This is a genomic window from Micromonospora sp. NPDC005254, from assembly GCF_042872525.1.
GTDB lineage: Bacteria > Actinomycetota > Actinomycetes > Mycobacteriales > Micromonosporaceae > Micromonospora.
In genome coordinates, this window is the sequence record NZ_JBIAKM010000002.1 from 166,838 (window position 1) to 223,825 (window position 56,988).

At 71.5% G+C, this 56,988-nt stretch carries 52 protein-coding genes and 1 tRNA gene (2 of these 53 only partly in view); 41 read left to right on the forward strand and 12 right to left on the reverse strand.

The window, feature by feature from the left end; genetic code table 11:
* Positions 1–946, reverse strand: the 5' portion of a protein-coding gene (locus tag ACFYPR_RS06410) for a dolichyl-phosphate-mannose--protein mannosyltransferase (protein ID WP_387259347.1). It extends 707 nt beyond the left edge of the window; the window shows 946 of its 1,653 coding nt (coding positions 1–946); it begins with the start codon at positions 944–946; its stop codon lies beyond the left edge, outside the window.
* 150 nt (positions 947–1,096) lie between these two features.
* On the opposite strand from ACFYPR_RS06410, the gene rsmI reads away from it, so the two are divergent.
* A complete protein-coding gene (rsmI, locus tag ACFYPR_RS06415) occupies positions 1,097–1,936 on the forward strand; it encodes a 16S rRNA (cytidine(1402)-2'-O)-methyltransferase (RefSeq protein WP_387179316.1) in 840 nt (279 codons plus the stop codon).
* Between the two features lie 13 nt (positions 1,937–1,949).
* Here the strand turns inward: rsmI and ACFYPR_RS06420 are convergent, their stop codons facing one another.
* Entirely contained in the window at positions 1,950–3,068 is a 1,119-nt protein-coding gene (locus ACFYPR_RS06420) for a hypothetical protein (RefSeq protein ID WP_387258861.1), read from the reverse strand.
* 158 nt (positions 3,069–3,226) lie between these two features.
* On the opposite strand from ACFYPR_RS06420, the gene metG reads away from it, so the two are divergent.
* On the forward strand, positions 3,227–5,029 hold the full coding sequence (gene metG / locus ACFYPR_RS06425) for a methionine--tRNA ligase (RefSeq protein ID WP_354861856.1): 1,803 nt from the start codon (positions 3,227–3,229) through the stop codon (positions 5,027–5,029).
* 46 nt (positions 5,030–5,075) lie between these two features.
* On the opposite strand, the gene ACFYPR_RS06430 is transcribed toward metG, so the two are convergent.
* Positions 5,076–6,323, reverse strand: a complete 1,248-nt coding sequence (locus ACFYPR_RS06430) for a hypothetical protein (RefSeq protein ID WP_387258864.1) — start codon at positions 6,321–6,323, stop codon at positions 5,076–5,078.
* Positions 6,324–6,549: 226 nt separating this feature from the next.
* On the opposite strand from ACFYPR_RS06430, the gene ACFYPR_RS06435 reads away from it, so the two are divergent.
* From ACFYPR_RS06435 to ACFYPR_RS06460, 6 genes are all read left to right on the forward strand, one after another.
* Positions 6,550–7,449: a TatD family hydrolase gene (locus ACFYPR_RS06435; protein ID WP_355066751.1), complete on the forward strand. Its 900-nt coding sequence runs from the start codon at positions 6,550–6,552 to the stop codon at positions 7,447–7,449.
* A gap of 46 nt (positions 7,450–7,495) precedes the next feature.
* The gene (gene rsmA, locus ACFYPR_RS06440) at positions 7,496–8,365 is read left to right on the forward strand and encodes a 16S rRNA (adenine(1518)-N(6)/adenine(1519)-N(6))-dimethyltransferase RsmA (protein WP_354861861.1); all 870 of its coding nucleotides are present in this window, start codon (positions 7,496–7,498) and stop codon (positions 8,363–8,365) included.
* 86 nt (positions 8,366–8,451) lie between these two features.
* On the forward strand, positions 8,452–9,402 hold the full coding sequence (locus tag ACFYPR_RS06445) for a 4-(cytidine 5'-diphospho)-2-C-methyl-D-erythritol kinase (protein WP_354861863.1): 951 nt from the start codon (positions 8,452–8,454) through the stop codon (positions 9,400–9,402).
* 117 nt (positions 9,403–9,519) lie between these two features.
* Positions 9,520–11,325, forward strand: a complete 1,806-nt coding sequence (locus ACFYPR_RS06450; protein WP_355066752.1) for an ABC-F family ATP-binding cassette domain-containing protein — start codon at positions 9,520–9,522, stop codon at positions 11,323–11,325.
* A gap of 95 nt (positions 11,326–11,420) precedes the next feature.
* Entirely contained in the window at positions 11,421–11,876 is a 456-nt protein-coding gene (locus ACFYPR_RS06455; protein ID WP_363939884.1) for a DUF4383 domain-containing protein, read from the forward strand.
* A 211-nt stretch (positions 11,877–12,087) separates the two neighbouring features.
* Positions 12,088–12,564, forward strand: coding sequence for a DUF4383 domain-containing protein (locus tag ACFYPR_RS06460; protein ID WP_354860522.1), 477 nt, complete (start codon positions 12,088–12,090; stop codon positions 12,562–12,564).
* A 4-nt stretch (positions 12,565–12,568) separates the two neighbouring features.
* Here the strand turns inward: ACFYPR_RS06460 and ACFYPR_RS06465 are convergent, their stop codons facing one another.
* Both ACFYPR_RS06465 and ACFYPR_RS06470 read right to left on the reverse strand, forming a co-directional pair.
* Positions 12,569–13,255 carry a TetR/AcrR family transcriptional regulator gene (locus ACFYPR_RS06465; protein WP_354860520.1) on the reverse strand — a complete coding sequence of 229 codons (687 nt, stop codon included), beginning with the start codon at positions 13,253–13,255 and terminating at the stop codon, positions 12,569–12,571.
* A gap of 222 nt (positions 13,256–13,477) precedes the next feature.
* On the reverse strand, positions 13,478–14,443 hold the full coding sequence (locus tag ACFYPR_RS06470; RefSeq protein ID WP_355068444.1) for an acyl-CoA desaturase: 966 nt from the start codon (positions 14,441–14,443) through the stop codon (positions 13,478–13,480).
* Positions 14,444–14,772: 329 nt separating this feature from the next.
* Between ACFYPR_RS06470 and ACFYPR_RS06475 the strand changes: the two genes are divergently transcribed.
* From ACFYPR_RS06475 to ACFYPR_RS06510, 8 genes are all read left to right on the forward strand, one after another.
* Positions 14,773–14,844: transfer RNA gene (locus tag ACFYPR_RS06475), tRNA-Gln, on the forward strand.
* A gap of 110 nt (positions 14,845–14,954) precedes the next feature.
* Positions 14,955–16,487 (forward strand): bifunctional UDP-N-acetylglucosamine diphosphorylase/glucosamine-1-phosphate N-acetyltransferase GlmU, encoded by a 1,533-nt coding sequence (gene glmU / locus ACFYPR_RS06480; RefSeq protein ID WP_363939141.1) that lies wholly within the window; start codon positions 14,955–14,957, stop codon positions 16,485–16,487.
* 57 nt (positions 16,488–16,544) lie between these two features.
* Positions 16,545–17,525 carry a ribose-phosphate diphosphokinase gene (locus ACFYPR_RS06485; protein ID WP_030329105.1) on the forward strand — a complete coding sequence of 327 codons (981 nt, stop codon included), beginning with the start codon at positions 16,545–16,547 and terminating at the stop codon, positions 17,523–17,525.
* A gap of 313 nt (positions 17,526–17,838) precedes the next feature.
* Positions 17,839–18,537 (forward strand): 50S ribosomal protein L25/general stress protein Ctc, encoded by a 699-nt coding sequence (locus ACFYPR_RS06490; RefSeq protein ID WP_355068440.1) that lies wholly within the window; start codon positions 17,839–17,841, stop codon positions 18,535–18,537.
* A gap of 90 nt (positions 18,538–18,627) precedes the next feature.
* Positions 18,628–19,218, forward strand: coding sequence for an aminoacyl-tRNA hydrolase (gene pth, locus ACFYPR_RS06495; protein WP_387258867.1), 591 nt, complete (start codon positions 18,628–18,630; stop codon positions 19,216–19,218).
* Between the two features lie 135 nt (positions 19,219–19,353).
* Entirely contained in the window at positions 19,354–20,184 is an 831-nt protein-coding gene (locus tag ACFYPR_RS06500) for an inositol monophosphatase family protein (RefSeq protein WP_354860513.1), read from the forward strand.
* A gap of 65 nt (positions 20,185–20,249) precedes the next feature.
* Positions 20,250–21,161 carry a sulfate adenylyltransferase subunit CysD gene (gene cysD, locus ACFYPR_RS06505; RefSeq protein ID WP_355068438.1) on the forward strand — a complete coding sequence of 304 codons (912 nt, stop codon included), beginning with the start codon at positions 20,250–20,252 and terminating at the stop codon, positions 21,159–21,161.
* Complete coding sequence (locus ACFYPR_RS06510; RefSeq protein ID WP_355068436.1) at positions 21,161–22,477, forward strand: GTP-binding protein; 1,317 nt, start codon at positions 21,161–21,163, stop codon at positions 22,475–22,477. Before cysD ends, ACFYPR_RS06510 begins: the two co-directional genes overlap by 1 nt.
* A 261-nt stretch (positions 22,478–22,738) precedes the next feature.
* Here the strand turns inward: ACFYPR_RS06510 and galK are convergent, their stop codons facing one another.
* Entirely contained in the window at positions 22,739–23,908 is a 1,170-nt protein-coding gene (gene galK, locus ACFYPR_RS06515) for a galactokinase (RefSeq protein WP_354860510.1), read from the reverse strand.
* On the reverse strand, positions 23,905–24,888 hold the full coding sequence (galE, locus tag ACFYPR_RS06520; protein ID WP_387258870.1) for a UDP-glucose 4-epimerase GalE: 984 nt from the start codon (positions 24,886–24,888) through the stop codon (positions 23,905–23,907). Before galE ends, galK begins: the two co-directional genes overlap by 4 nt.
* 191 nt (positions 24,889–25,079) lie before the next feature.
* On the opposite strand from galE, the gene ACFYPR_RS06525 reads away from it, so the two are divergent.
* From ACFYPR_RS06525 to ACFYPR_RS06555, 7 genes are all read left to right on the forward strand, one after another.
* Positions 25,080–26,120, forward strand: coding sequence for a hemolysin family protein (locus tag ACFYPR_RS06525; RefSeq protein WP_354860507.1), 1,041 nt, complete (start codon positions 25,080–25,082; stop codon positions 26,118–26,120).
* Between the two features lie 33 nt (positions 26,121–26,153).
* Complete coding sequence (gene trpS, locus ACFYPR_RS06530; protein WP_354860505.1) at positions 26,154–27,179, forward strand: tryptophan--tRNA ligase; 1,026 nt, start codon at positions 26,154–26,156, stop codon at positions 27,177–27,179.
* A gap of 25 nt (positions 27,180–27,204) precedes the next feature.
* On the forward strand, positions 27,205–27,774 hold the full coding sequence (locus tag ACFYPR_RS06535; protein ID WP_354860503.1) for a 2'-5' RNA ligase family protein: 570 nt from the start codon (positions 27,205–27,207) through the stop codon (positions 27,772–27,774).
* Positions 27,775–27,853: 79 nt separating this feature from the next.
* A complete protein-coding gene (locus tag ACFYPR_RS06540; RefSeq protein WP_355132718.1) occupies positions 27,854–28,777 on the forward strand; it encodes a YhjD/YihY/BrkB family envelope integrity protein in 924 nt (307 codons plus the stop codon).
* A complete protein-coding gene (locus ACFYPR_RS06545; RefSeq protein ID WP_354860500.1) occupies positions 28,777–29,163 on the forward strand; it encodes a GntR family transcriptional regulator in 387 nt (128 codons plus the stop codon). Before ACFYPR_RS06540 ends, ACFYPR_RS06545 begins: the two co-directional genes overlap by 1 nt.
* A 107-nt stretch (positions 29,164–29,270) precedes the next feature.
* Positions 29,271–29,783, forward strand: a complete 513-nt coding sequence (locus ACFYPR_RS06550; RefSeq protein ID WP_387258873.1) for a hypothetical protein — start codon at positions 29,271–29,273, stop codon at positions 29,781–29,783.
* 107 nt (positions 29,784–29,890) lie between these two features.
* Positions 29,891–30,328: a hypothetical protein gene (locus tag ACFYPR_RS06555; RefSeq protein WP_354860498.1), complete on the forward strand. Its 438-nt coding sequence runs from the start codon at positions 29,891–29,893 to the stop codon at positions 30,326–30,328.
* A 9-nt stretch (positions 30,329–30,337) separates the two neighbouring features.
* Here ACFYPR_RS06555 and ACFYPR_RS06560 read toward each other — a convergent pair whose 3' ends face one another.
* The 3 genes from ACFYPR_RS06560 to ACFYPR_RS06570 all read right to left on the reverse strand — a co-directional run bounded on the left by ACFYPR_RS06560 (position 30,338) and on the right by ACFYPR_RS06570 (position 33,343).
* Entirely contained in the window at positions 30,338–30,463 is a 126-nt protein-coding gene (locus ACFYPR_RS06560; RefSeq protein ID WP_354860496.1) for a VOC family protein, read from the reverse strand.
* 137 nt (positions 30,464–30,600) lie between these two features.
* Positions 30,601–32,223, reverse strand: a complete 1,623-nt coding sequence (locus ACFYPR_RS06565; protein ID WP_363939403.1) for a glycoside hydrolase family 13 protein — start codon at positions 32,221–32,223, stop codon at positions 30,601–30,603.
* Positions 32,224–32,296: 73 nt separating this feature from the next.
* Positions 32,297–33,343, reverse strand: a complete 1,047-nt coding sequence (locus tag ACFYPR_RS06570) for a LacI family DNA-binding transcriptional regulator (protein ID WP_354860493.1) — start codon at positions 33,341–33,343, stop codon at positions 32,297–32,299.
* Positions 33,344–33,541: 198 nt separating this feature from the next.
* Here ACFYPR_RS06570 and ACFYPR_RS06575 point away from each other — a divergent pair, with 198 nt between their 5' ends.
* The 12 genes from ACFYPR_RS06575 (at position 33,542) to ACFYPR_RS06630 (ending at position 48,369) form a co-directional block, all read left to right on the forward strand.
* Positions 33,542–34,789: a maltose ABC transporter substrate-binding protein gene (locus tag ACFYPR_RS06575; RefSeq protein ID WP_354860491.1), complete on the forward strand. Its 1,248-nt coding sequence runs from the start codon at positions 33,542–33,544 to the stop codon at positions 34,787–34,789.
* Complete coding sequence (locus tag ACFYPR_RS06580; RefSeq protein WP_354860489.1) at positions 34,789–36,417, forward strand: ABC transporter permease subunit; 1,629 nt, start codon at positions 34,789–34,791, stop codon at positions 36,415–36,417. The genes ACFYPR_RS06575 and ACFYPR_RS06580 overlap by 1 nt, the downstream gene beginning before the upstream one ends.
* Before the next feature lie 116 nt (positions 36,418–36,533).
* Positions 36,534–37,340 (forward strand): ABC transporter permease subunit, encoded by an 807-nt coding sequence (locus ACFYPR_RS06585; protein WP_354860526.1) that lies wholly within the window; start codon positions 36,534–36,536, stop codon positions 37,338–37,340.
* Positions 37,337–39,151, forward strand: a complete 1,815-nt coding sequence (locus ACFYPR_RS06590; RefSeq protein WP_387258875.1) for a glycoside hydrolase family 13 protein — start codon at positions 37,337–37,339, stop codon at positions 39,149–39,151. Before ACFYPR_RS06585 ends, ACFYPR_RS06590 begins: the two co-directional genes overlap by 4 nt.
* Before the next feature lie 68 nt (positions 39,152–39,219).
* Complete coding sequence (locus ACFYPR_RS06595; protein ID WP_387258876.1) at positions 39,220–39,567, forward strand: hypothetical protein; 348 nt, start codon at positions 39,220–39,222, stop codon at positions 39,565–39,567.
* 278 nt (positions 39,568–39,845) lie between these two features.
* On the forward strand, positions 39,846–40,913 hold the full coding sequence (locus ACFYPR_RS06600; protein WP_354860524.1) for a BMP family ABC transporter substrate-binding protein: 1,068 nt from the start codon (positions 39,846–39,848) through the stop codon (positions 40,911–40,913).
* Positions 40,914–41,167: 254 nt separating this feature from the next.
* Positions 41,168–42,679 carry an ABC transporter ATP-binding protein gene (locus ACFYPR_RS06605; RefSeq protein WP_355133650.1) on the forward strand — a complete coding sequence of 504 codons (1,512 nt, stop codon included), beginning with the start codon at positions 41,168–41,170 and terminating at the stop codon, positions 42,677–42,679.
* A complete protein-coding gene (locus ACFYPR_RS06610) occupies positions 42,676–44,034 on the forward strand; it encodes an ABC transporter permease (RefSeq protein ID WP_387258878.1) in 1,359 nt (452 codons plus the stop codon). Before ACFYPR_RS06605 ends, ACFYPR_RS06610 begins: the two co-directional genes overlap by 4 nt.
* A 3-nt stretch (positions 44,035–44,037) precedes the next feature.
* Positions 44,038–45,315, forward strand: a complete 1,278-nt coding sequence (locus ACFYPR_RS06615) for an ABC transporter permease (RefSeq protein ID WP_355068414.1) — start codon at positions 44,038–44,040, stop codon at positions 45,313–45,315.
* Between the two features lie 151 nt (positions 45,316–45,466).
* The gene (locus ACFYPR_RS06620) at positions 45,467–46,177 is read left to right on the forward strand and encodes a cytidine deaminase (RefSeq protein WP_387258880.1); all 711 of its coding nucleotides are present in this window, start codon (positions 45,467–45,469) and stop codon (positions 46,175–46,177) included.
* Between the two features lie 135 nt (positions 46,178–46,312).
* Complete coding sequence (locus ACFYPR_RS06625; RefSeq protein WP_354863210.1) at positions 46,313–47,596, forward strand: thymidine phosphorylase; 1,284 nt, start codon at positions 46,313–46,315, stop codon at positions 47,594–47,596.
* Between the two features lie 92 nt (positions 47,597–47,688).
* The gene (locus tag ACFYPR_RS06630; RefSeq protein WP_354863209.1) at positions 47,689–48,369 is read left to right on the forward strand and encodes a DUF4272 domain-containing protein; all 681 of its coding nucleotides are present in this window, start codon (positions 47,689–47,691) and stop codon (positions 48,367–48,369) included.
* A 3-nt stretch (positions 48,370–48,372) separates the two neighbouring features.
* Here ACFYPR_RS06630 and ACFYPR_RS06635 read toward each other — a convergent pair whose 3' ends face one another.
* Positions 48,373–49,242 carry a putative RNA methyltransferase gene (locus ACFYPR_RS06635; protein ID WP_387259349.1) on the reverse strand — a complete coding sequence of 290 codons (870 nt, stop codon included), beginning with the start codon at positions 49,240–49,242 and terminating at the stop codon, positions 48,373–48,375.
* Between the two features lie 263 nt (positions 49,243–49,505).
* Between ACFYPR_RS06635 and ACFYPR_RS06640 the strand changes: the two genes are divergently transcribed.
* The 3 genes from ACFYPR_RS06640 to ACFYPR_RS06650 all read left to right on the forward strand — a co-directional run bounded on the left by ACFYPR_RS06640 (position 49,506) and on the right by ACFYPR_RS06650 (position 51,739).
* Positions 49,506–50,231 (forward strand): hypothetical protein, encoded by a 726-nt coding sequence (locus ACFYPR_RS06640; RefSeq protein ID WP_387258882.1) that lies wholly within the window; start codon positions 49,506–49,508, stop codon positions 50,229–50,231.
* Positions 50,232–50,298: 67 nt separating this feature from the next.
* On the forward strand, positions 50,299–50,565 hold the full coding sequence (locus tag ACFYPR_RS06645) for a hypothetical protein (protein ID WP_354863207.1): 267 nt from the start codon (positions 50,299–50,301) through the stop codon (positions 50,563–50,565).
* 106 nt (positions 50,566–50,671) lie between these two features.
* Positions 50,672–51,739: an adenosine deaminase gene (locus ACFYPR_RS06650; RefSeq protein ID WP_354863206.1), complete on the forward strand. Its 1,068-nt coding sequence runs from the start codon at positions 50,672–50,674 to the stop codon at positions 51,737–51,739.
* Between the two features lie 46 nt (positions 51,740–51,785).
* On the opposite strand, the gene ACFYPR_RS06655 is transcribed toward ACFYPR_RS06650, so the two are convergent.
* A complete protein-coding gene (locus ACFYPR_RS06655; protein ID WP_387258883.1) occupies positions 51,786–52,103 on the reverse strand; it encodes a hypothetical protein in 318 nt (105 codons plus the stop codon).
* Positions 52,104–52,605: 502 nt separating this feature from the next.
* Here ACFYPR_RS06655 and ACFYPR_RS06660 point away from each other — a divergent pair.
* The 3 genes from ACFYPR_RS06660 to ACFYPR_RS06670 all read left to right on the forward strand — a co-directional run.
* Complete coding sequence (locus ACFYPR_RS06660; protein WP_387258885.1) at positions 52,606–56,283, forward strand: nitrate- and nitrite sensing domain-containing protein; 3,678 nt, start codon at positions 52,606–52,608, stop codon at positions 56,281–56,283.
* The gene (locus ACFYPR_RS06665) at positions 56,280–56,684 is read left to right on the forward strand and encodes a roadblock/LC7 domain-containing protein (RefSeq protein WP_007455462.1); all 405 of its coding nucleotides are present in this window, start codon (positions 56,280–56,282) and stop codon (positions 56,682–56,684) included. Before ACFYPR_RS06660 ends, ACFYPR_RS06665 begins: the two co-directional genes overlap by 4 nt.
* 98 nt (positions 56,685–56,782) lie before the next feature.
* Positions 56,783–56,988: the 5' portion of a DUF742 domain-containing protein gene (locus ACFYPR_RS06670; RefSeq protein ID WP_030329021.1), read on the forward strand. 172 nt of this gene lie beyond the right edge of the window; 206 of the gene's 378 nt are visible here — the first part of the coding sequence; its start codon is at positions 56,783–56,785; its stop codon lies off the right edge, out of view.

Below are 56,988 nucleotides of genomic sequence, written 5' to 3' on the forward strand. Positions count from 1 at the left end.
ACCAGGTGGCGAGGTAGGTGCCGACCATCAGCACGCCGGCCAGCACCAGCCAGGGCACCTCGTCGAGCAGGGTGTCCCGCCAGGGCCTGCGGACGCCCGCCGAGCGGCGGACCCCGACCTCCCAGAGGACCACGAACAGGGCGAACACCGGCACGAAGTAGAGCGCGCTCCACTTGACCGCGCAGGCGCAGCCGATCAGCACCCCGGCGGCGAGCCGCCACCACGGCCACGTGCGCCAGCCGGTCGGCGGCCGACCCGCGCGCCCCGGCAGACTCGGGTCGAGCCCGTCGTCCAGGGCGCGCGCCCAGCGCCGGCGGCGGGCGTCCCGGTCGAGCACCAGAGCGCCGAAGGCGGCCAGCACGAAGAACAGCAGGAAGATGTCGAGCAGCGCCGCGCGCGACAGCACCAGGTGGAAGCCGTCCAGCGCGAGCAGCAGGCCGGCCGCGCAGCCGAGCACCGTCGAGTGGAACAGCCGCCGGCCGATGCGGACCAGCAGCAGCACCGACAGCGTGCCGATCACGGCCGCCGAGAACCGCCAGCCGAACTCCGGCGCGGTGGTGAACAGGTGCCCACCGACGGAGACCTTCGACTCCGCGTCCTGATAGCCGAAGGCCCACTCGCCGACGCCGATCAGCCACTTGCCCAGCGGCGGGTGCACCACGTACGACGGGCCGTTGTCCTTGTAGTTCCACTCGACGCCCCGGCTGATCAGCCCGTACGCGTCCTTGGCGTAGTACGTCTCGTCGAAGATCTTGCCCTTGGGGCTGGACAGGCCCACGAAGCGCAGGATCCCCGCGATCACCACCACCACTGCGGTGGCGAGCCACGAATACGGGTCCACCCGGCTGTCGACGGTGGCGAACCGGCGGCGGACCACGGCGGATATGCCCCCGCCGTCGGCACGTGGTGCCGTCGGTTCCTGGTGGGGGCTGGGCTCGCCGGACACCTCGACCGTGTCTGCCGGGTCGGCGCTCGGGCTCTGCGCTGTCGACGCACTCGTCACCCGGCGATCGTAGGCTGCCAGGGTGTCCTGTGGCGCCCGTCGTCCCTGATACCGGTATTCGCTGTCGATGAAGGAGACGATGTCGTGGGTGAAATGTCCGAAGCTGGGCGCCTGATCCTGCTCGGTGCCCCGCTCGGCAACCCCGCCGATGCCTCGGTGCGGTTTCGGGAAGTCCTGGCCAGCGCCGACGTGGTGGCCGCCGAGGACACCCGCCGCCTGACCCGGCTGGCCCGCGACCTCGACATCACCGTCGGCGGCCGGATCGTCTCCTATTTCGAGGGCAACGAGGAACGGCGTACGCCCGAACTGGTCGAGGTCATCCTCGGCGGGTACGTGGTGGCGCTGGTGACCGACGGCGGCATGCCGAGCGTCTCCGACCCGGGTTACCGGCTGGTCCGGGCCGCGTTGGACGTCGGGGCGCCGGTCACCGTGGCACCCGGGCCCAGCGCGGTGACCACCGCCCTCGCCGTTTCCGGGCTGCCCTGCGACCGGTTCTGCTTCGAGGGGTTCCTGCCCCGCAGTGGGGGTGCCCGCCGGTCCCGGCTGCGCGCGCTCGCCGCCGAGGAGCGCACCCTCGTCTTCTTCGAGGCGCCGCACCGGATCGGCGCGGCGCTCGCCGACCTGGCCGAGACGTTCGGCGCGGACCGGCCGGCCGCGCTCTGCCGGGAACTCACCAAGACCTACGAGGAGGTGCTCCGCCGCCCCCTCGGCGAGTTGGCCCGGTGGGCCGCCGAGGGTGATCCGCGCGGGGAGATCACCCTGGTGGTGGCCGGCTCGCCGGTGACCGCGCCGGAACGCCCCGACGACGACACCCTGCGCGCGGCAGTCGCCGAGCGGGAGGCCGCCGGCCGGTCCCGCCGGGACGCCATCACCGACGTCGCCACCGAATACTCGCTGCGCCGCCGTGAGGTCTACACGATCGTGCACAGCTGACCCAGCGGCGTATTCACCACGCGGCGGCGAGGAAGCCGAGGGTGATCAGCGCCGGGCCGGCGAGAGCCGTGGCCACCGCCCAGCGGCGGTGTCGCCGGCCGGGCAGCCGGGCCGACCCCGTCCACCGGACGATGCCGGCGGCGCAGCCGAGCACCGCCAGCAGCCCGGGCAGCCAGCGCAGGTGTCGGCCCGCGCCGGTGTCGGCGTACGCGGTGTCGCCGTCCGGGCCGGTCATCCGTGCCCGCAGCGCCGCCCCGGGCGCGCCACCTGAGGCGGGTACGCCGCTGACCCGTACCCCGTGGGCCAGGAACCGCCCGTCGTCGGCCGTGAAGATGCCCCGGCACCGCTGGGTGAGACCGCCTCCGGTGCAGTGGTCGATCACCACCGTGCCGTCGCGCGCGTGCCCGACCGCGAGCCAGAACGGGCCGGCGCTGACCCAGGCGAAGAAGGCCGCGACCAGGCTCAGCAGCACCAGCGCGGTCAGTCCGGGCAGCGGGTCCGGCAACGCGGTCGTCCGCGACGAGGGACGGCGAGCCCGGCGCTGGGGGGCGGCGACCTCGCGGACGGGGGTGCCGTCCCAGTGCACCTGCTCGATCGGCGCCCAGAACGTGCCCTCGTCGTCCGGTGGCCGGTCCCCGTCGACCCGGTGAGCAATTCGGCGACGGCTCTGCTGGCGTACCGGCACCCGACGCGGAACCGCGTCCACCGGCGCCCCGGTGGTCGGCTCCACCTCGACCGGGGCCCGGGTTGCCGGCTGCGCCTCGACCGCCGTTCGGGCCGGTTCGCGCGCCGCCGGCGCGACGTCGGCCGACGCGCCCGGCGGGCTCGGCGGCTTCGGGCGGGCTGGGCTGGGCACGGGCGCCGTCGGGCTGGGCCGCGCCGGGGTGGGGGCCGGCGCGGCCGGCGTGGGCCGGGCCGGGGTGGCGGCGAGCTCCGTCGAGGTGTCCCGCCGTGGCGCGGCCGCCCGCCCGGACGGCGTGGGCCGCTGGTGGCCGGGCCGATCGGGTTCGGGGGCGGTGACCAGCCGGGGCTGCGGCGCGACCCCGGCGGCCCGGGGTGAGTCGGGCTCGTTGCCGCCGGTCGGCCCGGTGGGACGCTCGTCGTGGTCCCGGGCCGCTCCTCTGCCAGTCACGACGTTCATTGCACACCGGCAGCGGAGGCAGATCGGGCAGCTGGACCGCGTGTCGACGACAAATCGGACCAATGGGCGGGGTGGTCGATCCGGTCCGGCGGCCCGGCACCCCCCATTGGTTCGCGGACGCCCCGGGCGGGTCACTAGGCTTGCTGCTCATGAGTCACGTTCTCGCGGCAGTGGCCTGGCCGTACGCCAACGGCCCCCGCCACATCGGCCACGTCTCCGGTTTCGGCGTTCCCTCCGACGTCTTCGCCCGGTACATGCGGATGGCCGGCCACGACGTGCTCATGGTCTCCGGCACCGACGAGCACGGCACCCCCATCCAGGTGCAGGCCGACGCCGACGGGGTGACCCCGCGCGAGCTGGCCGACCGGTACAACAGGGTGATCGTCGAGGACCTGCACGGCCTCGGGCTCTCCTACGACCTGTTCACCCGCACCACCACCCGCAACCACTACGCGGTGGTGCAGGAGCTGTTCGAGGGGATGTACCGCAACGGCTACATCGTGCCGAAGACCACCATGGGCGCGATCTCGCCGTCCACCGGGCGCACCCTGCCCGACCGGTACATCGAGGGCACCTGCCCGATCTGCGGGTACGACAGCGCGCGCGGCGACCAGTGCGACAACTGCGGCAACCAGCTCGACCCGATCGACCTGATCGACCCGAAGTCGCGGATCAACGGGGAGACCCCGAAGTTCGTCGAGACCGAGCACTTCTTCCTGGACCTGCCCGCCCTGGCCGACGTGCTGCGCCAGTGGCTGGACACCCGGGAGGGGTGGCGGCCCAACGTGCTGCGGTTCTCCCGCAACCTGCTCGACGACCTCCAGCCGCGGGCGATCACCCGGGACCTGGAGTGGGGCGTGCCGATCCCGCTGGACGGTTGGCGGGACCGCTCCGACAAGCGGATCTACGTCTGGTTCGACGCGGTGATCGGCTACCTGTCCGCCTCGATCGAGTGGGCCCGCCGCTCCGGCGACCCGGAGGCGTGGCGCAGGTGGTGGTCCGCCGACGGGGAGGGCAAGGACGCCCGGTCCTACTACTTCATGGGCAAGGACAACATCGTCTTCCACTCGGTGATCTGGCCGGCGCTGCTCTCCGGGTATTCCGGCGAGGGCTCCCGCGACGGCGAGCCGGGGGCGCTGGGCGAGCTCAACCTGCCCACCGAGGTGGTTTCCAGCGAATACCTGACCATGGAGGGGCGCAAGTTCTCCTCGTCGCGCAAGGTGGTCATCTACGTCCGCGACTTCCTGGAGCGCTACGACGCCGACGCGCTGCGCTACTTCATCGCCGCCGCCGGCCCGGAGAGCAACGACACCGACTTCACCTGGGCCGAGTTCCTGCGCCGCAACAACGACGAGCTGGTCGCCGGCTGGGGCAACCTGGTCAACCGGTGCGTCTCGATGGCCGCCAAGAACTTCGGGGCGATCCCGTCGATCGACCCGGCCGGCCTCACCGAGGCCGACGAGGCGCTGCTCGCCGTCGCCCGCGCCGGGTTCGACACGGTCGGCGACCTGATCGGCCGGCACCGGCAGAAGCAGGCCATCGGCGAGGCGATGAAGGTCGTCGCCGAGGCCAACAAGTACCTCTCCGAGCAGGCGCCGTGGAAGCTCAAGGCCGAGGCCGACAAGCCCCGCCAGGGCACCATCCTGCACGTCGCCCTCCAGGTGGTCAGCGACGCCAACACGCTGCTCACCCCGTTCCTGCCGCACTCCGCGCAGCAGGTGCACGAGCTGCTGGGCGGCACCGGCGTGCACGCGCCGATGCCGGTCATCGAGCAGGTCGACGACCTGGACGGCGGGCCGGCGTACCCGGTGCTGACCGGGGACTACACGGTGGGCGCGCGCTGGGAGTCGGTGCCACTGGAGGCCGGTCGGCCGCTGGCCGCGCCGAAGCCGGTGTTCCGCAAGCTCGACCCGTCGATCGTCGACGAGGAGCTGGCCCGACTGGCCGGCTGATCAGCGAACGGCGCGCGGCGGTGGGCTCTCGGACCGCCGCGCGCCGTCACAGCACGTACCGGGTGTCCATGATCTGGTCGTCGCTCACCTCGGCGCCCGGCGCCCAGGTCTCGTAGACGCCCCGGTCGTGGCACTGCGCGCCGGTGGCGATCACCGCGTCCGGGTCCGGGAAACGCAGCCGTAGCCGCAGCCAGCCGGCCTCCTCGCGCAGCACCAGGCACGACACGCCCCGCCACTGCGCGAACCGGACCCGGCGGGCCACCGCGTCCACCGGATAGCGGGCCGCCCGGGTCATCGCCAGCACCCGGAACCCGCCGGGCAGGTCGGCCACCGCCTCGTACTCCGTGTCGCCGTAGAGGCCGACCAGCTGGGTGGAGCGCGGGGCGTCGCCGGTCGGCACGTACTCCTGGTCGGGAGAGAGGCCCGGCACCGCGGCCAGCAGGTGCCGCCACTGCGGGCCCACCATCCGCAGCCACGCGCGCTGCTCGGCCTGGTAGCTGTAGAGCACCACCTCGACGCCCTCGGCGGGATAGGCGACGAGCGTCGCGTTCGCCGGCATCGGCAGGTCGGCGAAGTCCCGGGTGATGAACTCGGGGATGAGCTGGCCGTTGCTCGGCACGAAACCGGTGCCCAGCACCGGCGGGCCCAGCCGGTCCCGGGACGCCAGCGCCGTCAGCCCCCGGTGCGCCTCGCCCACCGGCACGTCGTAGTCGCCCGGGTCGGCGGCCCGCCAGCGCAGCGCGTACGCCACGTCCGAGCCGTCCCGCCCGACGTCGCCGTCGGTGCGCAGCACCGTGGTCGTCGACGGCGTACGCAGGTGCGCCACGTCGTGCTCGCGATAGCAGAAGCCGTGCGGCAGCCAGCCCCGCACGTACCCGGCGAGCTGCCGGCCGGAGAGCACCTTCACCATCCGGGTGCCGCGCCGGATGATCGCCGAGGCACGCATCGCGGCCAACACCGGGTCACCCGCCGCGGACGGCTGCTGGCTGAGCTGGTGTACGTGCGACCAGCCGTGTTCCCGGTGCGCCGGCATCATCAGCGGTGTCTCCGGCTCCTCGGCCGGCACGACGGCACCGTGCACCGCGCTCACCTCCGTGACGTGCACGAACCGACGCCACGGCAGGGCGCTGCCCGGACGCGGCGCCCGCTCGAAGCCGGCCACCTCCTCGGCGCTGAACAGCTCGTACGCGGCGCCCCGGGCGATCTCCTCAGCCGGGTAGACGCCGCCGCCGAAGGCCACGCGCAGGCCGGTCCGTTCGCCGGCGGCGTCGCTCGCGTGGGGTGTGACGCTCACCCCGCCGCCTCGCTCCGCTCGGCAGCGGCGTGAGACGCCACGCTGCTGTGCCTCATGGTTCGCTCGCTGCGCTCGCTCACACCACCGCCTCGCTCCGCTCGGCAGCGGCGTGAGACGCCACGCTGCTGTACCTCATGGTTCGCTCGCTCACCCGGCGACGGTAGAGTCGCGCGGCGTAGTCGAGGTGAACGCCGGGTGGCGGGCGGATGGACGGCCCCGGTGTGTGATGCTGTCGCTGATGAGCGAGCCGACTGAAACCCGCCGCGAGCGTGCCGCCCGGCGGGCCGGAGAGTTCCCGCCCGCCCCCGAGCCGCTGCCCCGGCCGGTGCTGGACAGCCACACCCACCTGGACATCACCGTCGGCGAGGCTGGCGTGCCCGGTGGCGGGCCGTCCGACGACCCGGTCGCCACGGCGATCACGGTGGCCACCAAGGTCGGCGTGGACCGGCTGGTCCAGGTGGGCGTGGACGTGGCCTCCTCGCGGTGGGGCGCGGACACCGCCGAGGCGTATCCCGCCGTGCTGGCCACCGTGGCGCTGCACCCCAACGAGGCGCCCCGGCTGGCCGACCTCGACGAGGCGCTGCGGGAGATCGAGTCGCTGGCCGCCCGCGACCGGGTCCGGGGGATCGGCGAGACCGGCATGGACTTCTTCCGTACCGGCGACGAGGGGCGCGCCGCGCAGGAGACGAGCTTCCGGGCGCACATCGCCATCGCCAAGCGGTACGGCCGGACGCTTGTCATCCACGACCGGGACGCCCACGCCGACGTGCTGCGGATCCTCGACGACGAGGGCGCACCGGACACGGTGGTGCTGCACTGCTTCTCCGGTGACGCCGAGTTCGCCCGCGAGTGCGTGCGCCGGGGCTACCTGCTCAGCTTCGCCGGCACCGTCACCTTCGGCAGCGCGACCGCCCTGCGCGAGGCCGCCGCGCTCACCCCGCTGGACCAGATCCTGGTGGAGACCGACGCCCCCTACCTCACCCCGACCCCGCACCGTGGCCGGCCGAACGCCTCGTACCTCATCCCGCTCACCGTCCGGTCCCTCGCCGCGACCACCGGCAGCGACCTGGACGAGCTGTGCGCGGCCATCTCCGCCACCGGCGACCGGGCCTTCGGCCCGTGGTGAGCCCGGCCCGGCGGCCGGTCCCGACGACGCCGCTACGCTGCCAGCCATGACCGGTCTCCTCGGCCCGGCGGAGATCCGGGAGCTGGCCGCCCGGCTGGGCGTCGCGCCCACCAAGAAACTCGGCCAGAACTTCGTGCACGACCCGAACACGGTGCGGCGGATCGTCACGGCCGCCGGCCTGACCCCCGACGACGTGGCCCTGGAGGTGGGCCCGGGGCTCGGCTCACTCACCCTGGGGCTGCTGCCGGTTGCCGGGCACCTGCACGCCGTGGAGATCGACCCGACACTCGCCGGTGCGCTGCCGGAGACCGTCGCCAGGCACGCCGGGGCGGACGCCGCCCGGCTCACCGTGCACCGCGCCGACGCGCTCCGGGTCAGCGCCGCCGAGCTGGCTGACCCGCCGCCGACCGCGCTGGTCGCGAACCTGCCCTACAACGTCGCCGTACCGGTGGTGCTGTACCTCCTCGCCGAGCTGCCCACCCTCCGGCACGGCCTGGTGATGGTGCAGAAAGAGGTCGCCGACCGGCTCGTCGCCGGTCCCGGCTCGAAGGTGTACGGCATCCCGTCGGTCAAGCTCGCCTGGTACGCCCACGCCCGAAGCGCCGGTAAGGTGCCGCCGAACGTGTTCTGGCCGGTGCCCAACGTCGACTCCGGTCTGGTCGCCTTCACCTGCCACGAACCGCCCCGCGCCGACGTGCCGCGGGAGCGGGTCTTCGCCGTCGTGGACGCGGCGTTCGCGCAGCGCCGAAAGACCCTGCGCGCCGCGCTGGCCGGCTGGGCCGGTGGCCCGGACCGGGCCGCCGCCGCGCTGACCGCCGCCGGCGTCGACCCCGGGGCCCGGGGGGAGTCACTGACCGTCGAGCAGTTCGCCGCCATCGCCGCGTCGGCCCCGGCCGGTACGGTGGCCGCGAAGTAGGCTGACGCCGTGTCCGCCGACTCCGCCGAGGAGCTGATTTTGAGCAAGCCGTTCGACATTCGCCTGCGCACGCGGGACCTCACCCCGTGACCGAGGCCTGGCGACCGGACGACGAGGACGATCGACGCGGGGCCATCGGTCCGGTGCGGGTCCGGGTGCCCGCCAAGGTCAACCTGCACCTCGGGGTGGGCCCGCTGCGCCGCGACGGCTACCACGAGCTGAACACCGTCTATCACGCCATCTCCATCTACGACGAGCTGACCGCCCGCCGGGGCGACACGCTGGCGTTGACCATGGAGGGCGAGGGCACTGGCGAGCTGGCGCTGGACGACTCCAACCTGGTGATCCGCGCCGCGCACGCGCTGGCCGGGTACGCGGGGGTGCTGCCGCACGCCCGCCTGCACCTGCGCAAGCAGATCCCGCTCGCCGGCGGGCTGGCCGGCGGCAGCGCCGACGCGGCCGCCGCGCTGGTGGCCTGTGACGCGCTGTGGGGCACCGGGCTGTCCCGCGACGAACTGGCCGGGATCGCCGCCGACCTGGGCTCCGACGTGCCGTTCCTGATCTACGGCGGCACCGCGCTGGGCACCGGCCGGGGTGAGGCGGTCAGCCCGGTGCTGGCCCGAGCCACCTCCTGGCACTGGGTCGTGGCGATCGCCGACAGCGGCCTGTCCACCCCGGCCGCGTACCGCGAGCTGGACCGGCTGCGCGACTCCGGCGCCGCCGGCGCCCCGCTGGGCAGCACCGACGCTCTGCTGGGTGCGCTGCGTCAACGCGACCCCCGGGTCCTCGCCCGTACGCTCGGCAACGACCTGCAGGACGCCGCGCTGGCCATGCGGCCCGCGCTGGCCGACACCCTCAAGGCCGGCGAGGCGGCCGGCGCGCTCACCGGCATCGTCTCCGGCTCCGGCCCGACCTGCGTCTTCCTCGCCGCCGACGCCGCCGACGCCGAGCGGATCGCCGCCGAGCTGACCAGCGCCGGGGTGTGTCGGGAGGCACGGGTCGCGCACGGGCCCGTGGTGGGCGCGCGCGTCGGCTGACGTCGCGTCCCGGACGGCCCGCGCGGCGAGGGTGGCCGGAACGTCCGCGTACCCTTGGGTTCAGGCGTCCCGAGGTGCCCGCCGGCACCCGGACGCCTTGATCTTGAAGGGTGGAACGTGGCCAACATCGTCAATCTGGACCGGGTGTCCAAGGGGTACGGCGCCGCCGGGCGGCTGCTCACGGACGTCTCGCTCGGCCTGGACGACGCCGACCGGATCGGTGTGGTCGGCCTCAACGGCGCCGGCAAGTCCACCCTGCTGCGCCTGCTCACCAAGCAGGAGGAGCCCGACGACGGCCGGGTCACCCACCGCCGTGACCTGCGCGTGCTCTGGCTACCGCAGCAGCTCACCCTCGCCCCGGACGCCACCGTCCGGGACGTCGTGCTCGGCACCGCCTGGCTCGGTGAGGGCATGGGCGCCGAGCACGAGTGGGCCGGCGACGCCGGCGTCCGCAACATCCTCGACGGCCTCGGCATGCCGCACCTCGGCCTCGACCAGCCGGTCGGCCCGATGTCCGGTGGCGAACGGCGGCGGGTGGCGCTCGCCGCGCTGCTCGTCCGCGACTCGGACCTGCTGATCCTCGACGAGCCCACCAACCACCTCGACGTCGGCGGTGTCGACTGGCTGGCCCGGCACCTGGTCGGCCGCAAGGGCGCCCTCGTCGTGGTCACCCACGACCGGTGGTTCCTGGACGCGGTCTGCACCACCACCTGGGAGGTCGGCGACCAGACCGTCCGGGCGTACGAGGGTGGCTTCGCCGCCTGGACCCTCGCCCGCGCCGAGCGTGAACGCGTCGCCGCCGCCACCGAGGCCCGCCGGCAGAACCTGCTGCGCAAGGAGATCGCCTGGCTGCGGCGCGGGCCGCCGGCCCGCACCTCCAAGCCGCAGTTCCGCATCGACGCCGCGAACGCGCTGATCGCCGACGTGCCGCCCGCCCGCGACACCATGTCGTTGCAGCGCATGGCCGTCTCCCGGCTCGGCAAGCAGGTGTACGAGCTGGAGAACGTCGAGCTGCACGCCGGGCCGAAGGAGATCCTGCGCGACGTCACGTGGCTTGTCGGCCCCGGTGACCGGATCGCCATCCTCGGCGCCAACGGCGCCGGCAAGACCACCCTGCTGCGGATGCTCGCCGGCATCACCCGCCCCGACGGCGGCCGCCTCGGCACCGGCTCGACGGTGCGACCGGCGTTCCTCTCCCAGGAACTCGTCGAGCTGCCCGGGCACCTGCGGGTGCTGGAGGCCGTCGAGGAGGTCGCCCGCCGGGTCCAGCTCGGCGACCGGGAGGTCTCCGCCGCCCAGCTCGCCGAGGTCTTCGGGTTCGACGACCGCCGGCTCTGGACGCCCGTCAGCGACCTGTCCGGCGGTGAGCGTCGCCGGTTGCAGATGCTGCGGCTGCTCGCCGGCGAGCCCAACGTGCTGCTCTTCGACGAGCCCACCAACGACCTGGACACCGACACGCTGGCCGCGCTGGAGGACCTGCTCGACTCGTGGCCCGGCACGATCATCGTGGCCAGCCACGACCGCTACCTGATCGAACGCGTCACCGACACGGCGTACGGGATGTTCGGCGACGGCCGGCTCGTGCACCTGCCCGGTGGCGTCGACGAGTACCTCGCCCGGACCGCCGAGCGAGCCGGCGCCACCCGGGCGGGCGGCACCGGCCCGGTCGCGCCGGCCGGGCCCACCGCGGGTGGCATGTCCGCCGCCGAGGTGCGCCAGGCCCGCAAGGAGCTGACCCGGCTGGAACGGCAGCTCGGCAAGCTCGACCAGCGCGAGGTGACCCTGCTCGATCAACTCGCCGCCGACGCCACCGACTACGCCCGCGTCGCCGAGCTGGACACCCAGCTCAAGGATCTGCGCGCCGAACGGGAACGGATCGAGGAGACCTGGATGACCCTCGCCGAGGACCTGCCCGAGGGCTGAGCGGGCCGGGCACGCCGGCGCGGGGGCCGTGTGCGGCGTCACACCGACACATGCGGAACAATCGTCGGCGACACCTCACCCTTGGAGACCCAGACATGGCCCACACCCCCATCAACCACCCCGCGCGGCCGATCTACCGGGCGATCGGCGGGCTGACCGGTCTGTACCTGGTGGTCTTCGGCGTGCTCGGCATCATCACGAGCGCCGGCAATGAGATCCTCGCCCAGGACGACACCCGCGTCCTCGGCCAGGGCACCAACCTCGGCTTCTCGCTGCTGTGCGTGCTGCTCGGGCTCGTCGTGCTGGTCGGCACCGCGCTCGGCCGCAACATCGACGTGGCGATCAACCAGTGGATGGCGTACGCCCTGATGGTGATCAGCCTGGCCGGTCTGGCCTTCATCCGGACGGACGCCAACTTCTTCAACTTCAGCATCTTCACCGTGATCGCCGTGATGACGGCCGCCCTGGTGCTGCTCATGGCCGGCATGTACGGCAAGGTCGGCACGGAGGATGAGGCGGAGGCGTTCCAGAAGGCTCGGCTCGTTCTCTGAGCTTTGCTTGACTGGTTGCGGCCGTGGGTTTTCGCCGGAGCCCGAGCTGCTCCGGGCGGTCAGGCTTGATCCCTGCGCAGCTCGGGCTCCGGCGAAAACCTGACCTGGTCCGGCCTGCGGCGGACCGTTTCGGGCTTTGTGGTTCTCCGGACGGTCGGCTCTGCCCTGGGTGACAATCCTCCTGAAACGGTCGATTCAGGGGGGTCTGGGTATGCCGCACTTTCCGGTGAACCATCCGGCACGGCCGCTCTACCGGGTGCTCTCCGGCCTGATCGGCGTCTACATCCTGGTCTTCGGCGTCTGGGGTGTCGCCGAGACGATCGGCGACCCGCTCTTTGACCGGGGCAACCACTGGGCCCTCGGGCTCCGCACCAACCTGGCCTTCTCGCTCGCCTCGGTGGTCTTCGGAGTCGTCCTGATCATCGGGGCGTCCCGGCGCAGCAACCTCGGCCACTACATGAACCTCACCGCCGGGGCGGTGTTCCTGGTGACCAGCATCCTCATGATGTCCGTGCTGCAGACCGACGCGAACTTCCTCAACTTCTCGATGTCGACCGTGATCGTGTCGATGTTGTTCGGCCTGATCCTGCTGGGCACCGGCCTGTACGACAAAACCGGCCCGTCGGAGCACGCCGAGGCGGAGCTGGAACGCCGCAAACATCCGGTGGCCGACGTGCACCGCCGCTGAACGGTCAGCGGCGGCGGGCGGTGATCAACGTGGGCTTCGCCTCCAGGTGCGACAACCCGTTCCAGGCCATGTTGACCAGGTGCGCCGCCACCGTCTCCTTGCGCGGCTTGCGCACCTCCAGCCACCAGCGGCCGGTCAACGCGACCATGCCCACCAGGGCCTGCGAGTAGAGCTCGGCCAGCTTCGGGTCGTACCCGCGGCTCTTGAACTCGGCGCCCAGGATGTGCTCGACCTGGTGGGCCACGTCGTTCATCACGCTGCTGAAGGTGGCCGTGCCGGACAACAGCGGCGACTCGCGGACCAGCACCCGGAACCCGCTGGTCTCCTCCTCGATGTAGCCCAGCAGGGCCATCGCCGCCTGCTCCAGCAACTCACGCGGATGCCCCGCCGTCAGCGCCGTGGTGATCCGGTCCAGCAGGGCCCGGACCTCCCGGTCGACCACGACCGCGTACAGCCCCTCCTTGCCACCGAAGTGCTCGTACACCACGGGCTTGGAGACCTTGGCGCGGGCCGCCACCTCCTCGATGGAGGTGGCGTCGAAACCTCGCTCGGCAAACAGCTGCCGGCCGATCGCGATCAACTGCTCCCGCCGCTGCGCGGCCGACATGCGTACGCGTGAGGGGGGCTTGGGTTTCGCCGCCGCGGCCGGCACCGCACGCCGGCCGCCGGCTTCGTCACTGACCTCGGGCATGTCGCCGCCTCGCTGGCGCTCGGTGACGCCCTGCCGTGGAATGGTGCCTCCGCTGTGCCCGCTCACGTCGTCGCCTCACTGGCGGGCGGCCCGTCCGGCCTGCCGTGCCGTCCGACCGTACCCGGATCGGGCTCGGCCCCCCGTCCGCCGAGCCGTCCGGCCCCCCGCTCCGCTCGGCCACCCGGCCATCCTGCCAGGTGGCACACCGCGGCACCGCCCGGTTTACCGGGGTGCGACCGGTTTCACGAGCTTGGCCGCGAGACGTTCGGGCTTTGGCCAGCGCACCTGCGACGCCGCGCCGACCTTCTCGAACAGCCAGATCACCCGGGCCGAGATGTCCACCTGACCACGCAGCACACCGTGCCGCGCGCTGGTCGGGTCCGCGTGGTGCAGGTTGTGCCAGCTCTCACCGAACGACAGGATCGCCAGCGGCCAGAAGTTCGACGCGCGGTCGCCCTGGCGCATCGCGAACGGGCGCTCGCCGTACACGTGGCAGACCGAGTTGATCGCCCAGGTGACGTGGTGCAGGAGGCCGATCCGGACCAGCCCGGCCCAGAAGAACGCGGTGAGCGCGCCCTGCCACGACCAGGTCACCAGGCCCCCGATCAGCGCCGGGCCGAGCAGTGAGACGGCCACCAGCGCGGGGAACAGTCGGTCCACCCGGCTGATGTCGCGGTCGGCGATCAGATCCGGTGCGAACCGCTCCCGGTTGGACAGCTCGCGGCGGAACAGCCAGCCCACGTGTGCGTGGAACAGACCCCGCGTCAGCGCCCAGAAACTGGTGCCGAAACGCCACGGCGAGTGCGGGTCACCCTCCAGGTCGGAGAAGGCGTGGTGCCGCCGGTGGTCGGCCACCCACTGGATGATCTCGCCCTGTACCGCCAGCGAACCCGCGACCGCCAGGGTCACCCGCAGCCAACGCTTGGCCTTGAACGAGCCGTGCGTGAAATAGCGGTGGAAGCCCACCGTGATGCCGAGCCCGGAAACCACGTACCAGACCAGGCCGATGATCACGTCGCTCCAGCCCAGCCAGCCGCCCCAGGCGATCGGCACGGCGACCAGCAGGGCCACGAAGGGGATCACGACGAAGGCCCACAGGGCGGCCAGGATCCCGTTGGACTGGCTGCCGTCGGTGAGCGGTTTCGGGCCGGGGCCGGCGGTGTTGGGTTCGAGCATGGTAGTGGACATGGCACCTCGCAGAGGGGACGGAAACGATCACGAACCTACGCCTACGTCACCGTAACTTACGGCTCGGTAGATCGCACGGGGAAGTTTGAAAAAGCTGTCGTACGTAGGTCCTAAAGCCCTGCTCAGGGCCCACCCTCCATTCGCTGTGGGTGCCGCCCGAGCGGTTTCCCGCGCGGGGTGTCACCGCCGCCTCGGTCACGAGCCATGTGCGATGGTCGGCAAGGCCGAGGGGATCATGAAGGGCAGGAGTGCTGGCGTCGCGGCCGTCGGGCGTTAAGGTGTACCGGCAGGATGCTCGTTCTGAGGCGACGGTGTTCTTGACGTTGCAATCGGCCGTGGTGTAATTGGCAACACCCGGGTCTTTGGTACCCGTATTTCAGGTTCGAACCCTGGCGGCCGAGCTGTCCCGACAAGTCCGTTTTGGGTTCTGCTGGGGGTAAGAGGACGCGCTGCCGGGCCGCGTGGTTAGCATGGCCGCGAGAGTGTCCGCCGTCCCGACGGGAGCCACGTCGTGCCCCAGCCCCACCTTCGTACCGTCGTCGTGCTCGCCGCCGGTGAGGGCAAGCGGATGAAGTCGACACTGCCCAAGGTGTTGCACCCCCTGCTCGGCCGTACGCTGCTCGGCCACGTGCTGAGCGCGGCCGGGCCGCTGGCCGCCGACCGCACCGTCGTCGTGGTGGGCCACGGCGCCGACCAGGTCCAGGCCCACCTGACCGAGATCGCCCCCGACGCCACGCCCGTGCTCCAGGCCGAGCAGCTCGGCACCGGACATGCCGTGCGGATCGCGTTGGACGCCGTACCGGAGGGCGCCGGCACGGTCGTGGTGATCAACGGCGACGTGCCGCTGCTGCGCCCGGAGACGGTGGGCGCGTTGGTGACCGCGCACGAGGAGGCCGCCGCCGCGGCCACCGTGCTGGCCGCCGAGGTGCCCGATCCGACCGGGCTCGGGCGGATCGTCCGGGACGCCGACGGCCGGCTGGAGCAGATCGTCGAGGAGCGCGACGCCGACGCGACCCAGCGCGCGATCCGGGAGATCAACGCCGGCATCTACGCGTTCGACGCGGTGCGGCTGCGCGACGCGCTGGGCAAGCTCTCCACCGACAATGACCAGGGCGAGGAGTATCTGACCGACGTGTTCGGCCTGCTCCGGTCCGTCGGCGAGCCGGTCGCGGTGCACGTGGCCGTCGACCACGTCGAGACGCTGGGCTGCAACGACCGGGTGGAGTTGGCGTCGCTGCGGCGGCTGCTGCGCGACCGGGTCAACGAGGCGTGGATGCGCACCGGGGTGAGCCTGCTCGACCCGGCGACCACCTGGATCGACGTGACGGTGGCGCTGGACCGCGACGCGGTCATCGACCAGAACACCCAGCTGCGCGGGGCCACGGTGGTCGGCGCGGGCGCGCTGGTCGGGCCGGACGTGACGCTGATCGACACGATCGTCGGCCCGGCGGCGTCAGTGGTGCGCAGCCACGCGGTGGGCGCCGAGGTGGGCGCGGGCGCCAGCGTGGGGCCGTACGCGTACCTGCGGCCGGAGGCCCGGCTGGGCGAGAAGGCGAAGGTCGGCACGTTCGTCGAGGTGAAGAAGTCCGAGATCGGGCCCGGCTCGAAGGTGCCGCACCTGACGTACGTGGGTGACGCGACGATCGGCGAGCAGACCAACATCGGCGCCGCGTCGGTCTTCGTCAACTACGACGGGGTCAACAAGCACCGCACGGTGATCGGCAGCCACGCCCGGACCGGGGCGGACAACATGTTCGTCGCGCCGGTCGAGGTGGGGGACGGCGCGTACACGGCGGCCGGCTCGGTGATCGTGGACGACGTGCCGCCGGGCGCGATGGGTGTCGCCCGCGCGCGCCAGCGCAACATCGAGGGCTGGGTGGTGAAGCGGCGGGCCGGTACGGCGGCGGCCGAGGCCGCGCAGCGCGCCGGCGACGCGGAGGGTGCGTCGGAGGTGGCCGGCACCGCAAGCGACAGTGAGGCAATGCACGGGCGGGCCGAGACGGTGGGCGGCGCGTCCGGCGCGGGAGATACTGCAACCGAATAGTCCCCGACCCACCACCACCGGGCCGGGTACCGCCGACAAACGGGAGCAGACGGGCCCATGGGCAGCATCGTCGCCGAAAACCGCAAGAGCCTGATGCTCTTCTCCGGACGGGGTTTCCCGGAACTGGCCAAGGAGATCGGCGAGGTGCTCGGTGTGGCACCGACGCCGGCCGACGCGTACGAGTTCGCCAACGGCGAGATTTTCGTACGGTTCAAGGACTCGGTGCGTGGTTCGGACGCCTTCGTGGTGCAGTCCGTGACGCACGGGGTGAACACCTGGGTCATGGAGACCCTGATCATGGTGGACGCGTTGAAGCGGGGGTCGGCGAAGCGGATCACCGTCGTGCTGCCGTTCTACCCGTACGCGCGCCAGGACAAGAAGCACCGGGGTCGGGAGCCGATCTCGGCCCGCCTGGTGGCGGACCTGCTGAAGACCGCCGGCGCGAACCGCATCCTCACCGTCGACCTGCACACCGCGCAGATCCAGGGCTTCTTCGACGGCCCGGTGGACCACCTCTTCGCGATGGACATCCTCGCCGAGTACGTGGAGCACAAGTACGCCGGCCGCCCGATGACCGTGGTGGCACCGGACTCCGGCCGGGTGCGGGTGGCCGAGCGGTGGACCGACCGGTTGGGTGGCTGCCCGCTGGCGTTCATCCACAAGACCCGTGACCCGATGAAGCCGAATCAGGTCGTGGCGAACCGGGTGGTCGGCGAGGTCGAGGGTCGGGTCTGCCTGATCGTCGACGACATGATCGACACCGGTGGCACCATCGCCAAGGCCGCGGACATCCTCAAGGAGTCGGGCGCGGCGGAGATCGTGGTCGCTTCCACCCACGCGCTCCTGTCGGACCCGGCGACCGAGCGGCTGAAGAACAGCTCGATCAGCGAGATCGTGGTGACCAACACGCTGCCGTTGCCGCCGGAGAAGCAGCTGGACAAGCTGACCGTGCTGTCGATCGCGCCGCTGCTGGCGCGGGCGATCCGGGAGGTCTTCGACGATGGCTCGGTGACCACTCTCTTCGGTGGCCTGAGCTGAAGATGGCCGAGTCGGCCGGCCGGAGCTGACAAACTGGTCGAAACGGGCTGGCACGCTGGCGGGGAACACCGTCGGCGGGCCAGCCTGGAGCCGTGACCGGGGACTGCCGGAAACCCGGGAAACAGCTCGGGTAGACTGGTGCGGTTGCCACGGCGAGGGTGCCCGGCGGGCCGCTGAAGAGCGCCGCACGGAGGCACCGTCATCGACGCGGTGCTCCGGGCAGTCGTTCATGACGCATGAGCCCCAGCGAGCCCCTCGCCCCAGCACCGCAAGACGACAAGCCGCCGCAGCGAAAAGCATCAGGAGTTTCCCCGTGTCCGAGGTAAAGATCAGCGCCGAGCCCCGCACCGAGTTCGGCAAGGGTGGTGCCCGTCGTACCCGCCGGGCCGGCAAGGTGCCCGCCGTGCTGTACGGCCACGGCGAGAAGCCCAAGCACATCGCGCTGCCGTCGCGGGAGTTCGCCGCCGCGATCCGCAAGGGCGGTGCCAACCAGCTCTTCGCGATCGACATCACCGACGGCACCCAGGTGCTGGCGCTGCCGAAGGCGATCCAGCGGGACCCGATCCGCGACACCTTCGAGCACGTCGACCTCATCCTGGTTCGCCGGGGCGAGCAGGTCACCGTCGACGTTCCGGTCCAGCTGACCGGCGAGGCCGCGCGGGACACCCTGATCGTGCACGACCACGACACCCTCTCGGTGACTGCGGACGCCACCAAGGTGCCGGACCACCTCGAGGCGTCGATCGAGGGCCTGGAGGCGGGCTCCTCGGTGACCGCCGGCGACGTCGAGCTGCCCAGCGGTGTCGAGCTGGCCGTCGACCCGACGCTGCCGATCGCCGCGGTGACCGCCGCGCCGACCGCCGAGCAGCTCGAGGCGACGCTGCCCGAGGTCGAGGAGGCCACCGAGGAGGCCGAGGCCGAGACCGGCGAGGTCACCGAGGGCTCCGAGGGTGCCGACGCCGCCCCGGCCGCCGAGGGCGCGGAGAACACCGAGGCGCGTACCGAGGCCTGATCGGTTCGTATCGTGCGGCAGGCGTCCCCGAGTTTCGGGGGCGCCTGCCGGCGTATCGGGAGTCGGTGAAGACGGCGGGAGGGGCGGGTCGTGACGGACGAGGCGGGGCCGTGGCTGGTGGTCGGCCTGGGCAATCCGGGCCGGGAGTACGCCGGGAACCGGCACAACGTCGGGTTCATGGTGGTGGAGCTGCTGGCGGGGCGGTTGGGCGCGCGGTTCGGCCGGCACAAGCGGGCGGTGGCCGAGGTCGCGGAAGGGCGGCTGGGGTTCGGCGGTCCGAAGCTGGTGCTGGTGAAGCCACTGACGTACATGAACCTGTCCGGCGGGCCGGTCGCGGCGCTGTCGCAGTTCTACAAGGTGCCCCCGGCGCGGGTGATCGCGGTGCACGACGAGCTGGACATCGGCTTCGGCCAGGTGCGGATTAAGTGTGGCGGCGGCGAGGGCGGGCACAACGGCCTGCGTTCGATGTCGAAGACGTTGGGCACCAAGGACTACGTCCGGGTGCGGTTCGGCGTGGGTCGGCCGCCGGGGCGGCAGGATCCGGCGGATTACGTGCTGTCGGATTTCGGCGCGGCGGAGCGTAAGGAACTCGATTTCCTGGTGGACCGGGCCGCCGATGTGGTGGAGTCGGTGATCGTCAAGGGCGTGGAGCCGACCCAGAACCTGTATCACGGCGGTTGAGCCGGGCGGGGCGTACCGGATCGGAAACGGTTGGCCGGTAGTCTGCGCCTTTCGGCGTGCCGTGACCGGCGACGCGGGTCGCGGCCGATCGGTGCGTGCGGGCACGGGCCGCGGCGAGGCGACGGGAGCGGGCAGATGGGCAGTCCTCCGATGATCGACGGGGCGTTCGCCCGGTGGTTGGCCTCCCGGGCCGGTCAGGCGCTGCTCGACCTGCGTGCGGAGTTGGGCTTCGCGGACACGGGCGCGCTGAAGTCAGCCGGGGACAAGGTGTCGCACGACCTGATCCGCACGGAGTTGGCGCGGTGGCGGCCGGGCGACGCGGTGCTCTCCGAGGAGGACGAGGGCTCGCGGTTGGCCTGGGCGGCCGAGGTGAACACCGGCGCGGTGTCCCGGCTGACCGCGGACCGCGTGTGGATCATCGATCCGTTGGACGGCACCCGGGAGTTCGCCGAGGAGGGCCGCTCGGACTGGGCCGTGCACGTCGCCCTCTGGGCGCGGAGCGCGCCGAGCCCGCACGGGCTGGTCGCCGGAGCGGTGGGATTGCCGGCGCAGCACCGGGTGCTGGGCACCGACTACCCGCCCGCGTACCCGCCGATGACGGTGGAGGCGGCGACGGCCGGTGAGCGCAAGATCCGCCTGGCGGCGAGCCGGAGCCGACCGCCGGTGTTCCTCACCGACCTGGCCGAGGACGTCGGCGCGCACCTGGTGCCGATGGGTTCGGCCGGTGCGAAGATCGCCGCGGTGGTGACCGGCGAGGTGGACGCGTACATCCATGCGGGTGGGCAGTACGAGTGGGATTCGGCGGCCCCGGTGGCTGTGGCGACGGCCACCGGACTACACGCTTCCCGGATCGACGGTTCTGCGCTTCGATACAACGAGGCGGATCCGCGCCTGCCGGACCTGCTGGTCTGTCGCAAGGATCTCGCCAACCGGTTGCTTGCAGCGCTGCAGAGGCATTCCGGGTAGCCTGAGCGCACTTCTTGACATGTCCGACCGGAAAGGTCTGGAAATCGGATGAGCGAGCGAGTGTCATGACGTCCCCCGCGGCCTACCGGGTCTCCCACCTGGACGCCCTTGAGGCGGAGAGCATCTTCGTGATGCGTGAGGTTGTCGCCGAGATGGAACGCCCGGTGCTGCTCTTCTCCGGCGGCAAGGACTCGATCGTCATGCTGCGGTTGGCGCAGAAGGCGTTCGCTCCGGCCAACATTCCCTTTCCCGTCATGCACGTCGACACCGGGCACAACTTCCCCGAGGTGCTCGAATACCGCGACCAGCGGGTCGCCGAGTTGGGGTTGCACCTCGTGGTGGCGAGCGTGCCGGAGGCCCTGGCCAGCGGGTTGGTCCGCGAGTCCGGTGACGGGATGCGCAACCGGATCCAGACGCCGGTGCTGCTGGACGCGGTCGAGAAGCACCACTTCGACGCGCTGTTCGGTGGCGCCCGCCGCGACGAGGAGAAGGCGCGGGCCAAGGAGCGGGTGTTCAGCTTCCGCGACGAGTTCGGCCAGTGGGATCCGAAGAATCAGCGCCCGGAGCTGTGGTCGCTCTACAACGGCCGGCACCACCCGGGCGAGTCGATCCGGGTCTTCCCGCTGTCCAACTGGACCGAGCTGGACGTGTGGCACTACATCGCCCGGGAGCGCATCCCGCTACCGTCGATCTACTACGCGCACGAGCGCGAGGTGATCGAGCGGGACGGAATGTTCTACGCGGTCAACGAGTTCTTCCGTCCCCGCGCGGGTGAGGAACGGTTCAAGGCGCAGGTGCGCTACCGCACCGTCGGCGACGCCTCCTGCACCGCGGCGGTCCGCTCGGACGCGGACACCGTGGAGAAGGTCATCGAGGAGGTGGCGGCCACGCGGATCACCGAGCGGGGCGCCACCCGTGGTGACGACCGGGTCAGCGAGGCCGCCATGGAGGACCGCAAGCGGGAGGGGTACTTCTGATGACCACCGAGATCGTGGCCCCGGCCGTTGCCGGCACCGAGGCCACCGGTGAGGCGCGGCCGATGGACCTGCTGCGGTTCGCCACCGCCGGCAGCGTGGACGACGGCAAGTCGACCCTGATCGGCCGGCTGCTCTACGACACCAAGTCGCTCTTCACCGACCAGCTGGAGGCGGTGGAGGCGGTCAGCGCGGCCCGTGGCGACGAGTACACCAACCTGGCGCTGCTCACCGACGGCCTGCGCGCCGAGCGGGAGCAGGGCATCACCATCGACGTGGCGTACCGGTACTTCGCCACGCCCCGACGCAAGTTCATCATCGCGGACACCCCCGGGCACATCCAGTACACCCGCAACATGGTCACCGGCGCCTCGACGGCCGACCTGGCGCTGATCCTGGTGGACGCGCGCAAGGGCCTGGTCGAGCAGTCCCGTCGGCACGCGTTCCTCTGCTCGCTGCTGCGGGTGCCGCACCTGGTTCTGTGCGTCAACAAGATGGACCTGGTCGACTGGTCGCAGGAGGTCTACGAGCGGATCGCCGACGAGTTCACCGCGTTCGCCGCGAAGCTCGACGTACCGGATCTGACCGTGGTGCCGATCTCGGCGCTGCGCGGCGACAACATCGTCACCCGGTCGGAAAACATGCCGTGGTACGAGGGTCCGTCGCTGCTGCACCACCTGGAGCGGGTGCACATCGCGAGCGACCGCAACCTGGTCGACGTCCGGTTCCCCGTGCAGTACGTGATCCGCCCCCAGTCCACGACGGTCACCGACTACCGGGGCTACGCCGGTCAGGTCGCCTCCGGTGTGCTGAAGCCGGGCGACGAGGTGATGGTGCTGCCGTCCGGCTTCACCAGCCGGATCGCCGCCGTGGAGACCGCCGACGGGCCGGTCGCGGAGGCGTTCCCGCCGATGTCGGTGACGGTACGGCTGGCCGACGAGATCGACATTTCCCGGGGCGACATGATCTGCCGGCCGAACAACGCGCCGGCGGTCGCCCAGGACATCGAGGCGATGGTCTGCTGGATGGACGAGACCAGCCCGCTGCGGGTCGGCGGCCGGTACGCGATCAAGCACACCACCCGGTCGGCACGGGCAATCGTGCGGGGGCTGCACTATCGGTTGGACATCAACTCGCTGCACCGCGACGAGTCGGCCGACGAGCTGCGGCTCAACGAGATCGGCCGGGTGCGGCTGCGCACGACGGTGCCGCTCCTCGCTGACGAGTACCGCCGCAACCGCACCACCGGCGGCTTCGTCATCATCGACGAGGCCACCAACCGCACGGTAGGCGCCGCCATGATCGTCGAAGCCAGCTAAACCCAGCGCCCCCGGCCCTCGCCGGCTCGGCGCCGGCATGATCGCACTCGATCCATGAAGTAGTGGCCTCGCCCACCGGGCGAGGCCACTACTTCCATGAACGAGCACGATCTGCCCCTGCCCCTGCCCCTGCCCCCGCCCCCGCGCCCGCCGCCGCGACTCGTGATCAAGAGATTTGCGTCAAAATCCGGGCTCGGACTGACGCAAACCTCTTGATCAACCAGCGAGTGGGGGGCCGGGGGGTGGGGGGCCGGGGTGGGGTCAGTGCAGGCGGGTTGCGCCGGGGGCGGGGAGGACCGGGAGCGTGGTGGGGGCGGTGAAACCGCGTTCGGCGTACGCGGCCGTGACGGCTGCCGCCACCGCCTCGGCGCGATCGGTCTCCACCAGGGCGAGGACGCAGCCGCCGAACCCGCCGCCGGTCATCCGGGCACCCAGCGCGCCGGCCGACAGCGCCGCCTCGACGGCCGTGTCGATCTCCGGCACGGTGATCTCGAAGTCGTCGCGCATGGAGACATGCGAGGCGGTGAGCAGCGGGCCGATGTCCCGGACCCGGCCGGCGCGCAGCAGCGCCACCGTGTCCAGCACACGCTGGTCCTCGGTGACCACGTGCCGGACGCGCCGCCGGGTCTCCTCGTCGTCGAGGCGGGCCAGTGCGCTGTCGAGCTGGTCGACGGCCACGTCGCGCAGCGCGGCGACGCCGAGCGCCTTGGCGGCCGCCTCGCAGGAGCGGCGGCGGGCGGCGTACTCCCCGTCGGCGTGCCGGTGCGGTGCGCGGCTGTCGATGACCAGCACGGCCAACCCGGCGGCGTCCAGGTCGAACGGGATGTGCTCGACGGACTCGTCGCGGCAGTCGAGGAAGAGCGCGTGCCCGGCGCGGCAGCGGATCACCGCGGACTGGTCCATGATGCCGGTCGGCGCGCCCACGTAGACGTTCTCCGCCCGCTGCGCCAGCCGCGGCCGCCGCTCGGGGGACAGGTCCAGCTCACCGAGGTCGAGCAGGGCGGCGAGCACGGACGACTCCAGCGCGGCCGACGAGGAGAGCCCGGAACCCAGCGGCACGTCGGAGGCGATCGCCAGCCGGGCGCCGGGCACCGCGTGGCCGGCGTCGCGCAGCGCCCAGACCACCCCGGCCACGTACGCGCCCCAGCCGGTCACCCGGCCGGGCTCGGCCACGTCGTCCGCGCCGAAGGTGATCGTCTCGTCGGAGAGCTCGGACCAGACCGTCCAGCGCTCGTCATCCTGCCGGTCGGCGGCGACCACGGTACGCAGTGGCAGCGCGAAGGGCAGCACGAACCCGTCGTTGTAGTCGGTGTGCTCGCCGATCAGGTTGACCCGGCCGGGCGCGGCCCAGAGGCCGGTGGCCTGGCCGCCGTACTGGTCGGTGAAGCCGGCGGCGGCCCGCTCGACGACGTCACCGGTGGGGCTGGTCATGACTTCTCCAGGACGTGCGTCCGGTAGAAGGCCCAGGCGTCGCCGACCATGTCGTGCAGGGTGGGCTTCTGCGGCACCCAGCCCAGCTCGTCACGGGCCAGCGCGGACGAGGCGACCAGTTCGGCGGGGTCGCCCTCGCGGCGCGGCGCCACCTCGACCGGCAGCGGGTGCCCGGTGACCTCGCGGACCACGTCGGCCACCTGCCGGTTGGTGAAGCCGTTGCCGTTGCCGAGGTTGTAGATGCGGTGCTGGCCCCCGGTGGCGGCGTCCAGCGCCAACAGGTGGGCGCGGGCCAGGTCGGCGACGTGGATGTAGTCGCGGACGCAGGTGCCGTCCGCCGTGGGGTAGTCGTCGCCGAAGAGCTGGAGCTTCTCCCGCCGGCCGGCGGCGACCTCCAGGGCGATCGGGATGAGGTGCGTCTCCGGGTCGTGCCGCTCGCCGAGCGCGACGTCGCCGGTGAGGTGCGCGCCGGCGACGTTGAAGTAGCGCAGCGAGACGGCGGCCAGCCCGTGCGCGATGGCCTCGGAGGTGAGCGCCATGTCGACGGCGAGCTTGGTGGCGCCGTACGTGTTGGTGGGCGCCTTGACCGCGGTCTCCGTGATCGGCAGCTCGGTGGGGTTGCCGTAGACGGCGGCGGTGGAGGAGAAGACCATCCGGGGCACCCCGGCGGCGCGGACGGCGTTGATCAGGGCGAGCGAGCCGACGGTGTTGGTCTGCCAGTACAGCTCCGGCTTCACCATCGACTCGCCGGCGGCGATGAGGGCGGCGAAGTGCACCACCCCGTCGAAGCCGGCGTCGGGGGTGAGGATCTGGGCGGCGTCGTGAATGGACGCTTCGACGTGGGTCGCGTCCGGAGCGAGCGCCTCGCGGTGACCGGTGCGCAGGTCGTCCAGGACGACGACCTGGTGGCCCGCGTCGAGCAGCATCCGGGTCACCACGCTGCCGATGAATCCGGCGCCCCCGGTGACGAGCAGTTTCACGTCGTTGCCTCCTGCCTGGCCCGCCGGGACGTGGCCTTTGGTGATCACCCTACGGCGGCGGATGAGACCGGAGTCGACCACGCCGCCAACCCATTCCATCATAATCTCTCACGTTTAAACAGAGCCGCACATCGCCGATGACTCCGCGCGATCGCCGGTACGGCGGGCACCCGGTGTCTACCATCTCTGTCATGCGGGAAGCGGCCCGTTCCGGGCTCCGGCGACGCGTGCGGGGGAAGCCCCGCCGCGACCCCGGCCCGCTCGCCCGAGCCGTCGCCCGGATCCTGGTCCGTGCCGCCGACGGCGCCACCCGTCTCGTCACCGACCTGCTCGGGGCCGGCCCGGCGGCCGGGCGGGAACGCATCTCCGAGGCCGAGCTACGGGACCTGCTCGCGGTGAACACGGTGCTCGACCCGGACGAGCGGCGGATCATCGACGAGGTGCTGGTGGCCGGCGCGCGTCTCGTCCGCGAGGTGATGATGCCCCGCACCGAGGTGGTCTTCCTGCCGGCCCGGCTGACCATCGCCGAGGCCGCCCGGCTGGTGCGGGCCGAGACGCACACCCGTTACCCGGTGACCGATGGCACCCAGGACGACGTGGTCGGGTTCGTGCACCTGCGGGACGTGCTGCTGCGTCCGGACGCCGACCCGTGCGTCACCGTCGGTGAGCTGACCCGTGAGGTCAAGCAGGTGCCCGGCAGCAAGCCGGTCCTGGCCGCGCTGACCGAGATGCGCCGGGAGGGTCACCACCTGGCGGTGGTGATCGACGAGTACGGCGGAACCGCCGGGATCGTCACCCTGGAGGATCTGATCGAGGAGCTCGTCGGGGAGATCCACGACGAGTACGACACGACCCCCGACCCGCCGCACGCCGGCCTGCCGGCGGTGGTCGACGGCCGGCTCAACCTCGCCGACTTCGCCGAGCGGACCGGCGTGGCGCTGCCCGCCGGGCCGTACGAGACGGTCGGCGGGTACGTGATGGCCGTGCTGGGCCGGCTGCCACTGCCCGGGGACGAGGTGCCCGTACCCGCCGAGCCGCCCGACGACGGCGGTCCCGATCCGGTGGACCCGGCGGACGGTTGGCTGCTGCGGGTGCTGGCCCTGGACGGACGTCGGGTCGCCCGGCTCGCGGTGTCGGCGCTCCGCGTGCCGGAGCAGCGGCGCGTGGGCGTGCCACGCGAGGTCAGCGCCCCGACACCGGCCGGCCGGGGCCGACGCGCCGGCCCGTCATGACGGCCCCGCCTGCTTGCTGACAGAATTATCGCCATGCCCGACGTTTCCGAGCGACCCCGCGTCTTCTCCGGCATCCAGCCGACGGCCGACTCGTTCCACCTCGGCAACTACCTGGGAGCCGTGCGGCACTGGGTGGCCCTGCAGGACACCCACGACGCGTTCTACTGCGTGGTGGATCTGCACGCCATCACCGCGGGTCACGATCCGGCGCTGCTGCGCCAGCGGACCAGGGTGGCGGCCGCCCAGCTCTTCGCGGTCGGTCTCGACCCGGAGCGCAGCACCCTGTTCGTGCAGTCGCAGGTGCCTGAGCATCCGCAGCTGGCCTGGGTGCTCGGCTGCATCACCGGCTTCGGCGAGGCCAGCCGGATGACCCAGTTCAAAGACAAGTCGCAGAAGCAGGGCAACGAGCGGGCCAGCGTCGGGCTGTTCACCTACCCGGTCCTGCAGGCCGCCGACATCCTGCTCTACCAGGCCAACGCGGTGCCGGTCGGCGAGGACCAGCGTCAGCACCTGGAGCTCTCCCGCGACCTGGCCCAGCGGTTCAACTCGCTGTTCGGCGCGACGTTCACGGTGCCCGCGCCGCACATCGTCAAGGACACCGCGAAGATCACCGACCTGCAGGACCCGACGGCGAAGATGTCCAAGTCGTCGTCCTCGCCGGCCGGCATCATCGACCTGCTGGACGACCCGGCCCGGTCGGCCAAGAAGATCCGCTCCGCGGTGACCGACACCGGTCGGGAGATCGTCTTCGACGCCGAGACCAAGCCGGGCGTGTCCAACCTGCTGACCATCTACTCGGCGCTCAGCGGGCGTGGCATCGACGAGCTGGTGGCAGCGTTCGCCGGCCGCGGCTACGGAGACCTCAAGAAGGAGCTGGCCGAGGTCGTGGCGGAGTTCGTCCGCCCCATCCAGGAGCGCACGCGCACCTACCTCGACGACCCGGCGCAGCTGGACAAGCTGCTCGCCGCCGGTGCGGAGAAGGCCCGGTCGGTGGCCGGCGCGACCCTGCGGTCCGCGTACGAGCGGGTCGGCTTCTTCCCGCCGGTGCGCGGCGAATAGCGCTGCGGGACGGGTGGGCGGGTCGGTGGCCGACGTGGCGGCACGGAGCGTGGATCGCAGTGGCGGGGTGCCGCCGTCCGGCGACACCGTCCAGATCGGCATAGCGGTGGACATCCCGGAGCCGTGGGGGGCCCAGCTCACCCGGCGCCGGGTCGAGGCGGGCGATCCCCTCGCGGTGCCGGCACACGTGACGCTGCTCGGTCCGACCGAGATCCCGACCGCCGTCCTGCCGGGCGTCGAGCGGCACCTTGCCGCCGTGGCCGCCGCGCATCTGCCGTTCACGCTGCACCTGCGGGGCACCGGCACGTTCCGGCCCGTGACGCAGGTGGTGTTCGTCGCGGTGGCCGCCGGGATCAGCGAATGCGAACTGCTGGCCGCCGCGATCGCGGCCGCGCCGGGCCTGCACCGCCAGACCCGCTTCCCGTACCATCCGCACGTCACCGTGGCGCAGGACGTCCCTGGCGAGGCGTTGGACAAGGTGTACGAGGATCTGGCCGACTTCTCCGCGATGTTCGAGGTCGACGGGTTCACCCTCTTCTCGCACAGCGGGCAGGCCCGGTGGCAGCCCCGCCGGGACTTCCGCCTCGGCGACTGACGGTCGGCGACCCGCCGGGCGGCGAGCACTCTTGCGCCGGTTGCGACGGCGGCAGTGAAAGATCGGCGAGGATGATCGCGTGAACGTGATCGGCCGTATCGAGGCGGGCATCGACCGCTGGGTGGGTGCCGCGCGCAGCCGGTCGAGCCTGTTCGACCACGTGTGGCGTGCCGGGGCGCTCTACGCCGAGGTGTTGGCCGGGCGGCTCGCCGCGGCGATCGCCTACTACGGCTTCTTCGCTGTCTTCGCGCTGGCTCTGGTCGCGTACTCCATCTTCGGCGCGATCCTGGAGGACAACGACGAGGTCTCCACGGCGGCGGCCAGGTTCCTGAAGGAGAACCTGCCGTTCCTGGACGCGCAGCAGATCGCCAACTCCAGCGGCACGGTCGGCGTGGTCGGCCTGGTCATCCTGGTCTTCACCGGCATCGGCTGGGTGGAGGCGATCCGCTCCTCTCAGCGCCTCATGTACGCGCTCAACCAGCAACCCGGCAACCTCGTGGTCCGGCGGCTGGTCGACCTGGGGGTGATGATCGGCGTCTTCGTGCTGCTCGGCCTCTCGGTGGCGGCGGTGGACGCGTTGGAGTCGCTGCTGCGCTTCCTGCTGCGCAGCACCGGGTCGGTCGGGCTGACCACGGTCAGCGCGGTGCTCAGCGTGCTGGTCAACGCGGTGCTCGCCACCGCGCTGCTGCTCGCGGTGCCCCGGCTGCGGATGAGCCGGTCCCGGCTGCGCCCGGTGGTGCTGCTGGTGGCGATCGGCATCACGCTGCTCAACACCGTCGGGCGGTACTACGTGGTGCGCACCGAGCGCAATCCGGCGTACACGGTGGTGGCCGGCGCGGTCGGTCTGCTGCTCTACCTCTACCTGCTCAACCAACTGGTGCTGTTCGGGGCGGCGTTGCTCGCGACCAGTACGAGCGGGCGGGTGGTGGATCTGGCGGAGGGAGCCCCGCCGGTGGATCTCGACGAGGACACCGATCCCGGTGCGCCGGGCGGTGCGGGCTGATGGCGGAGGTGCCTGACGTGCTGATCACGGTCGATCCCGACTCGCCGGTGCCCCCGTACGAGCAGGTGCGGGTGCAGCTCGCCGAGCTGATCGGCGACGGCCGGTTGCCGGTGGGCAGCCGACTGCCCACCGTCCGGCAGCTCGCCGCCGACCTGCGGCTGGCCGCGAACACGGTGGCGCGGGCGTACCGGGAACTGGAGGTGGCGGGGCTGTTGGAGACCCGGGGGCGCAACGGCACCTTCGTCGCACCCGGCCGCGACGACGCCGTCGACCGGCTGCACCGGGCCGCCGTCGAGTACGCCGCCGAGGCCCGGCGGCTGGGCGTACCCCCGGACCGTGCTGTCGCTCTCGTCCGCGCCGCCGTCGACGCCACCCGGCACGACTGAGCCCCTGCAGGTCGATCAACGTTCCCCCGTGGTTATTGCTTGTGTTGCCGAGGGCTACCGGCTCCAGAGATGTCAATGAATGCGCAATATTGACCGATGTTGCGGCTGTGCGTACCCGAGCGCTTCCCGCCGCCTCGCAGGGCACCAGAGGCAACCCGGGGGAGGATGTGAACAGCTCACCCGCCGTCACTCCTTCCGGACCGATGGCGGCGTTCCCCGGCATGACACCGAGCAAGGTCACGGACGCTTGGGCCGAGCGGTGGCGCGTCCCGGTCACGGCGGACGGCGCGCTGCACATCATCCGGGTGACCCTGCCCGGTAAGCAGGGCCAGTTGTCGGCCGCGGTCGGTCAGCCCTCGAAGGACCGCACGAACGAGGTGGCCCAGGTCCTCTGCATGGTCAAATTGCACGGTGCCGTGCAGCGGCCGTTGTTGCAGACGCTGGTCGAGGGCTGCATCGGTCCGGTGCTCAAGGCGGAGGAACGCAAGGCGGTGCTCAACTGGCTGGTCGGCGTGGACTTCTCCGCTCCGACCTATCAGCTCCGGCGGACCTCTGAGTACGAACTGAACGCCAACCACAATTCCGACGAGAACTTCGCGCTCACCCTGTACGCGCGTTGATTCGCGGCGGTATAGCGCCGGGCCGCTGAACGGCCGATCGGGCGCCGGACGGGCGGTAACTGAACAGAACGGCACCGATGCTCGCGTTCGCGGACCATGATGAGCCCGTGGGCGCACTCATGACACTGGACCTGCCGGCCGACTCGCCGATGCTCGGCCTGCCGTGGATCATCACCTTCGGGCCGCTGGGCGACCTCGACGAGTGGGAGCCGGTGGTCTGCGGGCCGTACGAACGGCCGCACGCGTTGGCGTTGGCCGAGGCGGTGGTGGCCGATGAGCAGTTGATGGCCGTGGTCGAGCCGCTGCTGCCGGCGCTGTCGGCCGACGAGATCCGCAGCGAGATCGCCGCCGCGCAGGTGGCCGCGGAGGACGAGGCCCGGCAGGTCGAGGGGGCGGACCTGTACGGGGACTTCGAGGACGTGATCGACGAGGAGTTGGACGCGGCGGCCGACGAGGCGGGCCACGGTGAGCCCGCCGAGCCGCCGGACGAGGCCGAGGTGCGCGCCGGCTTCACCCGGATCGCGGCGCTGCTCACCGCGAAGTGACGCGACCGCTCAGCGGGTCGGCGGCCCGTCCAGCACGCAGAACTCGTTGCCCTCGGGGTCGGCGAGCACGGTGAACCGTTCGTTCTCGGTCTGGCCGAGTCGACGTGCCGTGCACCGGGGCACACCACCTGTCACACACGGACACCGGCGCCGCGCGGAGTGGACTCCGCGTGACGCCGGTGCACCTCACCCCCCACCACAAGGGGCCGGTAGCCCAGTCGCCCGTTGGCGCGGGGCACGACGGACGACCAGGTCGAGTTGGGCTTACCCGCTCAGCGCCGTTCCAACCAGGCGGCCGCGTCGACGGGCAGCAGGCGATCGGTGAGCGGCGCGCTCGCGACGATGAGCTCGCCGTACCCGTCGAGGGCCACGGGCGCTCCGCTGAGGTTGACGACGCAGGTCAGCGCGGTGGTGCCCGCGGTGCGGGAGAAGGCCAGCACGCCCGGTTCGGCCTGCAACCAGGTGACCTCGCCGGCGTCGACGGCCAGCGCCGGGTGTTCGTGACGAATACGCAGGGCGGCCCGGTACAGCTCCAGCGTCGAGTCGGGCGTACCGGCCTGCGCGGCGACCGACAGGGCGTCCCAGGTCGTCGGGGCGGGCAGCCAGCTCAGCTCGCTGCCGGCTGGCCCGAAGCCGTACGGCGCCAGCTGACCGCTCCACGGAATCGGCACGCGGCAGCCGTCGCGACTCTCGCCGGTCCGCAGGAACGCCGGGTCCTGGCGCAGCTCGTCGGGAAGGTCGAGAACCTCGGGCAGGCCCAACTCCTCGCCCTGGTAGAGGTAGGCGCTGCCGGGGAGGGCGAGCATCAGCAGGCTGGCGGCGCGCGCCCGGCGCAGCCCTTCGGCGCCGTCGCCGTAGCGGGTGACGTGCCGCTGCTTGTCGTGGTTGGACAGCACCCAGGTGGTGGGCGCGCCGACCACTGTCGCCTCGGCGAGGGCGGTGTCGATCACCTTGCGGAACGAGTCGGCCGACCAGGTGGCGTCGAGGAAGTCGAAGCTGAACGCCTGGTGCAGCTCGTCCGGGCCGATGTAGCGGGCCAGCCGCTGCGGCGTCTCGGCCCACGCCTCGGCGACCGCCATCCGACCGCCGGGGTAGCTGTCCAGGATGGGTCGCCACGCGCGGTAGATCTCGTGCACCTCGTCCTGGTCGAAGTAGGGCAGGCGGGCCTTGCCGAGCAGGTCGACCTGGCGCTGCCCGGTCGTCGCCGTGCTGAAGCCGACGTCCGGCAGACCCTCGGCCTTGATCATGCCGTGGGCCACGTCGACGCGGAAGCCGTCCACGCCCCGGTCGAGCCAGAACCGCAGGACGTCCTCGAACTCGGCGCGGACCTCGGGGTGCCGCCAGTTCAGGTCCGGCTGGGCCGGGTCGAACAGGTGCAGGTACCACTGGCCGTCGGCGATCCGGGTCCAGGCCGGGCCGCCGAAGATGCTCTCCCAGTCGTTGGGGGGCAGGTCACCGTGCTCGCCCCGGCCGTCGGCGAAGAGGTAGCGGGCCCGCTCGGGCGAGCCGGGGCCGGCGGCGAGGGCGTCGACGAACCAGCGGTGCGCGCTGGAGGTGTGGTTGGGCACCAGGTCGACGATGATCCGCAGGCCGAGGGCGTGCGCGTCGCTGATCATCGCGTCGAAGTCGGCGAGGGTGCCGAACAGGGGGTCGACGTCGCGGTAGTCGGCGACGTCGTATCCGCCGTCGATCATCGGGGAGGTGTAGAAGGGGGTCAGCCAGAGCGCGTCCACCCCGAGGTCGCGCAGGTACGGCAGCCGCTCCCGGATGCCCGCGAGGTCGCCGACGCCGTCACCGTTGCTGTCGGCGAAGCTGCGCACGTAGACCTGGTAGACGACCGCCGAGCGCCACCAGTCGTCGTCGGTGCGGGGCGGGGTGATGGTGCTGACGGTCATTGGTGATGTTTCCCCGTCTGTCTCAGGCTCGGGCGCGGCTGTCTGAGCAATATGCCGCCCGCCTCTGCAAGAGTCAAGCAGATCTTGCGTAAGGAAACCGCACGGCGGCCGGGGCGACCGCGGTCGAGCCCCGCGCGACCAACTCGGGGCGGAACAGGTACTCCGAGTGCGGGGCGCCGTGCCCGTTGATCTCGTCCACCAGGGCCCGGACCGCCGCCACCGCCATGGCGATGACGGGCTGCCGCACCGTGGTCAGCGGCGGGTCGGTGAAAGCCATCAGCGGTGAGTCGTCGTAGCCGACCACGGAGAGGTCGCCCGGAACGGTCAGACCGCGTTGCCGGGCCGCCCGCACCGCACCGAGCGCCATCAGGTCGGAGCCGCAGACCAGGCCGGTGACGCCCCGGTCGAGCAGCCGGCCGGCCGCCGCCTCGCCACCCTCCACACCGAACAGTGTCAGCTCGGCCAGCGGGCCGAGGTCGGCCTCGGCGACGCCGGCCAGGCGGGTCATCGCCGCCCGCCAGCCGGCCACCTTGCGCTGCACCGGCACGAACCGGTCCGGGCCGGTGATCAGGCCGATCCGCCGGTGCCCGAGCGCGACGAGGTGGGCCACGGCCAGGTCGGCGGCCTCCCGGTCGTCACAGGAGACGAAGGGGGCGCCGATGCCGGGGACGTACCCGTTGATCATCACGACCGGCAGCGGCCGGGCGATCAGCGCCCGGTAGCGGTCGTGGTTGGCGGCGGTGTCGGCGTGCAGGCCGGAGACGAAGACGATCCCGGAGACCTGCCGGTCCAGCAGCATCTCCACGTATTCGTCCTCGGTCACGCCGCCGGCGGTCTGGGTGCAGAGCACCGGGGTGAACCCGCTCTGCGCCAGCGTCGACTCGATGACCTGCGCGAACGCCGGGAAGATCGGGTTGTCCAACTCGGGCACCACCAGGCCGACCAGGCCGGCGCTGCGCTTGCGCAGTCGTGCCGGTCGCTCGTAGCCCAGGACGTCGAGGGCGGTGAGGACGGCCTGTCGGGTCTCCGGGGCCACGCCGGGGCGGTCGTTGAGCACCCGCGACACCGTGGCCTCGCTGACTTCGGCCTGCTGGGCGATGTCGGACAGTCGAGCGCGCATGGCGGCACTTTAGCCCACCGGCAAGTTCTTGCGGGGCTCTCTGCAAGCCCTTCCATTATCTGCAACCTCTTGCTAACGTCCCCGCAACATACGCGAGCAGCGGCGCAGCATCACTGCGCCGGTTGGCAAAAACTTTCAGTTTTCCCACTGGCGGGCCGTCCTTCCCCCGGCGGATCCGCCATGACGACAGGAGTACCGATGCGCATCCGTACCGCGGGTGTGGTCGCCCTCTTCGCCCTGGCGCTCGCCGCCTCCGGCTGTGGTGGCGACAGCGACAAGCCGGCCGCGAAGGAATCCCCCAAGGCGGCCGGCGGCAAACTGGTGATCTGGGCGGACGACAAGCGCACCGCTGCCCTCAAGCCGTTCGCCGAGAAGTTCGGCCAGGAGAACGGCGTCACCGTCGAGGTCCAGGCCGTCAGCAAGGACCTGCAGACCAACTTCGTCACCGCCTCGCAGCAGGGCAGCGGCCCCGACGTGGTGGTCGGCGCGCACGACTGGATCGGCAACCTGGTGCAGAACGGCGCCATCGACCCCGTGCAGCTCGCCGCCGAGCAGAAGAGCGCGTTCAACGCGACCGCCATCAAGGCGGTCACCTTCAACGGTCAGCTCTACGGTGTGCCGTACGCGCAGGAGAACCTGGCGCTGATCCGCAACACCGAGCTGGCCCCCGAGGCGCCGAAGACCATCGAGGACCTGGTCGCCACGGGCAAGCAGCTCAAGGCGTCGAAGAAGGCCACCGAGACGCTCTGCCTCCAGGTCGGCCAGAACGGCGACGCGTACCACATCTACCCGCTCTACAGCTCGGCCGGCGGCTACCTCTTCGGCACCGGAGCCAACGGGGACTACGACCCGAAGGACCTGGGCGTGGGCAAGCCCGCGTCGATCGAGGCGTTCAAGAAGATCAGCGCGCTGGGCGAGAAGGGCGAGGGCGTGCTCAAGCGCTCCATCGCGGACACCAACTCGATCGCCACCTTCACCGGCAAGAAGTGCGCGTACCTGGTCTCCGGGCCGTGGGCGATCGCCGACGTCAAGAAGGCCAACGTCAAGTACGACATCTCCGCCATCCCCGGCTTCGCCGGCGGTAAGGAAGCCCAGCCGTTCGTGGGTGTGCAGGCGTTCTACGTCGCCGCCAAGGGCAAGAACAAGGCACTGGCCCAGGAGTTCGTCGCCAACTACACCACCACTCCCGAGCTGGCCGTCGCGCTCTACAACGCCGAGCCCCGGCCGCCGGCGCTGACCGCCGCCCTCGACCAGGTCAAGGGCAGTGACCCGGATCTGGCGAAGTTCCAGGAGGCCGGCAAGAACGGCCAGGTGCTCCCGGCGATCCCGGCGATGGCCGCCATCTGGGACCCGTTCGGCAAGGCCGAGGCCGCCGTCATCGGCGGGGCCGACCCGACCAGCACCATCACCGCCGCCGGCAAGACCATCTCCGGCCAGATCAAGTAATGAGTACGCCGCTGTCCGGCCCGGGGTCTGCCACGCAGACCCCGGGCCGGGGGCCCGTCGGCTCCCGACCCCCGCGCTCGCGTGACCACGCGCCGATCACCCTGACCGGCCTCGCCGGCAAGGTGCTCCTGCTCGGCCTCACCGCCGGCATCGCCCTCTGGGCGGCATTCCCGCTCATCGACGGGGAGAAGTGGGCCGGCCTGGCCCTGCTGGCGGCGACCACCGCCGGGCTGTTCTACCTCTACCTCACCCGGCGGCACATCCCGGCCAAGTACCTGGTGCCAGGCACCCTGTTCCTCATCGCCTTCCAGGTGTTCCCCGTGCTCTACACGGCGAGCACCGCCTTCACCAACTTCGGTGACGGGCACCGGGGCAGCAAGGACGAGGCGATCGTCGCGATCCAGACCTCGTCGGTCACCCAGGTGCCCGGCTCCGCCGAGTACGCCCTGTCGGTCGCCACCAAGGGCGACCCGGCCACCGCGCCACTGGTCTTCCTGGTCACCGACCCCACCACCGGGGCGGTCTCCGCCGGCGACGCGGGCGGGCTGCGCCGACTCGACGCCGCCGACGTCACCGTCGGCACGGGCGGAAAGGTCACCGCCGCCGACGGCTACACCGTGCTGAACTTCGGCCAGGCCAGCGCCCGCAGCAAGGAGATCACCGACCTGGTCGTCCCGACCGCCGGTGGCGCGCTGCGGTCCAGCGGCCTGTCCCGGGCGTACGAGGGCAAGGCGGTGCGGGCGTACGACGCCGGCTGCGACTGCGTCCGGGACACCGGAACCGGGCAGACCTGGACCGCCGACGAGGAGGTGGGCGCCTTCGTCGCCGCCGACGGCGAGCGGCTGGCCCAGGGCTGGAAAATCAACGTCGGGCTGCGCAACTTCACCCGCGTGCTCACCGACGAGAACATCTCCGGCCCGTTCCTGGGCACCCTGATCTGGAATTTCGCGTTCGCCATCGCCTCCACCGCAGGCACGTTCCTGCTCGGCATGCTGATCGCGCTCGTGCTGCACTCGCCCCGGATGCGGGGCACCAACCTCTACCGGGTGCTGCTGGTCCTGCCGTACGCCATGCCGTCGTTCGCGATGCTGCTGGCCTGGCGGGACATGTTCAACGCCGACTTCGGCCTGATCAATAACCTGTTCGGGCTGGACGTGGACTGGTTCGGCCAACCGTGGACGGCCCGCTTCGCGGTCATCCTCGTGCAGCTGTGGCTCGGCTACCCGTACATGTTCCTGGTGGCCACCGGCGCGTTGCAGGCCATCCCGAGGGAGCTGACCGAGGCCACGTCGGTCGACGGGGCGTCGCCCTGGCAGTCCTTCCGCGCGGTCACCCTGCCGCTGCTGCTGGTCGCGCTGTCTCCGCTGCTGATCTCGTCGTTCGCGTACAACTTCAACAACTTCAACGCGATCTACCTGACCACCGAGGGCGCGCCCTTCCCGGCCGACAACCCGACCAACGGCGCCACCGACCTGCTCATCACGTACACCTATCGGCTGGCCTTCGGCGGGCAGGGCGCGCAGTTCGGCTTCGCCGCCGCGATCTCGCTGTTCATCTTCGCCATCGTCGCCGTCGTCTCGGCGGTCAGTTTCCGGCGGACCCGCAAGCAGGAGGAGGTGTACTCGTGAGCACCCTCACCGCGCGTACCGGCGACACGGCCGGCCGCCCGGCCGCGAACCGGAACATCAGTGGTAGGCGGCGTAACCGCTGGTTCGCCCAGGTCGGCTGGCGGCACCTGGTCGCCATGCTCGCCGTGCTGTTCAGCCTCTTCCCGATCGTGTTCGTGCTCTCCGCCGCGCTCAATCCGCTCGGCACGCTCTCCACCAGCGAGCTGGTGCCCACCGACGGGGTGTCGCTCGGCAACTTCAGCGGGCTGTTCGAGCGGACCGCCTTCGAACGGTGGTTCCTCAACTCCCTGCTGATCGCCGGGGTGGCCTCGTTCGCGTCGGTGTTCCTGTCGGCGCTGGCCGCGTACGCCTTCTCCCGGATGCGCTTCCGGGGACGGCGGGTGGGGCTGTTGTCGCTGCTGCTGATCCAGATGTTCCCGCAGTTCCTGGCGATCGTGGCGATCTACCTGATCTTCGGCACGATCACCGACCTGTGGCCGTCGATCGGCTTCAACACCCCGTGGGGGTTGCTGCTGCTCTACCTGGGTGGGGCGCTCGGCGTGAACACCTGGCTGATGAAGGGCTTCTTCGACACCCTGCCCCGGGAACTGGACGAGTCGGCGACGATGGACGGCGCGTCGCACGCCCAGGTCTTCTTCCGGATCATGCTGCCGCTGGTGGCGCCGATCCTGGCGGTGGCCGGGCTGCTGGCGTTCATCGGCACCATCAACGAGTTCCTGATGGCCAACGTGTTCCTCACCAGCAGCGACTCGAAGACCCTCGCGGTCGGCATGTACGGCCTGTTGCAGGGCAACGAGCGCAACAACAACTTCGGGATCTTCGCGGCCGGCACCCTGCTCACCGCGATCCCGACGGTGCTGGTCTTCCAGCTCCTGCAGCGCTACATCGTCTCCGGCCTGACCGCCGGAGCGGTCAAGGGATGACCACGCCGCAGCCGCACCACGACGGATCCGTCGGCTACGTCCCGCAGCAGGAGCCGACGCTCGGCGAGACCGTCGACGTCTTCGTCCGGGTTCCGGCCGGTGCCGACGTCCGGCAGGTGCACGTGCGGACCACCGGCGACGGTGAGCCACACTTCCGTGCGGCCACCGTGGACCGTGCCGAGGGCGACGTCCTCTGGTGGCGTGCCGAGGTCGAGGCGCGCAACCCGGTGAGCAACTACCGCTTCCTGCTCTCCGGGCGGCACGGTCCCCGGTGGCTGACCGCCGCCGGTGTGGCCGACCACGACGTGCCCGACCACGGCGACTTCAAGCTGGTCACCCACGCCGCGCCGCCGGCCTGGGCACGGGACGCGGTGATCTACCAGATCTTCCCGGACCGGTTCGCCCGTTCGGCGGCGGCGGATGATCGGCCGCTGCCGGACTGGGCGATCCCGTGCGACTGGGACACCCCGGTGATCGGGCGGGGCCCCGAGACGCCGTACCAGTTCTACGGCGGCGACCTGGACGGGATCACCGAGCGGCTGGACCATCTGGACCGGCTCGGGGTGAACACCGTCTACCTCACCCCGATCTTCCCGGCCCGTTCCAACCACCGCTACGACGCGGCCAGCTTCGACCGGGTCGATCCGCTGCTCGGCGGGGACGCCGCGCTGGCCCGCCTCGCCGAGGCGGTACGCGCCCGGGGCTGGCGGCTGCTCGGCGACATCACCAGCAACCACACCGGCGACGGCCACGACTGGTTCGCGTCGGCCTCCTCGGACGTGCGCGCGCCCGAGCGGGGGCTGTACTACTTCGACGAGAGCTCCGGCTCGTACGAGTCCTGGAACGGCGTCAAGTCGCTGCCGAAGCTGAACTGGAGCAGCGCCGACCTGCGCCGTCGCTTCGCCACCGCCGAGGACGCCGCGCTGCGCCGCTGGCTGCGCCCGCCGTACGGCCTTTCCGGGTGGCGGGTCGACGTGGCGAACATGACCGGCCGGCGGGGCGTCGACGCGTACACCCACGAGGTGGCGGCGCTGCTGCGCTCGGTGGTCGTCGGGGAGCGTCCGGACGCCCTGCTGATGGCCGAGCACGGCCACGACCACACCGGTGACCTGGACCGCGATGGCTGGCACGGCACCATGAACTACGTCGGCTTCACCGACCCGATCTGGTCCTGGCTGCGCCACGGCGACCAGCCGGTGCCGAACTTCCTCGGTACCCCGGGCGGGGTGCCCCGGCGGGACGCGGAAGCGGTGCTGGCCACCATGGGCGCGTACCGGTCGCTGGTCTCGTGGCGCTCGTACGTGCACTCCTGGCAGCTGCTCGGCTCGCACGACTCGGCGCGGATCCGGACGGTGGTCGGCGACGCCGCCCGGCAGGAGGTGGCCGCCGGTCTGCTCGCCACGATGCCCGGCACTCCGATGATCTTCGCGGGGGACGAGCTGGGGCTGACCGGCACGAACGGCGAGTCCTCGCGTACCCCGATGCCGTGGCGCCGGCCGGGCAGTTGGGACGCCGCCACGTTCGCCACGTACCGGTCGCTGATCGCGTTGCGTCGCGCGGAGCCGGCGCTGCGCCACGGCGGTCTGCGGTGGCTGCACCACGACCCGGACACGCTGGTCTTCCTGCGGGAGGCGCCGGCCGGCTCGGTGCTGGTGCTGGCCCGCCGGGCGCCCGGCACGCCGGTGCGGCTGACCGGGCTGCCGGCCGCCGGCAACGTGTACGGCGGGGCGTCCGCGCTCCGGCCCGGGCCGGACGGGGTGTCGACCCTGTCCGGCGACGGCCCCACCTTCCAGGTGTGGCGGCTGTGGTGACCGGGCTCGACCCGCCGACCGACCGACCCCCTACTACGAACTGTCGTTGATGGGGGAGGATGGGCGGCGTGGAAGCACTGCGACTCATTCTCCTCTATGTCCATCTGATCGGCTTCGCCCTGCTGCTCGGCGGCTCGATCGCCCAGTACGTCAGCGGGAAGCTGCGAATCAACTCCGCCATGCTCTGGGGCGCCGGGATCCAGCTGCTGACCGGGCTCGGTCTCTCCGCGCCGCTGCGCGGCGGTGGTGACGACGAGCCGGACCCGGCGAAACTTGTGACGAAGTTGGTGATCGCGCTGCTGATCTTCGTCATGGTCTTCTTCTCCCGGAAGCGGGACGTGGTCAACCGCGGCCACTTCCTCGCGATCGTCGGCCTGACCCTGGTCAACGCGGCGGTCGCGGTCTTTTGGCGGTAACGTCCGGCGGAGGGGATGACCTCCGCGAACCGGACGTTCGGGACGCCTCGATGCTCGGTTACCAGCACGAAGAGTGATGTGCCCCACGCAAGGGTTACACCCGGGTAACAGGCGCTCAACAGTCGTGCACGATTGTCGGCCGGTGGGTGGGCGCGGGCGTACGCTCCCGTCCGTAACGTGGGACAGCCGGCGGCACACCCGCAGGTCGGCTGATGGGCTGCCACCGCACTAGGCGCGGTGTGCAATGGGAAGGAGACGTCTTGCGCTCGGTGCGTGGGATGCGGATCGCCTCGATCTTCGCGGTAGGTGGGCTCGTGCTCAGCGCCGCCGCGTGTGGCGAGGCCCCCGATAGTGACAAGAACGCCGGCAGTGGCGCCAAGAAGTACAGCGCCTGCATGGTGACCGACGTCGGCGGCATCGACGACAAGTCGTTCAACACCTCGGCCTGGAAGGGTCTGCAGGAGGCCAAGGCCGCCAACGACAACATCGACATCAAGTACGTCGCGTCGAAGTCCGAGCCCGACTACGAGCCGAACCTGACGCAGTTCGTCAACCAGAAGTGCGACTTCATCCTGGCGGTCGGCGGCCTGATGGCCAACGCCACCTCGAAGATCGCCAAGGCGAACCCGAACCAGCAGTTCGGCATCGTCGATGCCAACCCGGGTGACGCCAACGTCTACCCGATGCAGTTCGACACCGCCCAGGCCGCGTTCCAGGCCGGCTACCTCGCCGCCGGGATGAGCAAGACCGGCAAGGTGGGCACCTACGGTGGTCTGCCGATCCCGCCGGTGACGATCTTCATGGACGGCTTCGTCGACGGTGTGAAGTACTACAACACCGCCAAGGGCAAGAACGTCCAGGCGCTGGGCTGGAACAAGGAGACCCAGAAGGGCTCCTTCACCAACGACTTCGCCAAGCAGGACGAGGGCAAGAAGGTCTCCGACGCGCTGGTCGCCCAGGGCGCGGACATCATCATGCCGGTCGCCGGCGGCTCCGGCCTCGGCACCACCGCCGCGGCCAAGGCCTCGGGCGGCAAGTACAGCACCATCTGGGTGGACGTCGACGGCTGCGAGAGCACCCCGGACTGCGCCGCGATCATCACCACCGTGGTCAAGAACATCCCGGAGGCCGTCAAGGAGGCGGTGGTGAAGGCCGCCGGTGGCGAGAAGCTGCAGGCCAACCCGGGCTTCGTCGGCACCCTGGCCAACACCGGTGTCTCGATCGCCCCGTACCACGACTTCGACGGCAAGGTTCCGGCCGAGCTGAAGACCGAGGTTGACAAGATCAAGGCGGACATCGCCGCCGGCACCATCACCGTCACCTCGAAGGCCCAGCCGACCAAGTGACAACCGCCCGGCCCCTCCGGTGAGATCATCGCAGGAGCGGCGGGGTACAGGTACGACCGATCCGGCCGCTCCGGCCCGCGGGTGACCACCCGTGGGGCCGGAGCGGCCGGATCGCGCGCCACGGTGACCGGCCTGGTCCGGCCCGGTCGACCGGCAGCTACGCTGCACCATCGCTCGCACTCCAGGAGGTTGCGCTGAGACTCGAACTGCGCGGCATCACCAAGCGGTTCGGTGATCTGGTCGCCAACGATCACATCGACCTGACGGTGGAGCCTGGAGAGATTCACGCCCTGCTCGGCGAGAACGGCGCGGGCAAGTCGACCCTGATGAACGTGCTCTACGGGCTCTACCAGCCCGACGAGGGCGAGATCCTGGTCGACGGCACGCCGCTGAAGCTGAAGGGCCCGTCCGATGCCATCGCGGCCGGGATCGGCATGGTGCACCAGCACTTCATGCTGGTGCCGGTCTTCACCGTGGCCGAGAACATCATGCTCGGCGCCGAGCAGGTCCGGGGCGGCATCGCCGGTTTCCTGGACCGGCGGCGGGCCCGGCGCGAGGTCACCGAGGTGTCCGAGCGCTACAACCTGCGGGTCGACCCGAATGCGGTGATCGAGGATCTGCCGGTCGGCATCCAGCAGCGTGTGGAGATCGTCAAGGCGCTCACCCGCGACGTCGACCTGCTCATCCTGGACGAGCCGACCGCGGTGCTCACCCCGCAGGAGACCGAGGACCTGCTGACGGTCATGCGGTCGCTGAAGGCGGCCGGCAAGTCGATCGTCTTCATCACCCACAAGCTGGGCGAGGTCAAGGCCATCGCCGACCGGATCACGGTGATCCGGCGCGGAAAGACCGTCGGCACGGCCTCGCCGGAGACGAGCCGGGACGAGCTGGCCGCACTGATGGTCGGCCGCAGCGTGCGGCTGACCGTCGACAAGTCGCCGGCCGCACCGGGCGAGCCGGTGCTGGAGGTGGCCGGGCTGGTCGTCGACGACGACCGGCAGGTCCGGGCGGTCGACGGCGTGGACCTGACCGTCCGCGCGGGCGAGGTGCTCGGTGTGGCGGGCGTGCAGGGCAACGGCCAGACGGAGCTGATCGAGGCGATCATGGGCCTGCGCCCGGTGCTCGCCGGCACGGTCAGCCTGGGCGGCGACCGGATCGACGGCTGGACGACCAAGAAGGTGCTCCGCGCCGGCGTCGGCTACGTGCCCGAGGACCGCAGCGTGGACGGCCTGGTCAAGGAGTTCAGCGTCGCCGAGAACCTGGTGCTGGACATCTACGACCGGCCGCCGTTCGGTGCCGGGCTCGCCCTCAAGCCGGACGCCATCGCGTCGTCGGCGCGGGAGCGGATCGAGCAGTTCGACGTCCGTACCTCATCGGCGGACGCGGCGGTGGGCACCCTGTCCGGCGGCAACCAGCAGAAGGTGATCGTGGCGCGGGAGCTGTCCCGGCCGCTGAAGCTCTTCATCGCCGCCCAACCCACCCGTGGCGTGGACGTCGGGTCGATCGAGTTCATCCACAGCCAGATCATCCACGAGCGGGACATCGGCACCGCCGTCATGGTGGTGTCCAGCGAGCTTGACGAGGTGGTCGGGCTGGCCGACCGGATCGCGGTGATGTACCGCGGACGGATCATCGGCATCGTCGGCCCGGACACCCCGCGTGAGGAGATCGGTCTGTTGATGGCCGGCATCCACCCGGACGCGGCCGGCACGGCCGACGGGGGTCCGGCGCGCGCCGACGGCCCCGCGAGCGAGGACGAGGCATGACCACCAACCCCAATCCGCAGTCGGGCTCTCCGGACAAGGAGCCGGCGAGCGAGTCGCAGGCGGCGCAGAACGCGCTCGGCAACACCGAGCGGGCCGGCACGACCACCACGCCGAAGGCCCCCGAGCCGCAGCCGAAGCCGTCCCTGGGCCGGCTCTTCCTGGACAACCTCTGGGCGGCCAACACCTTCACGGTGACCCTGCTGTCGCTGGTGCTGGCGATCGTCGTCGGCGCGGTGTTGATGATCGTCTCTGACCCGGACGTGCTGCACACCTACACCTACATCACCGCCCGGCCGGCCGACGCGCTCAACTCGAGTTGGACGCTGGTGAGCGAGGCGTACGCGAACCTGTTCAAGGGCTCGATCTTCGACCCCGAGGCGTTCTCCGGCTGGGTGAACGGCAGCAACGGCTGGCAGGCCGTGCTCGCGCCGATCTCCGAGACGCTGACGTACGCCGCGCCGCTGGTCTTCACCGGCCTGGCGGTGGCGCTGGCCTTCCGTGGCGGCCTGTTCAACATCGGCGCGCAGGGTCAGGCCACCATCGGCGTGATCCTGGCCGCGCTGGCCGGCTTCCTGCTGCCGCTGCCGCCCGGCCTGCACCTGCTGGTGGCGGTGCTGGCCGGCGCGCTGGGCGGGGCGATCTGGGGCTTCATCCCGGGCATCCTCAAGGCCCGCGCCGGGGCGCACGAGGTGATCAACACGATCATGCTCAACTACGTCGCCACGTACTTCCTGACCTGGCTCATCGTGCAGAACGGCGTGCAGGACCCGACCCGGACCGACGCGATCAGCAAGGCGGTGGACACCTCCGCCCAGCTGCCGCGCCTGCTCGGCGACAACCTGCGGGTGCACGCCGGCATCCTGCTCGCCGTGCTGGCCACCTGGGCGGTCGCCTGGTTGCTCAACCGGTCGACGCTCGGCTTCGAGCTGCGCGCGGTCGGCGCCAACCCGGACGCCGCGCGGACGGCCGGCATCAGCGTCACCCGGACGTACATCCTGATCATGGTCTTCTCCGGGGTCCTGGCCGGTCTCGGCGGCTCGAACATGGTGCTCGGTTCGACCGCCAGCGCGCTGACGCCGCTGGTGGTGGCGCAGATCGGCTTCGACGGCATCCTGGTGGCGCTGCTCGGCCGGGTGAAGCCGTGGGGGGTGTTGCTCGCCGCGCTGCTGTTCGGTGCGCTCCAGGCCGGCGGCAACCGGATGCAGTCGTACTCCGGCATCTCGCTGGAGCTGGTGACCGTGCTCCAGGCACTGATCGTCATCTTCATCGCCGCACCCGCCCTGGTAAAGGCGATCTTCCAGCTCCGGGCCGCACGGGCCGCCCGGTTGCAGACGAGCCTGGCGAAGGGCTGGTAACGCATGTCCACCATGGCTGTCCCCGACGTCGCGGTCGGCGTCGACGAGGGTTTCTGGACCCGTACCCGCAAGGTCGGCCTCACGCTGACGGCGCTCGGTCTGCTGGCGGCGGTGCTGTTCGGGGCGCTCGCCACCGACCAGGAGGCCCGGTTCACGTTGAGCGACGACGCGGCCGGTGCCGCGCTGGAGATCAACGGCACGATCGGCGCGATCCTGTTCGGGATCATCGCGATCGCCGCCGGCGCGGCCCTGCTCGCCGGCGTGCCGAAGCGCTGGTTCCTGCCGGTGCTCGGCGTCGGGCTGGTCGCCTTCGTGCTCTCCTTCCTCTGCTGGCAGGTCTCCGCCGCGCCCGCCGGGCAGAACTTCATGCCGCTGGTCAACATCATCCGGGGCACGTTCATCCTGGCCCTGCCGCTGATCTTCGGTGCGCTCGCCGGCGTGCTCTGCGAACGGTCCGGCGTGGTCAACGTGGCCATCGAGGGGCAGTTGCTGATGGGCGCGTTCAGCGGCGCGCTGTTCGGCAGCATCTCCGGCAGCGTCTGGGTGGGTCTGGTCGCCGCCGCCATCGGTGGCGCGTTCATCTCGCTGCTGCTGGCCGTCTTCGCCATCCGCTACCTGGTGGACCAGGTCGTCATGGGTATCGTGCTGAACCTGCTCGCGGTCGGCGTCACCGGCTTCCTCTACGAGCGGCTGATGCAGACCGACGCGGAGAAGTACAACAGCGCGCCGCGCTTCAGCAACTGGGAGATCCCCCTGCTCAAGGACATCCCGGTGCTCGGGCCGGCGCTGTTCCGCGGCAACATCTTCCTCTACGTCGGCCTGCTGCTGGTGCTGGTGATCCACATCGGGCTCTTCCGCACCCGCTGGGGGCTGCGGACCCGGTCGGTCGGCGAACACCCGATCGCCGCCGACACGCTCGGGGTCAAGGTGCTGCGGGTGCGCTACCGCAACGTGCTGCTGGCCGGCGTGGTCGCCGGTATCGGTGGCGCGTCGTACACGCTGGCGCTCTACTCGTTCACCAAGAACATGATCGGCGGCAAGGGCTTCATCGCGCTGGCCGCGCTGATCTTCGGTCGGTGGAACCCGACCGGGGCGCTGCTCGCCGCGCTCTTCTTCGGCTTCGCCGACCAGCTCGCCACCTACCTCGGTGCCATCAACAGTGTGATCCCGAGCCAGTTCCTGGCCATGCTGCCCTACCTGGCGACGATCCTGGCGGTCGCCGGCCTGGTCGGCCGGGTCCGGGCACCCGCCGCCGACGGCAAGCCGTACATCAAGGGCTGACCCCCACCCACCCTCTGGTGATCAAGAGGTTTGCGTCAGGATCGACGACTTTCTTGACGCAAACCTCTTGATCACCGCGCCAGGGCGGCGGGGTGGGCGGGGTTGCCGCCCTGCCTGCTTTTGACCTGGGCTGCTTCGGCAGAATGATGGGATGACCGACATTGACTGGGCGCGGTTGCGGGCCGCCGCCACCGAGGCGATGCGGCACGCGTACGCGCCGTACTCGACGTTCCCCGTCGGCGCGGCCGCGCTTGTCGACGACGGCCGCGTCGTGGTCGGCTGCAACGTGGAGAACGCCGCGTACGGGGTGACGCTCTGCGCCGAGTGCGGAGTGGTGTCCAGCCTGCACGCCACCGGTGGCGGGCGCCTCGTCGCGCTCTCCTGCGTCGACGCGACCGGTGAGCCGCTGATGCCGTGCGGCCGGTGCCGGCAGCTGCTCTGGGAGCACGGCGGGCCGGAGTGCCTGATCGAGACGAAGACCCGCCCGCTGCGGATGGCGGAACTGCTGCCGCACGCCTTCGGCGTGGAGGACCTGGAGGCGGTGACCGGGGAGACCCCGGTGCCGGTGGTCCCGGAGCGGCTGGCCGCCTGGCGTGGACGCGGCACCGTCTTCGTGCATCCGGACCTCTCGGACGGGCAGCAGGTCTGGACGGCGTACTGGGAGCGCTCGGCGGGAGACGACGCGAGCGCCGAGACCGGCGTGCTGGAGGAAGCCCCGAGCTGGGACGATCCGGCCGAGGCGATCACCTGGGGAATGGCCCGCACGCCCCGCGTTGTCGTGGTCGACGAGACCGGGACGATCTTCTGGGCCGGCGAGGGGGAGCCGCCGTTGGAGATCCCGGTGCGGTGGTCTGCTTCTTGAGGGTGGGGATTGGGCCGACCGTGCCCGGCTCCGGGCGGTCAGGCTTGATCCCTCCGCCGGGCACGGTCGGCCCAATCCCTCGGTGCGGGCTGTCCGTGGGTCGGGATCTGCAACAGACGAGGAAAGATCATTCTGATGAGTAGTGGGTTTGCTGCTGTTGACGTTATTCGGGTGAAGCGGGACGGGGGTGTGCTGTCGGACGCGCAGATCGACTGGGTGCTGGACGCGTACACCCGGGGGGTTGTCGCCGACGAGCAGATGTCGGCGCTGGCCATGGCGATCCTGCTCAACGGCATGACCGGGCCGGAGATCGCCCGGTGGACCGCCGCGATGATCGCCAGCGGTGAGCGCCTCGACCTCTCGGCGGTCCGTCGTCCGACCGTCGACAAGCACTCCACGGGCGGTGTCGGTGACAAGATCACCCTGCCGCTCACCCCGCTGGTGGCCGCGTGCGGTGCCGCCGTTCCGCAGCTCAGCGGGCGCGGCCTCGGGCACACCGGCGGCACGCTGGACAAGCTGGAGTCCATCCCGGGCTGGCGGGCCTCGCTGAGCAACGACGAGTTCATCGCCCAGCTCGGTGATGTCGGCGCGGTGATCTGCGCGGCCGGCGCCGGGCTCGCTCCGGCCGACCGCAAGCTGTACGCGCTGCGCGACGTGACCGGCACCGTGGAGGCGATCCCCCTGATCGCCAGTTCGATCATGAGCAAGAAGATCGCCGAGGGCACCGGGGCGTTGGTCCTCGACGTGAAGGTCGGCTCGGGCGCGTTCATGAAGTCCGTCGACCAGGCCCGCGAGCTGGCCCGCACGATGGTCGAGCTGGGCGGTGCGCACGGCGTGCGGACGGTCGCCCTGCTCACCGACATGTCCACCCCGCTCGGCCTGGCCATCGGCAACGCGGTCGAGGTGACCGAGTCGGTCGAGGTGCTGGCCGGGGGTGGGCCGGCCGACGTGGTGGAGCTGACGCTCGCCTTGGCCCGGGAGATGCTCGACGCCGCCGGCCTGCCGGACGCCGACCCCGAGGCGGCGCTGCGCGACGGGCGGGCGATGGACTCCTGGCGGGCGATGATCCGCGCGCAGGGCGGCGACCCGGACGCGCCGATGCCGACCGCGCCGGAGGTCGAGGTGGTCCGCGCCGAGCAGGACGGGTACGTCGCGGCCGTCGACGCGTACGCCATGGGGGTTGCGGCCTGGCGGCTCGGCGCGGGCCGGGCCCGCAAGGAGGACCCGGTCAGCGTGCCGGCCGGGGTGGTGTTGCACAAGCGGCCGGGCGATCCGGTGCGGGTCGGGGACGCCCTCTACGAACTGCGTGCCGAGGACCCGTCGCGGATTCCGGCGGCCCTGGCGGAGGCAAGTCGCGCGGTGCACATTGCACCGACCGCGCCAACCGCGACGCCCCTGGTCATCGAGCGGATCGGCTGACCGGGGCGGAGGTCGGGGCGGCGTGGTGCCCGTCACCTGGGAGCGCTATTCTCGCAGGCCAAAGGCGTGGCGTGCAGACAGGAAGTTCTCCCGTGACCGTACCTGCCCCCGACCCGCGCGAGGTGCGCGAGGCGAGCCTGGACGAGCTGTCCCGGCTCGGCCTGCCGCTGCCGCCGGCCCAGTTCCCGCTCGTGTGGGAGCCGGGTGATGCGATCGAGCTGCGACCCAGGGCGGAGATCGAGGCGCGCATCGCCGTGCTGCACCTCATCCTGGCGCGCTGCTTCGGGATGCCCCCGCAGGCGGCGATGAGCTGGCTGCTCGGCTCGCACCTGGTCGAGATGGTCACCCCGCCGGAGTGGCAGTTCGTGATGGGCGGCAAGGGCGACCACCGGTCGTTCGTGCTGCACCACGACGCGCTCTTCGCGCTGGCCTGGGTGCTGGGGCTGAGCAAACAGCTCGATCCCACCCTGGCGGTGGACGAACGGTTGGTCGAGCGGCTGCCGCACATCGCCGAGGGGGAGACCTTCGGCCGCTGGCAGTCCCGGATCCTCGCCGCGCCGCAGCACCCGGCCGACGCGGCGGCCCTGCTCGATCTGCACTACTGCCTGGACTGGGCTTACCTGGAGACCGAGCGGAGCGGCCGGCGGGCGCCGGGGCTGGTCGACGCCAACGCGATCGGGCAGCGACGCTGGGCGCTGGAGTGGGCGGTGATCCTGCGCGGGCCGTACCATGACGAGCCGCCGGGCTGGGAAGAGGTCGACCTCTCCACCTGAGCCTCAGCGGCGTCGGTAGGCGTCCAGCCGGACCGCCACGCGCACCCGGACCGGCTCGGGCAGCGCGGCCAGCCGTTCGGCGAGGGCGGTCGGGTTGGTGTGCCAGGCGCTCGGACCCATCCCGACCAGCGTGGCGACCTCCGGCCGGGTCAGGGCCAGCTCCGCGCGGTGCACCGTCGAGCTGACCCGCGTGAAGTGCCCGCCCAGGCTGGCGGCCACCCGGTCGGCCTTGTCCGGGTCCACCCGCAGCAGGTCGAGGGCCTCCACCAGTTCGGTGAGGTGGTCGGCGGCGGGCGTCACCACGAGCAGCGTGCCGGCCGGGTCGAGCACCCGGTGGAACTCCGCGCCGTTGCGCGGGGCGAACACGTTCAGCAGCACGGCCGTCGAGCCGTCCGCGAGGGGCAGCCGCTGCCAGGTGTCGGCGAGCGCCGCGGCCGCCCGGGGATGCACCCGGGCCGCGCGACGCAGCGCCGGCTTGGAGACGTCCAGGGCTAGACCCACGGCGTCCGGCAGCGCCGCCAGCACCGCGCCGAGGTATCGGCCGGTGCCCGCGCCGGCATCCACCACCAGGGGGTACGCGTCGAGCGACGACACCTCGCGCAGGTGCTGCACGGCCTGCGTCGCGGCGGCGGCCAGGGCGTCCGAGACCGGGTCGTAGTGCCCGGCGGTGAGGAAGTCGGCGCGGGCGGCCACCATCTCGGCGCTGTCCCCGGAGTGCGGTGCGCGGCCGGCGAGCAGGTTGACGTACCCCTGCCGGGCCACGTCGAAGCTGTGCCCGCGCGGACACCGCAGCGCCCAGGCGGTGCCGGCGGTCGTCTCGGCCAGCGGTTCGCCGCAGACCGGGCAGCGCAGCCGGGCCGCCACTGGTGCCAGCGGGGTGGGTGCGGGGTCTGCCACCGCCAGATCCTATGTCGGGCCGAGAGTCGACGCGTGCTGCGTTGAGTGTCGGCCGGCCAACGGAGGTCGGTGAGCTGCGCGGTCAGCGCCGGACACGATGCCCGACATAACCAATCTGTCTATTAAATACTATTTCAACTTGATGAATAGCGAAATTACCGATGAGTCGTCGTGGTCGAACGAGATCCAATTAGCTTGCTAGCCTCCGCTCGTCATTACTTGAGACATGGGGGATGTACATGCGCAATGACCGCTCCTTAAGCCGAACGCTGCTCGCCGCATTTGTGGCTGGTGTCGCCGTGGTCGGCCTCTCCACCCCGGCATACGCCGAGGACGACGCCCACGCGACCGCCCTGGCGGCTGCCACCGCGGCTCTGCAGACGTCCGCGTCGAGCACGGGGCTGACCGTGGACTGGGCAATCCTAGCGACGCTGTCCACCGAGGAACTGCTTGCGATCCCGGAATCCGTCCCGACGGATCCGGACGGCATCGAGTTGCAGGATCCCGACCCGGTCGAGTCCGGCGCGCTCGGTCAGCCGCCGGCCGACTGGCCGACTCCGGACGGCGCGGGCTCCGCGTCCGGCGGCGATAGCTGCAAGACCAACGGCGCCACCCTCTATTTCAAGGGTGGGGTCACCAAGGCGAAGCTGTGGAGGTTCACCGAGTCCGTCTATTACTGCTACAACTACGGCAGGCGCACCATCACGCGCATCTCTACGCCGGACACCGCCGGTTACATCTACGGCCCGGGTCAGGTGCAGGGCTGGAAGTACCGTGGCGTCAGGAGCGGCCCCAACAACGTCAAGCACACCGATCTCTACGGGGTTTCCTACTACACCAGTTACGTGCAGGCGCAGTTCGAGCTCTGCACCGTGCGTCTGGCGTGCGTCGCCGAGAGTGACCCGTGGATCCGGCTCTACAGCTACCGCGACGGCTCGGTGCGGGCCGAAAAGGGCGGGGTGTGAGCGCGCTCCGGGATGCCTGACGCCGGACCGTCGTAGACTCGGAAAGACCGGGAAGAGGAGGGTGACGATGACCGCGGAACGCGTCGAGGTGCCGCCCCGATTGGATCGGCAGCGTCGGTTCACCGTGGTGGCCGTCTGCTGCGTCGTGCTCGCCACGTTGGTCGCCAGCGCACCCGGCGGTGCGGTCGTGTCCCTGGTCCTGTTCGTGCTGGCCGCTCGTCGGCAGGCACCGAGGGCGTTGCGGTGGAGCCTCGGCGTGAGCTCCGCCGTGCTGGCGGCGCTCAGCCTGCTCGTGCTGGCCGACGCCGGATTCGGCTTTACCGCTCTCGCATAGCGCGGCGGTGCGGGAGCCCGGCTGCCCGGGAGCCCGCACCGCTGGCGCGGGCGGCGGCAGCGGCACCACCGCCCGTATCCGGCTCAGGCATGACTAGGGTCGGAGCATGGCAATCCGGTACGAGGACATCGTCAAGGTCCCGAAGGCGCTGCTGCACGACCACCTCGACGGAGGGCTGCGGCCGGCGACGATCGTCGAGCTGGCCGCGGAGGTGGGGCACGAGCTGCCCACCACCGACCCGGAGGCGCTCGGACGCTGGTTCGTCGAAGCCGCCGACTCCGGGTCGCTGGAGCGTTACCTGGAGACGTTCGCGCACACCGTGGCGGTCATGCAGACCGGGCCGGCGCTGCGCCGGGTGGCGCGGGAGTGCGCGCTGGACCTGGCCGCCGACGGGGTCGTCTACGCCGAGGTGCGGTTCGCCCCCGAGCAGCACCTGGAACGGGACCTGAGCCTGGACGAGGTGGTCGAGGCCGTGCTGGCCGGGTTCGCCGAGGGCGCCGCCCAGGCCGTCGAGGCCGGCCTGACCATCCGGGTGGGCACCCTGCTCACCGCCATGCGGCACGCGGCGCGCTCACAGGAGATCGCCGAGTTGGCCGTGCGGCACCGCGACGCGGGGGTGGTCGGCTTCGACATCGCCGGCGCCGAGGCGGGCTTCCCGCCCACCCGGCACCTGGACGCCTTCGAATACCTGCAGCGCGAGAACTTCCACTTCACGATCCACGCCGGTGAGGCGTTCGGGCTTCCGTCGATCTGGCAGGCGATCCAGTGGTGCGGCGCGGACCGGCTCGGTCACGGCGTACGGATCGTGGACGACATCGCCCCCGACGGCGCGCTGGGCCGGCTGGCCGCGTACGTGCGGGACAAGCGGATCCCGTTGGAGCTCTGCCCCTCGTCGAACGTACAGACCGGCGCGGTGGCCTCGATCGCCGACCATCCGATCGGGCTCCTGCGCGACCTGCGGTTCCGGGCCACCGTCAACACCGACAACCGGCTGATGAGCGGCACCTCCATGTCGCGGGAGATGTCGCTGCTGGTGGAGACCTTCGGCTACGGCTGGCGCGAGCTGCAGTGGTTCACCATCAACGCGATGAAGAGCGCCTTCATCCCGTTCGACGAGCGACTGCGGATCATCGACGAGGTGATCAAGCCGGCGTACGCCAAGCTGCTGCCCTGAGGGGGCCTCGGCCCTGCGGGTGGCCTCCTCGGCTCTGCGGGCGCCCTCAGCCCCGCGGGTGGCCTTCGCGGCCGTGCGGGTGGTGGCCGGCGAGCAGGCCGGCCACCCGGCGCAGCACCTCCCGGGCTCGGGCCGCCTCGGCGCCCAGCCCCATCTGCCGGCGCAGCACCGCGGGCTCCGCCCCCAGCAGGGCCACCCCGCGCCGGAGGAGCACCCGGGGCGCCTTGCGCTGCTCGGACAGGTCGCGGGCCAGCCGGCGCAGGAAGGTCGCCCCGCGCGGACGGCGCAGCGCGTACGCCCCGGCGAGCAGCCCGCGGCGGCGGCACTCCTCGACGATCTCGGCGGCGAAAATCCCTTCGGCCACGAAAAGTGGCGATCCGTCGACATCAAATGGCCGGGTGGCCACCCGTCGATCCGCGCCGATCGCATAAACCGGCACATCGGCACGGCCCTCGCGGGCGAGTCGAGCAATCGTTTCGACGGCGGTCAGGGCGTCCCAGGACTGCGGTGATTCCCAATCGACCTGGCCGTTTCGGCGCGGCAACGTAGGGTCATCGCCGTCCTTGTAGAAGTCGTCCAAACACAGCACCGGCAACCCGGTTTGCTGCGCTATGTACGACTTTCCGGAGCCTGAGGGGCCGGCGAGCAGGACAACGCGGTGGGGATGTTCCATTACCTTCAGTTACTCCGGCCAGACGGACTGCTATCAAATCGCATCAACATCTCATCACACCTTCGGCCGGTGCCAACCTGGGCTTTCTTCTTGCCGACCGGCGTGATGGAATCTCGGGGGTCCGACCCGCCGGGTCGGTCGCTGGGCGTTGCCCGGGGCAACGCGTTCAAGCTGTAATCGCGAGGGCGGTGACGTGAGCAAACGGCCAAAGACGGCGGGCTCCTTCCTGTCGCGGCTGCGCCGGCCGGCCAGTCGGCTCCGGGACATGCCGATCTGGTCCAAGCTCGGTCTCATCATGATCGTGCCGACCATCGCCACGGTCGTCGTGGGCACCAGTGGTCTCGTCGACCACCTGGACACGCTCAACAATGCCAACCGAGCCGGCGACCTGGCCAACCTGTCGAGCTATTCGGGTGACCTGGTCGACACGCTGCAGGACGAGCGGACCACCGCCGTGCTGCTGCTGCAGGCCACGGGGACGCAGCCGAAGGCGCAGTACCAGGAGGCCTACAACCGGGTCAACTCCCGGGTCGACCAGGCGACGGGCCCGTACCGGCAGCAGCGGAGCGACGTCGAGGACCTGCCGGGCAGCCTCGAAGGTCTGCTCGACGGCATCGACCAGAACCTGCAGGAGCTGCCGGGCGTCCGCAGTCAGGTGTTCAACGGCAAGCTGAAGCTCGCCGAGGCCATCCAGGCGTACGAGGGTCTGATCAACGACCTGCTCGCCATCCGTGACTCGGCCACCCAGCTCGCCGGCAACAACGACCTGAGCGACCGGATGCGCGCCGCCGCGGCGGTCGCCCGGGAGAAGGAGTTCCTCGCCGTCCGCCGGGTCGTCGTCCACCGCGCGCTCGGCGTGCAGGGCGGCCAGCGGCTGACCCCGGCGCTGCGCACCGACTACATCGCCAGCGGCACCGGCCAGCAGCAGGCTCTGCAGAGCTTCAAGGCGGTCGCGAGCCCCGACGAGGCGAAGTTCCACGACCAGACGGTCGCCGGCGGTGACCGCCGCGAGGCGCAGAACTACACCGGCTGGATCGACGGCAACACCACCGGCGACATGCGTGGCGCCCCGTTCGGCCCCGACCAGTGGGACTCGGCCATGACGGCCAACGCCAAGCTGATCCGCGCCGTCGAGACGAAGCTCGACGGGGACGTGGTCGCCGAGGCCGACAACCTGCGCTCGGACGTCCAGCGCCAGGTGTTCCTGGAGACCGGCCTGCTGCTCAGCATGCTGCTGCTGGCCATCCTCTTCGCGTACCTGGTCGCCCGCTCGATGGCCCGTTCGCTGCGTGAGCTGCGTCAGGGCGCCCTCTCCGTCGCCCAGTACGGGCTGCCGCAGGCGGTGGCCCGACTCCGTGACCCGCAGGTCGTCGGGCAGCTCTCCCCGGTGCAGCTGGCCAACCAGATCGCCGAGCCGCTGCCGGTCCGCAGCAAGGACGAGTTCGGCCAGGTGACCGAGGCGTTCAACGCCGTTCACCTGGAAGCCGTCCGGACGGCCGCCGAGCAGGCGGCCCTGCGCGCCTCCGTCGCGACCATGTTCGTCAACCTGGCCCGTCGTTCGCAGATCCTGGTCGACCGCCTCATCGGGCACCTCGACCGACTGGAGCGCGGCGAGGAGGACCCGGACCGGCTGGCCGAGCTGTTCCAGCTCGACCACCTGGCCACCCGGATGCGCCGCAACGACGAGAACCTGCTCGTCCTCGCGGGCGCCGACTCCACCCGCGTGCAGCGTGAGCCGGCCGCGCTCATCGACGTGCTGCGCGCGGCGCAGTCCGAGGTCGAGCACTACACCCGGATCGAGTTCGGGGTCATCGACCGCGACATCGAGGTCGCCGCGCACGCGGTCAATGATCTGGTGCACCTTATCGCCGAGCTGTTCGACAACGCCACCGCGTTCTCCCCTCCGGACTCGCAGGTCATGGTCGAGGCCCGCCGGGTCGGTGACCGCGCCTCGCTGTACGTGGAGGACCGCGGCATCGGCATCAGCCGCGAGCAGCTGCACGAGCTCAACGACAAGCTCGCGACGCCGCCGCAGGTGGACGTGGCTGTCTCCCGGATGATGGGCCTGGTCGTGGTCGCCCGCCTGGCGTCGCGGCACGGCGTCCGCGTCGAGCTGCGCCCCGGCGCCGACCGCGGCACGGTCGCCGACGTGACCCTGCCCACCTCGGTGCTGGTGCCCCGCGCGCTCGCCGGCCGGGTGCAGCAGCCGCCGGCCCTGCCCGCGGCCGGCCCGCAGCACGGTGGGCCCGCGCCGGTCCTCGGCGCGCTGCCCGCGCTGGGCAACGGACCCCGCCCCGGCGAGTCCGGCAACCAGGTCACGCTGGGCGGCCGGCCGTTCGACCCGGCCTCGCGCAACGGCGCCGGCACGCCCGCCAACACCGGTGCGTACCGTTCGATGCCCGCCTGGTCGGACCTGACCGGCGCGAGCGCGAGCAACGGGGTCAACGGCGGCGACGGGTTCGCGCCCCGGACGGCCAACGGCCAGCCCATCGACCCGCTGCCGCAGCGGCGGGCCGGCGACGAGCCGACGACCACCGGCCAGCAGCCGGCCATTCCCCGGCAGTTGCCCAGCAGCCCGGAGGTGCACCCGTACTCCGCGCCGCCGGTCTCCGCGCAGCCCTACTCCGGTGCGCCGGTCTCCGCCTCGCCGGCGTCCGGTCAGCCGTACTCCGGTCAGCCGTACTCCGGTCAGCCCTACTCGGGTGCGCCGTACGGCAGCCCGCCGGTGTCCGCCGCTCCGGCCTCCGGCCAGCCGTACGCCGGTCCGCCGGTGTCCGCGTCGCCGGTCTCGGCCTCCCCGGCGTCCGGTCAGCCGTACTCGGCGCCCCCGGCCTCCGGCCAGTCGTTCAGCGGCTTCACGCCCCGGTCCGCCCCGCCCGCTCCGGCGCCCAGCGCCCCGGCGCCGCCGGCCTGGCCGCCGGTGCCCGGCGGCGAGCGGGACACGCAGACCCCGCCGGTGCCCGAGCGGCTCGCCGCCGCCCTGGACATGACGACGGAGCTGCCCCGGGTGCCGCGCCCCGGCGACCAGCCGAGCACCGCGGCCCAGCCGCCGGCTCCGGCGCCCCAGGCTCAGCAGGTCCGCGCCCCGCAGGCTCCGGCTCAGCAGGCTCCGGCCCCGCAGGCCCAGGCTCAGCAGGCCCAGGCGTCGCGTCCGCCGGCGCAGACCCGCCCGGCACCGCAGCAGCCGCAGGCCCAGAACCGCCAGCGGTACGCGGACGAGACCATGGAGCTGCCGATCTTCCGGGAGCTCGAGTCCGCCTGGTTCCGTACCCGCCGTCCGGGTCCGGAGGAGGCCGCGGCCGGCGACAAGCCGGCGGCGAACGGCGGTGGCGGTGACGCGACCCAGCAGTTCGCGGCGGTCGAGGCCACCGGTCGGGCAGTCCACAAGACATCACCCGGGACGACAGGTAACACGCCGATGGCAGACACTCCGACGGCCGGAGGAGCGCCGCAGGACAACGGGTCAACAGCGAACGGGGGCGCACGCCCCGGCCTCGCCGAGAGCCTGCCGAACCGCCGGCCCCAATCGCAGACCAACGGCTGGCAGACCGCCGCCGACGACGGCTGGCGTGCCGCCTCGGCAGCGGCCACGGCGGCGCCGGTCAACGAGACCACCACGACCGGTCTGCCGAAGCGCAAGCCGATGGCGCAGCTGGTGCCGGGCGCGGTGGAGAAGCCCACCACCTCGGTCCAGCGACGTTCCCCGGAGGCGGTCCGTGGCCTGCTCTCCGCCTACCACCGGGGCGTGCAGCGAGGGCGTAGCACCTCGGACAACCCGACCAGCCCGGAGGCGACTCCGGGAGGGCAGCAATCCTCGCAGTCTGGCTCAGGCCCAGCGGCCGGGAGCGGGCAGAAGGAGCAAGAAGGATGACAACTACGCAGGATCTTGGTTGGCTGCTGGCCAACTTCGCCGACCGGGTGCCCGGTGTCGCACATGCGGTCGCCGTCTCGGCGGACGGCCTGCTCCTCGCGTCGTCACGGGACCTGCCGCGGGACCGGGCAGACCAGCTCGCCGCGATCGCGTCCGGTCTGGTCAGCCTCACCCAGGGGGCAGCCCGCTGCTTCGAGGGAGGCGCGGTGCTCCAGACCGTCGTGGAGATGGACAATGGCTTCCTGTTCCTGATGTCCATCTCGGATGGTTCGTCCTTCGCCGTGCTGGCGGCCCGCAGCTCCGACGTCGGGCAGGTCGGCTACGAGATGGCACTACTGGTCGACCGGGTGGGCGACGCCCTGACCCCGCAGCCGCGTGCGGCCGCGGGCATGCTGGGCTGACGCCTCGCCGATCGTGTGGTCGGCGCAACTGAAACGACAAGAACGACGAGTTCCACCGGTGGGAGCCGGTACGGGGTGCGAAGGAGGTGAGCGGCGACATGGCCGATCGTGACGAACCGACCGGAGCGTTGGTCCGTCCATACGCCGTGACCCGTGGTCGAACCCGTCCCCGGCTCGACATCGCGCTGGAGGCGCTCGTCGAGACGACGGTGCGCGGTCGGGCCGCTGCCAATGGCAACGGCGGCCAGGGCCGCGAACACCAGTACATCGCCGCGCTGTGTGACGGACGCGTGCAATCGCTCGC

Excerpts from the sequence above, each read along its gene's own strand:
- ACFYPR_RS06645 (WP_354863207.1), top strand. The coding sequence starts at position 50,299 with ATGACCGCGGAACGCGTCGAGGTGCCGCCCCGATTGGATCGGCAGCGT.
- galK (WP_354860510.1), bottom strand. The coding sequence starts at position 23,908 with ATGACCAGCCCCACCGGTGACGTCGTCGAGCGGGCCGCCGCCGGCTTC.
- ACFYPR_RS06500 (WP_354860513.1), top strand. The coding sequence starts at position 19,354 with ATGGGCAGTCCTCCGATGATCGACGGGGCGTTCGCCCGGTGGTTGGCC.
- ACFYPR_RS06435 (WP_355066751.1), top strand. The coding sequence starts at position 6,550 with ATGCTGTCGCTGATGAGCGAGCCGACTGAAACCCGCCGCGAGCGTGCC.
- ACFYPR_RS06510 (WP_355068436.1), top strand. The coding sequence starts at position 21,161 with ATGACCACCGAGATCGTGGCCCCGGCCGTTGCCGGCACCGAGGCCACC.
- ACFYPR_RS06615 (WP_355068414.1), top strand. The coding sequence starts at position 44,038 with ATGTCCACCATGGCTGTCCCCGACGTCGCGGTCGGCGTCGACGAGGGT.
- ACFYPR_RS06600 (WP_354860524.1), top strand. The coding sequence starts at position 39,846 with ATGCGGATCGCCTCGATCTTCGCGGTAGGTGGGCTCGTGCTCAGCGCC.
- ACFYPR_RS06590 (WP_387258875.1), top strand. The coding sequence starts at position 37,337 with ATGACCACGCCGCAGCCGCACCACGACGGATCCGTCGGCTACGTCCCG.
- ACFYPR_RS06650 (WP_354863206.1), top strand. The coding sequence starts at position 50,672 with ATGGCAATCCGGTACGAGGACATCGTCAAGGTCCCGAAGGCGCTGCTG.
- ACFYPR_RS06460 (WP_354860522.1), top strand. The coding sequence starts at position 12,088 with ATGCCGCACTTTCCGGTGAACCATCCGGCACGGCCGCTCTACCGGGTG.
- ACFYPR_RS06610 (WP_387258878.1), top strand. The coding sequence starts at position 42,676 with ATGACCACCAACCCCAATCCGCAGTCGGGCTCTCCGGACAAGGAGCCG.
- ACFYPR_RS06640 (WP_387258882.1), top strand. The coding sequence starts at position 49,506 with ATGCGCAATGACCGCTCCTTAAGCCGAACGCTGCTCGCCGCATTTGTG.
- rsmA (WP_354861861.1), top strand. The coding sequence starts at position 7,496 with ATGACCGGTCTCCTCGGCCCGGCGGAGATCCGGGAGCTGGCCGCCCGG.
- ACFYPR_RS06525 (WP_354860507.1), top strand. The coding sequence starts at position 25,080 with ATGCGGGAAGCGGCCCGTTCCGGGCTCCGGCGACGCGTGCGGGGGAAG.
- cysD (WP_355068438.1), top strand. The coding sequence starts at position 20,250 with ATGACGTCCCCCGCGGCCTACCGGGTCTCCCACCTGGACGCCCTTGAG.
- ACFYPR_RS06575 (WP_354860491.1), top strand. The coding sequence starts at position 33,542 with ATGCGCATCCGTACCGCGGGTGTGGTCGCCCTCTTCGCCCTGGCGCTC.
- ACFYPR_RS06570 (WP_354860493.1), bottom strand. The coding sequence starts at position 33,343 with ATGCGCGCTCGACTGTCCGACATCGCCCAGCAGGCCGAAGTCAGCGAG.
- ACFYPR_RS06580 (WP_354860489.1), top strand. The coding sequence starts at position 34,789 with ATGAGTACGCCGCTGTCCGGCCCGGGGTCTGCCACGCAGACCCCGGGC.
- ACFYPR_RS06545 (WP_354860500.1), top strand. The coding sequence starts at position 28,777 with ATGGCGGAGGTGCCTGACGTGCTGATCACGGTCGATCCCGACTCGCCG.
- ACFYPR_RS06625 (WP_354863210.1), top strand. The coding sequence starts at position 46,313 with ATGAGTAGTGGGTTTGCTGCTGTTGACGTTATTCGGGTGAAGCGGGAC.
- ACFYPR_RS06465 (WP_354860520.1), bottom strand. The coding sequence starts at position 13,255 with ATGCCCGAGGTCAGTGACGAAGCCGGCGGCCGGCGTGCGGTGCCGGCC.
- metG (WP_354861856.1), top strand. The coding sequence starts at position 3,227 with ATGAGTCACGTTCTCGCGGCAGTGGCCTGGCCGTACGCCAACGGCCCC.
- ACFYPR_RS06565 (WP_363939403.1), bottom strand. The coding sequence starts at position 32,223 with ATGACCGTCAGCACCATCACCCCGCCCCGCACCGACGACGACTGGTGG.
- ACFYPR_RS06485 (WP_030329105.1), top strand. The coding sequence starts at position 16,545 with ATGGGCAGCATCGTCGCCGAAAACCGCAAGAGCCTGATGCTCTTCTCC.
- trpS (WP_354860505.1), top strand. The coding sequence starts at position 26,154 with ATGCCCGACGTTTCCGAGCGACCCCGCGTCTTCTCCGGCATCCAGCCG.
- ACFYPR_RS06585 (WP_354860526.1), top strand. The coding sequence starts at position 36,534 with ATGCTCGCCGTGCTGTTCAGCCTCTTCCCGATCGTGTTCGTGCTCTCC.
- rsmI (WP_387179316.1), top strand. The coding sequence starts at position 1,097 with ATGTCCGAAGCTGGGCGCCTGATCCTGCTCGGTGCCCCGCTCGGCAAC.
- ACFYPR_RS06620 (WP_387258880.1), top strand. The coding sequence starts at position 45,467 with ATGACCGACATTGACTGGGCGCGGTTGCGGGCCGCCGCCACCGAGGCG.
- ACFYPR_RS06455 (WP_363939884.1), top strand. The coding sequence starts at position 11,421 with ATGGCCCACACCCCCATCAACCACCCCGCGCGGCCGATCTACCGGGCG.
- ACFYPR_RS06470 (WP_355068444.1), bottom strand. The coding sequence starts at position 14,443 with ATGTCCACTACCATGCTCGAACCCAACACCGCCGGCCCCGGCCCGAAA.
- ACFYPR_RS06665 (WP_007455462.1), top strand. The coding sequence starts at position 56,280 with ATGACAACTACGCAGGATCTTGGTTGGCTGCTGGCCAACTTCGCCGAC.